At 42.8% G+C, this 56,956-nt stretch carries 61 protein-coding genes (1 of these 61 running past the window's edge); 48 read left to right on the top strand and 13 right to left on the bottom strand.

Annotated elements, in window-relative coordinates:
• Positions 1-298: 298 nt before the first annotated feature.
• The 4 genes from coxB to CTT31_RS16865 are packed head-to-tail and all read left to right on the top strand — an operon-like array spanning position 299 to position 4,458.
• On the top strand, positions 299-1,441 hold the full coding sequence (coxB, locus tag CTT31_RS16880; protein ID WP_130125760.1) for a cytochrome c oxidase subunit II: 1,143 nt from the start codon (positions 299-301) through the stop codon (positions 1,439-1,441).
• Positions 1,441-3,015, top strand: coding sequence for a cytochrome c oxidase subunit I (gene ctaD, locus CTT31_RS16875; protein WP_211858791.1), 1,575 nt, complete (start codon positions 1,441-1,443; stop codon positions 3,013-3,015). Before coxB ends, ctaD begins: the two co-directional genes overlap by 1 nt.
• Entirely contained in the window at positions 3,015-3,593 is a 579-nt protein-coding gene (locus tag CTT31_RS16870) for a cytochrome c oxidase assembly protein (RefSeq protein ID WP_039490841.1), read from the top strand. The genes ctaD and CTT31_RS16870 overlap by 1 nt, the downstream gene beginning before the upstream one ends.
• On the top strand, positions 3,583-4,458 hold the full coding sequence (locus CTT31_RS16865) for a cytochrome c oxidase subunit 3 (RefSeq protein WP_260491615.1): 876 nt from the start codon (positions 3,583-3,585) through the stop codon (positions 4,456-4,458). The genes CTT31_RS16870 and CTT31_RS16865 overlap by 11 nt, the downstream gene beginning before the upstream one ends.
• Here CTT31_RS16865 and CTT31_RS23625 read toward each other — a convergent pair.
• Positions 4,364-4,660 (bottom strand): DUF2909 family protein, encoded by a 297-nt coding sequence (locus tag CTT31_RS23625; RefSeq protein ID WP_081629166.1) that lies wholly within the window; start codon positions 4,658-4,660, stop codon positions 4,364-4,366. The two genes, CTT31_RS16865 and CTT31_RS23625, sit on opposite strands and share 95 nt — an antisense overlap.
• Before the next feature lie 12 nt (positions 4,661-4,672).
• Between CTT31_RS23625 and CTT31_RS16860 the strand changes: the two genes are divergently transcribed.
• The 13 genes from CTT31_RS16860 (at position 4,673) to CTT31_RS16800 (ending at position 17,019) form a co-directional block, all read left to right on the top strand.
• Entirely contained in the window at positions 4,673-5,401 is a 729-nt protein-coding gene (locus CTT31_RS16860; protein ID WP_039490846.1) for an SURF1 family protein, read from the top strand.
• Positions 5,394-5,885 (top strand): hypothetical protein, encoded by a 492-nt coding sequence (locus tag CTT31_RS16855; RefSeq protein WP_039490848.1) that lies wholly within the window; start codon positions 5,394-5,396, stop codon positions 5,883-5,885. The genes CTT31_RS16860 and CTT31_RS16855 overlap by 8 nt, the downstream gene beginning before the upstream one ends.
• A gap of 9 nt (positions 5,886-5,894) precedes the next feature.
• Positions 5,895-6,908 carry a COX15/CtaA family protein gene (locus tag CTT31_RS16850; RefSeq protein ID WP_130125763.1) on the top strand — a complete coding sequence of 338 codons (1,014 nt, stop codon included), beginning with the start codon at positions 5,895-5,897 and terminating at the stop codon, positions 6,906-6,908.
• Positions 6,892-7,791 carry a heme o synthase gene (gene cyoE, locus CTT31_RS16845; protein WP_260491614.1) on the top strand — a complete coding sequence of 300 codons (900 nt, stop codon included), beginning with the start codon at positions 6,892-6,894 and terminating at the stop codon, positions 7,789-7,791. The genes CTT31_RS16850 and cyoE overlap by 17 nt, the downstream gene beginning before the upstream one ends.
• Positions 7,788-8,381 (top strand): SCO family protein, encoded by a 594-nt coding sequence (locus CTT31_RS16840; protein WP_211858788.1) that lies wholly within the window; start codon positions 7,788-7,790, stop codon positions 8,379-8,381. Before cyoE ends, CTT31_RS16840 begins: the two co-directional genes overlap by 4 nt.
• A gap of 155 nt (positions 8,382-8,536) precedes the next feature.
• Positions 8,537-8,809, top strand: a complete 273-nt coding sequence (locus CTT31_RS16835) for an STAS domain-containing protein (protein ID WP_010604348.1) — start codon at positions 8,537-8,539, stop codon at positions 8,807-8,809.
• 9 nt (positions 8,810-8,818) lie between these two features.
• Positions 8,819-9,181, top strand: coding sequence for a response regulator (locus CTT31_RS16830; RefSeq protein ID WP_010378447.1), 363 nt, complete (start codon positions 8,819-8,821; stop codon positions 9,179-9,181).
• 18 nt (positions 9,182-9,199) lie between these two features.
• Positions 9,200-11,290: a chemotaxis protein CheA gene (locus CTT31_RS16825; RefSeq protein WP_039490860.1), complete on the top strand. Its 2,091-nt coding sequence runs from the start codon at positions 9,200-9,202 to the stop codon at positions 11,288-11,290.
• A complete protein-coding gene (locus tag CTT31_RS16820; RefSeq protein ID WP_039490862.1) occupies positions 11,287-11,808 on the top strand; it encodes a chemotaxis protein CheW in 522 nt (173 codons plus the stop codon). The genes CTT31_RS16825 and CTT31_RS16820 overlap by 4 nt, the downstream gene beginning before the upstream one ends.
• Position 11,809: 1 nt before the next feature.
• Entirely contained in the window at positions 11,810-14,497 is a 2,688-nt protein-coding gene (locus CTT31_RS16815) for a methyl-accepting chemotaxis protein (RefSeq protein WP_045988261.1), read from the top strand.
• Positions 14,498-14,549: 52 nt separating this feature from the next.
• A complete protein-coding gene (locus tag CTT31_RS16810) occupies positions 14,550-15,380 on the top strand; it encodes a CheR family methyltransferase (RefSeq protein ID WP_017219455.1) in 831 nt (276 codons plus the stop codon).
• Positions 15,367-15,981: a chemoreceptor glutamine deamidase CheD gene (cheD, locus tag CTT31_RS16805; protein ID WP_039490868.1), complete on the top strand. Its 615-nt coding sequence runs from the start codon at positions 15,367-15,369 to the stop codon at positions 15,979-15,981. Before CTT31_RS16810 ends, cheD begins: the two co-directional genes overlap by 14 nt.
• Before the next feature lie 9 nt (positions 15,982-15,990).
• Complete coding sequence (locus CTT31_RS16800; protein ID WP_039490870.1) at positions 15,991-17,019, top strand: protein-glutamate methylesterase/protein-glutamine glutaminase; 1,029 nt, start codon at positions 15,991-15,993, stop codon at positions 17,017-17,019.
• A gap of 33 nt (positions 17,020-17,052) precedes the next feature.
• Here CTT31_RS16800 and CTT31_RS16795 read toward each other — a convergent pair whose 3' ends face one another.
• Positions 17,053-18,096 carry a polysaccharide deacetylase family protein gene (locus CTT31_RS16795; protein WP_211858787.1) on the bottom strand — a complete coding sequence of 348 codons (1,044 nt, stop codon included), beginning with the start codon at positions 18,094-18,096 and terminating at the stop codon, positions 17,053-17,055.
• Between the two features lie 27 nt (positions 18,097-18,123).
• On the opposite strand from CTT31_RS16795, the gene CTT31_RS16790 reads away from it, so the two are divergent.
• Entirely contained in the window at positions 18,124-19,392 is a 1,269-nt protein-coding gene (locus CTT31_RS16790; protein WP_260491613.1) for an MATE family efflux transporter, read from the top strand.
• A 10-nt stretch (positions 19,393-19,402) separates the two neighbouring features.
• Here CTT31_RS16790 and CTT31_RS16785 read toward each other — a convergent pair whose 3' ends face one another.
• A complete protein-coding gene (locus tag CTT31_RS16785) occupies positions 19,403-19,681 on the bottom strand; it encodes a hypothetical protein (protein WP_211858785.1) in 279 nt (92 codons plus the stop codon).
• The gene (nfuA, locus tag CTT31_RS16780) at positions 19,681-20,256 is read right to left on the bottom strand and encodes a Fe-S biogenesis protein NfuA (protein ID WP_010378467.1); all 576 of its coding nucleotides are present in this window, start codon (positions 20,254-20,256) and stop codon (positions 19,681-19,683) included. Before nfuA ends, CTT31_RS16785 begins: the two co-directional genes overlap by 1 nt.
• A 145-nt stretch (positions 20,257-20,401) precedes the next feature.
• Between nfuA and CTT31_RS16775 the strand changes: the two genes are divergently transcribed.
• Positions 20,402-22,924 carry a M14 metallopeptidase family protein gene (locus CTT31_RS16775; RefSeq protein WP_260491612.1) on the top strand — a complete coding sequence of 841 codons (2,523 nt, stop codon included), beginning with the start codon at positions 20,402-20,404 and terminating at the stop codon, positions 22,922-22,924.
• Between the two features lie 85 nt (positions 22,925-23,009).
• On the opposite strand, the gene CTT31_RS16770 is transcribed toward CTT31_RS16775, so the two are convergent.
• Positions 23,010-23,681 (bottom strand): ComF family protein, encoded by a 672-nt coding sequence (locus CTT31_RS16770; RefSeq protein ID WP_039490882.1) that lies wholly within the window; start codon positions 23,679-23,681, stop codon positions 23,010-23,012.
• A 57-nt stretch (positions 23,682-23,738) separates the two neighbouring features.
• On the opposite strand from CTT31_RS16770, the gene bioH reads away from it, so the two are divergent.
• From bioH to CTT31_RS16755, 3 genes are all read left to right on the top strand, one after another.
• Positions 23,739-24,470 carry a pimeloyl-ACP methyl ester esterase BioH gene (gene bioH / locus CTT31_RS16765; protein ID WP_211858783.1) on the top strand — a complete coding sequence of 244 codons (732 nt, stop codon included), beginning with the start codon at positions 23,739-23,741 and terminating at the stop codon, positions 24,468-24,470.
• Between the two features lie 104 nt (positions 24,471-24,574).
• Positions 24,575-24,883 carry a hypothetical protein gene (locus CTT31_RS16760; RefSeq protein ID WP_010378475.1) on the top strand — a complete coding sequence of 103 codons (309 nt, stop codon included), beginning with the start codon at positions 24,575-24,577 and terminating at the stop codon, positions 24,881-24,883.
• Positions 24,883-25,767 carry a putative metalloprotease CJM1_0395 family protein gene (locus CTT31_RS16755; protein WP_260491611.1) on the top strand — a complete coding sequence of 295 codons (885 nt, stop codon included), beginning with the start codon at positions 24,883-24,885 and terminating at the stop codon, positions 25,765-25,767. The genes CTT31_RS16760 and CTT31_RS16755 overlap by 1 nt, the downstream gene beginning before the upstream one ends.
• 116 nt (positions 25,768-25,883) lie before the next feature.
• Here the strand turns inward: CTT31_RS16755 and CTT31_RS16750 are convergent, their stop codons facing one another.
• Complete coding sequence (locus CTT31_RS16750; protein WP_039490887.1) at positions 25,884-28,196, bottom strand: Tex family protein; 2,313 nt, start codon at positions 28,194-28,196, stop codon at positions 25,884-25,886.
• Between the two features lie 83 nt (positions 28,197-28,279).
• Complete coding sequence (gene greB, locus CTT31_RS16745) at positions 28,280-28,765, bottom strand: transcription elongation factor GreB (protein WP_010378480.1); 486 nt, start codon at positions 28,763-28,765, stop codon at positions 28,280-28,282.
• Positions 28,766-28,979: 214 nt separating this feature from the next.
• Between greB and ompR the strand changes: the two genes are divergently transcribed.
• The 6 genes from ompR to CTT31_RS16715 all read left to right on the top strand — a co-directional run bounded on the left by ompR (position 28,980) and on the right by CTT31_RS16715 (position 33,785).
• Positions 28,980-29,699 carry an osmolarity response regulator transcription factor OmpR gene (gene ompR / locus CTT31_RS16740; RefSeq protein ID WP_010378483.1) on the top strand — a complete coding sequence of 240 codons (720 nt, stop codon included), beginning with the start codon at positions 28,980-28,982 and terminating at the stop codon, positions 29,697-29,699.
• Between the two features lie 5 nt (positions 29,700-29,704).
• Positions 29,705-31,024, top strand: coding sequence for a two-component system sensor histidine kinase EnvZ (gene envZ, locus CTT31_RS16735; protein ID WP_017219444.1), 1,320 nt, complete (start codon positions 29,705-29,707; stop codon positions 31,022-31,024).
• A gap of 69 nt (positions 31,025-31,093) precedes the next feature.
• Entirely contained in the window at positions 31,094-31,750 is a 657-nt protein-coding gene (locus tag CTT31_RS16730; protein ID WP_017219443.1) for a hypothetical protein, read from the top strand.
• Positions 31,747-32,421 carry a hypothetical protein gene (locus CTT31_RS16725; protein ID WP_211858780.1) on the top strand — a complete coding sequence of 225 codons (675 nt, stop codon included), beginning with the start codon at positions 31,747-31,749 and terminating at the stop codon, positions 32,419-32,421. The genes CTT31_RS16730 and CTT31_RS16725 overlap by 4 nt, the downstream gene beginning before the upstream one ends.
• Positions 32,421-33,167 (top strand): hypothetical protein, encoded by a 747-nt coding sequence (locus CTT31_RS16720; RefSeq protein WP_249122425.1) that lies wholly within the window; start codon positions 32,421-32,423, stop codon positions 33,165-33,167. The genes CTT31_RS16725 and CTT31_RS16720 overlap by 1 nt, the downstream gene beginning before the upstream one ends.
• Positions 33,168-33,419: 252 nt before the next feature.
• Complete coding sequence (locus CTT31_RS16715; protein WP_260491610.1) at positions 33,420-33,785, top strand: hypothetical protein; 366 nt, start codon at positions 33,420-33,422, stop codon at positions 33,783-33,785.
• A 104-nt stretch (positions 33,786-33,889) separates the two neighbouring features.
• On the opposite strand, the gene CTT31_RS16710 is transcribed toward CTT31_RS16715, so the two are convergent.
• The 3 genes from CTT31_RS16710 to hslR form a co-directional block, all read right to left on the bottom strand.
• On the bottom strand, positions 33,890-35,428 hold the full coding sequence (locus CTT31_RS16710; RefSeq protein ID WP_010378491.1) for a phosphoenolpyruvate carboxykinase: 1,539 nt from the start codon (positions 35,426-35,428) through the stop codon (positions 33,890-33,892).
• Between the two features lie 263 nt (positions 35,429-35,691).
• Positions 35,692-36,537 (bottom strand): Hsp33 family molecular chaperone HslO, encoded by an 846-nt coding sequence (hslO, locus tag CTT31_RS16705; protein ID WP_039490898.1) that lies wholly within the window; start codon positions 36,535-36,537, stop codon positions 35,692-35,694.
• A gap of 11 nt (positions 36,538-36,548) precedes the next feature.
• Positions 36,549-36,959, bottom strand: coding sequence for a ribosome-associated heat shock protein Hsp15 (hslR, locus tag CTT31_RS16700; protein WP_010378496.1), 411 nt, complete (start codon positions 36,957-36,959; stop codon positions 36,549-36,551).
• Positions 36,960-37,235: 276 nt separating this feature from the next.
• On the opposite strand from hslR, the gene gspC reads away from it, so the two are divergent.
• The 13 genes from gspC (at position 37,236) to CTT31_RS16635 (ending at position 49,225) form a co-directional block, all read left to right on the top strand.
• Complete coding sequence (gspC, locus tag CTT31_RS16695) at positions 37,236-38,120, top strand: type II secretion system protein GspC (protein WP_039490900.1); 885 nt, start codon at positions 37,236-37,238, stop codon at positions 38,118-38,120.
• 27 nt (positions 38,121-38,147) lie between these two features.
• Complete coding sequence (gene gspD, locus CTT31_RS16690; RefSeq protein ID WP_039490902.1) at positions 38,148-40,214, top strand: type II secretion system secretin GspD; 2,067 nt, start codon at positions 38,148-38,150, stop codon at positions 40,212-40,214.
• A gap of 91 nt (positions 40,215-40,305) precedes the next feature.
• Positions 40,306-41,793, top strand: coding sequence for a type II secretion system ATPase GspE (gspE, locus tag CTT31_RS16685; RefSeq protein ID WP_188249529.1), 1,488 nt, complete (start codon positions 40,306-40,308; stop codon positions 41,791-41,793).
• The gene (gspF, locus tag CTT31_RS16680) at positions 41,793-43,019 is read left to right on the top strand and encodes a type II secretion system inner membrane protein GspF (RefSeq protein ID WP_010378505.1); all 1,227 of its coding nucleotides are present in this window, start codon (positions 41,793-41,795) and stop codon (positions 43,017-43,019) included. The genes gspE and gspF overlap by 1 nt, the downstream gene beginning before the upstream one ends.
• Positions 43,020-43,083: 64 nt before the next feature.
• Complete coding sequence (gene gspG, locus CTT31_RS16675; RefSeq protein ID WP_026001105.1) at positions 43,084-43,509, top strand: type II secretion system major pseudopilin GspG; 426 nt, start codon at positions 43,084-43,086, stop codon at positions 43,507-43,509.
• Between the two features lie 3 nt (positions 43,510-43,512).
• Entirely contained in the window at positions 43,513-44,106 is a 594-nt protein-coding gene (locus CTT31_RS16670) for a prepilin-type N-terminal cleavage/methylation domain-containing protein (protein WP_039490907.1), read from the top strand.
• Entirely contained in the window at positions 44,103-44,480 is a 378-nt protein-coding gene (gene gspI / locus CTT31_RS16665; protein ID WP_039490909.1) for a type II secretion system minor pseudopilin GspI, read from the top strand. The genes CTT31_RS16670 and gspI overlap by 4 nt, the downstream gene beginning before the upstream one ends.
• Positions 44,480-45,118, top strand: a complete 639-nt coding sequence (gene gspJ, locus CTT31_RS16660; protein WP_010378515.1) for a type II secretion system minor pseudopilin GspJ — start codon at positions 44,480-44,482, stop codon at positions 45,116-45,118. The genes gspI and gspJ overlap by 1 nt, the downstream gene beginning before the upstream one ends.
• A complete protein-coding gene (gene gspK, locus CTT31_RS16655; RefSeq protein ID WP_260491609.1) occupies positions 45,115-46,116 on the top strand; it encodes a type II secretion system minor pseudopilin GspK in 1,002 nt (333 codons plus the stop codon). Before gspJ ends, gspK begins: the two co-directional genes overlap by 4 nt.
• Positions 46,113-47,318 (top strand): type II secretion system protein GspL, encoded by a 1,206-nt coding sequence (gene gspL / locus CTT31_RS16650; protein ID WP_260491608.1) that lies wholly within the window; start codon positions 46,113-46,115, stop codon positions 47,316-47,318. The genes gspK and gspL overlap by 4 nt, the downstream gene beginning before the upstream one ends.
• The gene (gene gspM, locus CTT31_RS16645; protein WP_260491607.1) at positions 47,315-47,788 is read left to right on the top strand and encodes a type II secretion system protein M; all 474 of its coding nucleotides are present in this window, start codon (positions 47,315-47,317) and stop codon (positions 47,786-47,788) included. Before gspL ends, gspM begins: the two co-directional genes overlap by 4 nt.
• Positions 47,789-47,790: 2 nt before the next feature.
• Complete coding sequence (locus CTT31_RS16640; RefSeq protein WP_260491606.1) at positions 47,791-48,549, top strand: type II secretion system protein N; 759 nt, start codon at positions 47,791-47,793, stop codon at positions 48,547-48,549.
• A 106-nt stretch (positions 48,550-48,655) separates the two neighbouring features.
• The gene (locus CTT31_RS16635) at positions 48,656-49,225 is read left to right on the top strand and encodes a YecA family protein (RefSeq protein WP_260491605.1); all 570 of its coding nucleotides are present in this window, start codon (positions 48,656-48,658) and stop codon (positions 49,223-49,225) included.
• 11 nt (positions 49,226-49,236) lie between these two features.
• Here the strand turns inward: CTT31_RS16635 and CTT31_RS16630 are convergent, their stop codons facing one another.
• Positions 49,237-49,440 (bottom strand): hypothetical protein, encoded by a 204-nt coding sequence (locus CTT31_RS16630; protein ID WP_010604378.1) that lies wholly within the window; start codon positions 49,438-49,440, stop codon positions 49,237-49,239.
• A complete protein-coding gene (locus CTT31_RS16625; protein ID WP_223193819.1) occupies positions 49,440-49,799 on the bottom strand; it encodes a hypothetical protein in 360 nt (119 codons plus the stop codon). Before CTT31_RS16625 ends, CTT31_RS16630 begins: the two co-directional genes overlap by 1 nt.
• Positions 49,800-50,048: 249 nt before the next feature.
• On the opposite strand from CTT31_RS16625, the gene ccoG reads away from it, so the two are divergent.
• Genes ccoG through CTT31_RS16600 form a run of 5 tightly spaced genes read left to right on the top strand, consistent with a single transcriptional unit; the run spans position 50,049 to position 54,320 of the window.
• The gene (gene ccoG, locus CTT31_RS16620; protein ID WP_039490925.1) at positions 50,049-51,506 is read left to right on the top strand and encodes a cytochrome c oxidase accessory protein CcoG; all 1,458 of its coding nucleotides are present in this window, start codon (positions 50,049-50,051) and stop codon (positions 51,504-51,506) included.
• 44 nt (positions 51,507-51,550) lie between these two features.
• Positions 51,551-52,525, top strand: a complete 975-nt coding sequence (locus CTT31_RS16615) for a serine/threonine protein kinase (protein WP_130163413.1) — start codon at positions 51,551-51,553, stop codon at positions 52,523-52,525.
• Between the two features lie 16 nt (positions 52,526-52,541).
• On the top strand, positions 52,542-53,165 hold the full coding sequence (locus CTT31_RS16610; RefSeq protein ID WP_260491604.1) for a thiol:disulfide interchange protein DsbA/DsbL: 624 nt from the start codon (positions 52,542-52,544) through the stop codon (positions 53,163-53,165).
• 18 nt (positions 53,166-53,183) lie between these two features.
• Positions 53,184-53,813 carry a thiol:disulfide interchange protein DsbA/DsbL gene (locus CTT31_RS16605; protein WP_010604382.1) on the top strand — a complete coding sequence of 210 codons (630 nt, stop codon included), beginning with the start codon at positions 53,184-53,186 and terminating at the stop codon, positions 53,811-53,813.
• Between the two features lie 48 nt (positions 53,814-53,861).
• A complete protein-coding gene (locus CTT31_RS16600) occupies positions 53,862-54,320 on the top strand; it encodes a 2-thiouracil desulfurase family protein (RefSeq protein ID WP_069023300.1) in 459 nt (152 codons plus the stop codon).
• A 10-nt stretch (positions 54,321-54,330) separates the two neighbouring features.
• Here CTT31_RS16600 and trmA read toward each other — a convergent pair whose 3' ends face one another.
• Positions 54,331-55,425, bottom strand: coding sequence for a tRNA (uridine(54)-C5)-methyltransferase TrmA (gene trmA, locus CTT31_RS16595; protein ID WP_130125779.1), 1,095 nt, complete (start codon positions 55,423-55,425; stop codon positions 54,331-54,333).
• A gap of 164 nt (positions 55,426-55,589) precedes the next feature.
• Here trmA and CTT31_RS16590 point away from each other — a divergent pair, with 164 nt between their 5' ends.
• Positions 55,590-56,717 (top strand): DUF5610 domain-containing protein, encoded by a 1,128-nt coding sequence (locus CTT31_RS16590; protein WP_069023297.1) that lies wholly within the window; start codon positions 55,590-55,592, stop codon positions 56,715-56,717.
• A gap of 63 nt (positions 56,718-56,780) precedes the next feature.
• Positions 56,781-56,956: the beginning of a glutamate racemase gene (gene murI / locus CTT31_RS16585; protein ID WP_260491603.1), read on the top strand. The gene runs 601 nt beyond the window's last position; 176 of the gene's 777 nt are visible here — the first part of the coding sequence; it begins with the start codon at positions 56,781-56,783; its stop codon lies beyond the right edge, outside the window.

Here is a 56,956-nt window from a genome sequence, read left to right as displayed (position 1 = left end):
AAAAGTGATAATTAACTTTTCTAACTATGTGAAAGTAGGATGATTATAGTGACTTTAATCATTTAGTAATATTTTTAGTTTTCTGATCTTTATACACTATTTTTCATCATTCTTTGTTTTACCCCCTATAGTTCCCAGTTTTGATTCTAAAGTCGGTCTTCTCGAAAATCTTGCAATTTGTTTGTTTTTTGACTAATTGGTTAATAGTCGTGCAGTAAGTCTATGTACAAATAGACAATATGACAGTCATCCAATAATAACAAAAGACAACCACGAGTTGTCTTGAAGGAGACGTCAAATGAAAATTTGTCGATTAGTTGTAGCATTCATCGCAGTGCTAATCGCCATGCCCTCACTTGCTAACAGCGCTTACAATATGAGGCAAGGTGTTACAGACATTAGTCATCAAGTGTATGAGCTTCACATGACCATATTTCTAATATGTTGCGTCATTGGGGTTATTGTATTCGGGATTATGTTTTGGGCGCTTATAAAACACAGAAAGTCAAAAGGCGTTGTTGCAGCGCAATTTCATGAAAGCACCAAAGTGGAAATACTTTGGACAGCAATTCCTTTCCTGATACTCATTGGTATGGCAATACCAGCCACAAAAACGCTTATTGCTATGGAAGACACGAGTAAAGCTGATCTGACCATTAAGGTCACAGGCTCTCAGTGGAAATGGCACTATGAGTATATGGGGCATGATGTTGAATTCTATTCTTTGCTCTCTACTCCGAAAGATGAAATTAGTGATCTCAAAGAAAAAAATGAAAATTACCTGCTTGAAGTTGATAAGCATTTAGTTATTCCCACCGATAGGAAAGTTCGCTTTTTGATGACCTCAGATGATGTCATCCATTCTTGGTGGGTGCCCGATTTTGCGGTGAAGAAGGATGCCAATCCAGGCTTTATAAATGAGGCATGGACAAAGGTAAACGATGAAGGAATTTACAGAGGCCAATGTGCTGAATTATGTGGCAAAGATCATGGCTTTATGCCTGTCGTTGTCGAGGCCGTAAGTCCCGATAAATTTGATAGTTGGCTCAACGATGCTAAAGCTGAAAAAGCAAAAGCAGAGGCTGAGTCACAAGCAGTTGCCCAACAAACCCTTTCGAAAGAAGAGTTAATGGAGGTTGGTGAACAAACTTACATGGCTTATTGCGCAGCTTGCCATCAACCAACCGGGCTTGGGCTACCAGGTGTCTTCCCTGCAATGAAAGGGAGTAAAGTCGTCACGGGAGATATTAAAGCTCATATAGATATTCTACTTTTAGGTCGCCCAGGAACTGCGATGCAATCTTTCGCAAAGCAATTAACAATCAAGCAGATAGCGGGGGTTATCACCTATAAAAGAAATAGTTGGGGTAATGACACCGGCGATGTTATTCAGCCAAGCCAAATACAGCGTGAGATAGATGCATTAGAGGAGGGTAAGTAATGAGTGCCATCGTAGAAGAACATTCACACCATACAGCTCCAAAAGGCTTAAAGCGCTGGCTGTTTACCACTAATCATAAAGACATTGGAACTCTGTATTTATTGTTCTCGCTAACCATGTTTTTAATTGGTGGTGCTATGGCTATGGTGATCCGAGCCGAGCTTTTCCAACCTGGGTTACAGCTTGTAGATCCGCATTTTTTTAATCAAATGACGACAGTACATGGACTAATAATGGTATTTGGCGCAGTAATGCCCGCATTTACTGGTCTTGCCAACTGGATGATCCCAATGATGATTGGTGCTCCTGATATGGCGTTACCGAGAATGAATAACTGGAGTTTTTGGATACTACCCTTTGCATTTGCAATTTTACTGATGTCGTTATTTTTGGAAGGCGGCGGGCCTGCTTTCGGTTGGACTTTTTATGCGCCACTATCTACAACGTACAGCAATGACAATACTGCATTTTTTGTTTTTGCGATCCATATAATGGGCATTAGCTCTATTATGGGTGCTATCAACGTTATCGTGACCATCGTCAATCTTAGAGCTCCAGGTATGACATGGATGAAGTTGCCTTTATTTGTCTGGACTTGGCTGATAACTGCATTTCTTCTGATTGCTGTTATGCCCGTACTCGCTGGCGCTGTGACTATGGTATTGACTGATAAGTTCTTTGGAACGAGCTTTTTTGATGCAGCAGGTGGTGGTGATCCTGTTATGTTCCAGCATATATTCTGGTTCTTTGGTCATCCTGAAGTGTACATCATGATATTACCTGCCTTCGGCATAATCTCTACGATAGTACCGACATTTTCAAGAAAGAAACTGTTTGGCTATGCATCAATGGTTTATGCAACCGCTTCAATTGCTCTGTTGTCGTTCGTCGTTTGGGCTCATCATATGTTTACTACGGGCATGCCTTTAGCTGGTGAGTTGTTTTTTATGTATGCAACTATGCTCATATCAGTGCCTACTGGCGTTAAGGTTTTTAATTGGGTAGCTACAATGTGGCGAGGTGCTATTAGTTTTGAGGTGCCCATGCTTTTTGCCATTGCGTTTATCGTACTTTTCACAATTGGCGGATTTTCCGGTTTGATGTTAGCAATTACGCCTGCAGATTTCCAATATCACGATACCTACTTCGTTGTCGCGCATTTCCATTACGTGTTAGTTACGGGAGCTATATTCTCAATAATGGCCGCCGCATATTATTGGTTACCAAAGTGGACAGGGTACATGTTTGATATCAAATTGGCTAAATTTCACTTTTGGCTCTCCTTGGTTAGTGTGAACGTACTGTTCTTCCCAATGCACTTTGTTGGTCTTGCTGGCATGCCAAGGCGGATCCCTGATTATGCTCTACAGTTCGCTGATTTCAACGCGATCATTAGTATCGGAGGGTTTGCATTCGGTCTTTCTCAACTGTTGTTTGTTGCAGTGGTTTATAAATGTATAAAAGGTGGAGAGCAGGCCTCTGGGAAAGTATGGGATGGGGCAGAGGGATTAGAGTGGCAAGTACCATCTCCGGCTCCTTATCATACCTTTTCAACGCCACCGGAGATTAAGTAATGCAACATGGACGCCTGCTTAAGAAGCTTATTTTGTTGACGCTAGGTATGTTTGCTTTTGCCTTTGCACTGGTTCCTCTATATGACGTTTTTTGTGATGTCACAGGCCTAAATGGTAAGCCATCCATGGAAATCGCAAAGCAGAGCGAGTCAATTGCGCAAAGTCGACAAGTAGATGTGAGCTTCACAACGCACAGTCAAAGCCAGGCGCCATTTAAGGTCGATGCAGTCGAGCACTCGGTTAGAGTTCAACCCGGTAAGCTAACCGATGTCAAATTCATTGCAAAAAACTTGAGTGATAGTGAGCGTGTGTTGCAAGCGATCCCTTCAGTGTCTCCAGGGAAAGCGGCAAAGTATTTACACAAAATGGCCTGCTTTTGTTTTGATCAGCAACCAATGAAAGGCAAAGAAGAAGTTGAGTTTGTCTTGAGGTTCTATGTAGATACGGAGCTCCCAAGTGATGTTGAGGAACTCACGCTTTCATATACGTTGTTTGATATTACAGAGCGAGTTAGCAAACAAAACAGTGATGGACTGAATATGCTAGCCGCTCGAGAGGAGTTCAAATATGAACCATGAACAAGAAAAATATTATGTGCCTGAGCAAAGTCCATGGCCAATCGTCGGGGCTTTTGCACTTTTCTTTATCGCTGTTGGCGCTGGCTTAACGATTATTCAACTTAAATCAACCAGTAATAGTGGAGTAATGCTACTGCTCCTGGGTATTGCTGTGCTGATCTATATGATTTTTGGTTGGTTCAGGAATGTGATCCAAGAATCTCAAACTGGATTATATTCTGCCCAAATGGATCGTTCGTTCAAGCAAGGAATGGGATGGTTTATCTTTTCCGAAGTTATGTTTTTTGCTGCTTTTTTTGGTGCACTTTTTTATGCACGAATGATAGCTGTGCCGTGGTTAGGCGGTGCAAGTAATAACGCCAGCACCAACGAGGTTTTATGGCCTCAATTTGAAGCTGTATGGCCATTGCTCACAACTCCAGATGGAACTGTCACTCAAGCTATGGGTTGGCAGGGACTTCCGCTGATCAATACGATTATTCTATTAGCATCATCAGTAACGCTTAGCTTTGCCCACGTAGCTTTAGAAAAAGAGCAAAGGGCGAAAGTGAAGGCATTCTTAGGATTAACAGTACTACTTGGCGTCGCATTCTTAACCTTGCAAGTGGAAGAGTATATTCACGCTTATCAAGATCTGGGGCTAACTCTCCAGTCGGGGGTTTACGGTAATACATTCTTTTTACTGACAGGATTTCATGGCTTCCATGTCACACTTGGTGCGGTTATTCTTTTCGTTATATGGATCAGGGTGTTGAAGGGTCACTTTACCGCTAAGAATCACTTTGCTTTTCAAGCTGGGGCTTGGTATTGGCATTTTGTTGATGTTGTTTGGTTGTGCCTGTTTGTATTTGTTTATGTGTTGTAACAACGGGTGAAGAGTGTAGTTTTATAAAGCCAAATTGAGCAGCAAGACAGATTAGAAGTACGACAGCTATTGATGCATAAACTCTTTGTTGCAATAGCCTCGCCATCGACTCTTGTTGCTCTGACTTGAGCATGACTAGCATAGCTCTAAATAGATTTAGAAAAACGAGTAGTAGCAGTACAACAATAATAATTTTAATCATAAGGGGTGTCCGATGGATTTAGGTGCACTTTTTAAAGGTAGATCAAAACCCCCCATATTGGCAGCATTAATCGTTGTTCTTTTATGTGGCTCGCTCTCTTATTGGCAGTGGCAAAGAGCGCAGCAAAAACATGTGTTGCAGCATAAAGTTGAGATTGAAAAATCGCTAGGCTTAGCTAATGAGCAGCCAGTAACATCCCAGCCGCTCACGCAATATGTTAATGCTGAAGTGTCGATTACAGGGAATTTTGTAGGCGATGCGGTTTGGTATCTAGATAATCAAGTCGTGAAAGGCCGAGTCGGTTTTGATGTAATTGGTATTATAAAAATTTCCGAAACTGATGAGTATCTAGCTGTTAATTTAGGTTTTGTGCCACAGCAGGCTAGTCGCGTGCCTACCGTTTTTTCTCTTCCAAGTGACACCGTTTCTCTACCTGTCTATATCAAATCTAGTGCTAGTAAGCGGTTCACCTTAGCTAAGTCTGCGGCTGAGGAGGCAACAAAACAATCTGTGATTCAGTATATTGATGTTGATTACTTATCTGCGGAGTCAGGTAAACCTCTTTTACCTCTAATTGCCTACATGACTAAAAACAGATTTGCAGGGACTGAGCCCCATTATCAACCGGTCGTAATGTCACCGCAAAAACATGAAGCTTATGCTTTACAGTGGTTGCTTATTGCCTTGGCCGCGGTAGTGATTGGCTGGAAACTTTCAAAAAAGGAGAATAAAGATGTCTAAAAGCGCGGCATGGTTTATAGGGCTGTTTATATTCCCCTTACTATTGGCATTTGTTGCCTTGAAGGTCGGCTGGATACCACATAGCACGACTAATCACGGTGAATTTTTAAGTCAGGAGGTTCGCCAATCAGAGCTGGTTTTAGATACTGAGTGGAGTATCGTTTATCAGCGACCAAAGCAGTGTAATAAGCAATGTTCTTTACTACTAGATAGCTTACCTAATTTGTATTTAGCGCTGGGGAAAAACCAGCAGAAAGTATCGCTCGTGGTATTACAAGAGCGAAATGAAAAAGGTATTGAGTACGCTACTTCTTTGCCGATATACCTCAACCAGTTAGATGACAACTATCTCTACCTGGTTGATAAAAAGGGGTTATTTGTACTTAAGTATGCACCAGTAGCAAGCTTAGAAGAAATGCGAAATGTACAAAAAGGGCTACTGAGTGATCTGAAGAAATTATTGAACTACTCTCGTTCAAGTTAGGAGGTAAATATGTCCAAGGTAAGAATAAAAATCGCAATATTTGCCTGTTTCGTCGCAATAACGGTAGTGACACTTGGCGCCTTCACACGTTTAAGTGATGCGGGACTTGGATGTCCAGATTGGCCTGGGTGTTACGGCTTTTTAACAGTACCAAATGAGACTCATGAACTATCTGCGGCTAAAGACAGTTTTCCACATTTAGAAATAGAAGCAGAAAAAGCATGGATTGAAATGATCCATCGCTATTTTGCCAGTTTCCTCGGGTTACTTATTTTGGCACTTGCATGCATAAGGCTGTTCAAGAAGCAAAAAACAAAAAGCCCTAATCGTCACTACTACTTACTGCTATTGCTTGTGTTATTTCAAGGGGCACTTGGGATGTGGACCGTGACGATGAATTTACAGCCAGTCATTGTGATGGGTCATTTACTAGGTGGGTTTAGTATTCTTGCATTGCTGGTGTTATTGGTTTTAAGGCTGAAATACACCACTATTACTGCTAGTGTAACTAGCCTTACCTGTCGTTTATGTTATGTGGCTCTTGGTGTGTTGATTATACAAATTGCGCTAGGTGGATGGCTTGCAGCCAATTATGCTGCTCCACATTGTACAGGGTTGCCGCTATGTGACAATCTTCAACTTTTCTCTTGGCAGAGTTTATTCACACTTCCTGAAGCTTCAGCGACTTATGAGTTTGGTGTTTTGCCATTCGAATCTAGAGTATCTATTCACTTTATCCATCGGATATGGGCAGTTATTACCGTTTTAACGCTACTTGCTGCATGTTGGCCACTCCTTAGAGCTGGTCAAAACCGCTTACTCCGACGCTCAGCACTTGTTGTGTTAACTTTGGTTGCGATACAGGTTTTGGTGGGGGGGGCAATCGTACACTTCCAATTTCCTCTGTTGTTAACCTTATTCCATAACTTCATGGCAGCAATGGTGTTATTAGCAATGGTGAAATTGTGTTTCTTTATCAGCCTGACGCAAAAAGTAGGAGTAAAATATGCTTCAATTAACTAGTTTTTCAGAGCTTCAAAAAGCAACTACTTTATTCAAAGCCTACTTTGGCATGTGTAAGTTCAAAGTGGTATGTATGTTGGTTATTACTGCTTGGGTCGGGATGATGTTAGCACCACAAAGTGATAAAACATTATTGGCACAATTAATGAGTTTGTTTGGCATTGGTTTACTTTCAAGTAGTGCAGCAGCTGTAAATCATATCGTGGATAGAGAAATAGATAAAAAGATGGCGCGAACACGAAACCGACCGTTAGCGACAGACTCTGTTTCTGTATCATCAGCGTTAATCTTTGCGACGGGTCTCGCTATTTCTGGGTATGCTCTATTAACTATTTTCGCCAATCAGTTATGTGCGCTACTTACCTTAGCCGCGCTATTCGGTTATGCCGTGGTTTATACGTTATTGTTAAAGCGCGCAACACCTCAAAACATAGTAATTGGGGGGTTAGCAGGAGCGATGCCACCCTTGCTAGGTTGGGTCAGTGAGACTGGTCAGCTTGGTGCAGAACCTTGGTTGTTAGTAATGATCATTTTTGCTTGGACACCTCCCCACTTTTGGGCATTAGCTATTGCTCGTAAACGAGACTACGAAAAAGCCGAAGTCCCCATGTTACCAGTAACGCATGGAAACGAATTTACAAAACTCTGTGTGCTATTTTATACCATCATTTTAACTATAGTCTGTTTGCTACCTTACCTAGTGGGAATGTCTGGTTGGATCTACTTGTTGGTCTCTGGCATGGCAAATGTCGCTTTTATTTACAAAGCCACCAAGCTTATGAGAACAAATAGTTTAGAGTATGCTATGAGGGTATTTTATTTCTCTATCTGGCATCTTTTGATAGTGTTCATTGCACTCTTTGTGGATAAAGCATTTATATGAAAAAATTTATCTTAATTATCTCTATGTTAATTCTGTTTGGTTGTGGGCCTGCACCAGATGTCTCTGAAAAAGTGGTTTGGTATCCAAAGCCTAAGGACGTGAATGCGTTTGAATTAAGGGATCAATACGGTGAGGTTGTCTCAAACCAAGACTTTACCGGTAAATGGAATTTGCTGTTTTTGGGTTACACCAGCTGTCCCGACGTGTGTCCAATGACGTTGTTGAAATTAACTCACGTATATCAATCCGTAAAAAGCAAAGGTGACTTACAAGTATGGTTTGTATCGGTCGATCCTAACCGAGATACTGAAGAGAAGCGTTTGGCCTACATCAAGCACTTTGATCCTGATTTTAAAGCGGTATCTGCCGAGCATTCGGCTTTATTTCCTTTTGTGAGAGATCTAGGTTTAATCTACGCAATAAATCAGGAACAGACAGAAGAGTATTATGTTGATCATAGTGCGTCTGTAGCATTAATTAACCCAAAAGGTCAGCTTGAGGCTATTTTCAAACCTACACATACAGCTGGAGCTGTCCCTACAATCGATGACAAACTACTTCTCGCTGACCTAGAGAAGATCATCAATTAGTCTTATATCGACACTGGTCGACCCCAGTGTCGTTGTACTATCTTACCTCTAACGCTTTAATTATTTGCGGATTTTTAATCAATCTTTGTGGCATTTTTACCATCACGGTCTAAGCTAATTTTATTACTCATTTTTACAAGGATAGTCTTCAGCTCATGTTGAAACTTCCACCTGAAATGGCGATTAACCATGTGGAAAGCCTGTACCATCAGATTTTCCAGGACTCTATGGAAACATCAGACATCACGATTGATATTAGTGAAGTGCAAAGAGCCGACACAGCATCTATACAACTGCTCTGTGCCGTGCAAAAACACTTGCTCTCGTTAGAACATAAAATTGTATGGCATGGTGAAAGTGACGCTTTAGCGCAGGCGGTAAATGAGTTGGGATTAACCCATTATTTATTCCATAGTATTGAAAATTAAGAGGTGAATATGAAAAAGATTTTAGCTGTGGATGATTCGGCGTCAATGCGCCAAATGGTTGGCTTTACTTTGAAAAAAGCAGGTTTTGATGTCACGGAAGCCAAAGATGGCAGTGAAGCACTATCTATTGCCAAGCAACAAGGGTTCGATGCCGTGATCTCTGATGTAAACATGCCTGTAATGGATGGGATCACACTTATTAAGGAGCTGCGTAGCCTACCCAACTATAAGTTCACCCCTTTACTAATGCTGACCACCGAGTCTGGATTGGATAAAAAAACAGAAGGTAAAGCGGCGGGAGCAACTGGTTGGATAGTGAAACCATTCAACCCTGAACAATTGCTAGCGGTATTGAAAAAAGTCATAAGATAGATACAGAGAGGCGTCGATATGAGTATTGATTTAAGCCAATTTTTTGATGTCTTTTTTGAAGAGAGCTTTGAAGGTCTAGACATAATGGAAGCTGAGCTGCTGAATTTACAGCCAGGCCATGAAGACTCAGAAACGATCAATACTATATTTCGCGCAGCACACAGCATCAAAGGTGGCAGTGGAACATTTGGTTTTACTTCTGTCGCTAACTTCACGCATGTGTTGGAAACCTTACTCGATCAGATCAGGGATGGGCGTCGACAGTTGACCGCTGAACATGTCAATTTGCTGCTCCAATCTGTTGATTGTTTAAGGGCGTTACTAACCGCATTACAAGCCGAAGAAGAGCCAGATCTTTCCAATGCGAATGAGTTGAAAGTTAAATTTGAAGAGATTTTAGGTGGTAAAGAGAGTGTTAGCTCAGATACTGCCGATAGCATACCTCAAGGGCAAGAATCTCAAACCTATCAAATAGACTTTAAACCGCTCCCCCACTTGTTTAAAACCGGTAACGAACCGCTCTATATGTTAAGTGAGCTATCGGAATTGGGGGATTTAGAAACTCATGCGTTTTGTGATGCAATACCTGAAATTGATGACTTCAATCCAGAGGATTGCTACCTCAGTTGGCGGTTATACTTAACAACCAGTCATCCAGAGTCGGCGATTAAAGAAGTATTTGAGTGGGTTGAGGATGATGCTGAAATTTCTATTACCTTATGTGGTGGTTTATTTGAAGATGATGTGAGTGTCTCCACAACGCCAGAACCAGAGAGTGAGAAGAAAGAAACGTCGAGCAACGACACTCAAAATATTGATGTACCAAAAACACCCTCAGCGACAGCGACAAAGGCTAAGCCTGAGGCTAGTAAGAAATCAGCAGAGTCGACTTCGATCCGTGTTGGGATTGATAAAGTAGATTCGCTTATCAATATGGTAGGGGAGTTGGTTATTACCCAAGCTATGTTGACTCAATTAGGCGAGCAAGAACCGACCGAAAATACACTTGCTGCGATGCAAGAAGGCCTCGCTCAATTAGCCCATAATACGCGAGATTTGCAAGAAAATGTAATGCGAATCAGGATGTTACCTATTAGTTTTGTCTTCAGCCGATTTCCTCGCTTAGTAAGAGATACGTCACAGAAGTTGAATAAACAGGTTGAACTAAAGCTGCTAGGAGAGCAAACAGAATTAGATAAAACCGTGATGGAAAAGATTTCCGATCCTATGGTTCATTTAGTAAGAAACTCTTTGGATCATGGCTTAGAAACACCGGAAGACAGAATTAAAGCCGGAAAAGATCCCGTGGGTACGGTGACACTGAATGCTTTCCACCAAGGTGGAAATATTGTGATTGAAATCATGGATGATGGCAGAGGCTTGAATACCGAAAAAATAAAAAGTAAAGCGATTGCCAATGGCCTTATTCAAGCAACTGATGAGCTGACTATTGAAGAGGTTAATGAACTTATTTTTAGGCCTGGATTTTCAACAGCCGATGAAGTGAGTGATATCTCTGGTCGCGGCGTGGGTATGGATGTTGTTCGACGAAATATTCAAGCATTAAACGGCAGCGTTGAAGTGACTTCTGCAAAAGGGGTTGGCTCAACGTTTACAATTAGGTTGCCATTAACGCTGGCCATTCTTGATGGTCAACTGGTTAAAGTTGCAAAGCATACCTACATCATTCCACTTATTTCTATTGTTGAGTCTTTACAAATAGATATTAAAAAAGTGAGCAAAGTAGGTAATGGCTTAGAGGTGCTTCGGTTACGAGATGAATACATACCAATACTAAGGCTATATCAACTATTTAACCATGGTGGTGCAATAGAAGAGTTGGATAAAACACTGTTAGTAGTTGTAGAGAGTGATAATCACAAAGTGGGATTGTTGGTGGATGATTTACTGGCGCAACAACAGGTCGTTATTAAAAGTCTCGAAGCGAATTATCAGAAAGTAAATGGGATCTCAGGGGCGACAATTTTAGGTGATGGCAGAGTCTCTTTAATTGTCGATATTAGTGGTCTTATCAAACTGAGTGGCTTAAAGCGTCCAGGAACTCAAGAGTTATTAGTAGAACAAGAGTTAGATGAGGTGGTGTCATGATCACTGAAAAAGCCTCGATTAATGAACAAGTCATGCTTGCAGACAGAGATGACGATACACAATTTCTCACCTTTATGATGGCGGGCGAAGAGTATGGCATGGATATTCTGGCCGTACAGGAAATAAGAGGGTGGGAAGAAGTCACTGCAATTCCAAATGCTCCTATGTATGTAAACGGTGCGATTAATTTACGTGGCACGATAGTGCCAATCATAGATTTAAGGGTTCGATTCGGCTTACCACAAATCGAATATGGAGCGCTAACCGTGGTTATCGTTGTCTCCGTTGTAATAAAAGAGGCAACAAAAATTATGGGGTTAGTTGTTGATGCGGTGTCTGACGTATACAGCATCAACGAAGAAACAGCGAAGGATGTTCCAGATTTTCAAGACTCGGAAAATAGTCAATTTGTACAAGGACTTGTAAATGTTGGTGAAAAAATGGTCGTACTTTTAAATTTGAAGAAGATATTAGATCTTGAAGTAAAGCAGAATGAGCAATTGGTTGTCGGGGGATAACATGAGCGATCAAGCATTAGCAAGTCAACTCAACAATAGAGTTCTGATTGCGGGTGCCATAATATTTGTGGGCTTGGCAATTAGTGTTCAAATGTTGAATATTAATATGTCTACACAAGCCTATGTGGCGATGGTTATAGCAGCTGTCAGTGTGGTGCTGGCAATTTTACTACTTAAGCAAAGCGCAAACATTCTGCTTTCTAAGTTACAGGATGTTGAGGAAATTGTTCCCGCGATAGAGAGTAAAGATGTTAGCTTACTCAATGCAAGTAATGCATCACGCCAATCATCTTTATACAAAGCGGTTGCTAATTTATTAAATGGTGACGCACTAGATGGTCAAGACCATAGCCATAGTTTGTTGCTAGCTTTAAAGGTCTGTCAGGCTAATGTTATGCTTGCAGATGCCTCTCTCAACATTGTGTATTTGAACGATTCAGTAACCAGTATGCTGCGTAAAAATCAGGCTAAGTTACAGCAAGAGTTACCTGGTTTTAATGTTGATAGCTTGATAGGTGCCAACATTGATACGTTCCATAAAAACCCTAGCCATCAGAGAGGCATACTCGCTAATTTGACCCGTCCATATGTCACACAAATCAAAGTGGCAGGTTTGACCTTTGATCTTATTGCCACGCCAGTTTTCGATGATGAAGGGCAAAGGATCGCGACTTTAGTTGAGTGGAAAGACCTTACAAGAGAATTAGCGTTAGAGAAAAAGCAGGCGGATTTGGCGAGCCACAATGCTCGTATATCGAGCGCGCTGGACGTTTGTCAGGCAAACGTAATGCTAGCGGACGAAGGGTTGAATATTATTTATGTTAATGATTCGGTTGTACGAATGCTGAGAGACAATCAAGCACAGCTTAGAAAGTCACTGCCGAATTTTGACGTGGATACGCTTGTTGGGCAATGTATTGATGTATTTCATGCTAACCCGAGTCATCAAAGAGGTTTGCTCGAAAAGCTGAGCGATGTATATCGCACAGATATCAAAGTTGCTGGCTTCACCTTTGGTTTAATTGCGACCCCTGTGTTTGATGATGAGAAAAAGCGGATTGGTACCGTCGTTGAGTGGGACGACAAAACAGAGCGTTTAGTTCGTGAAGAGGAAGAAAAAACTGCCGCAGCTGAAAACTTGCGCGTCCGAAGAGCATTAGACAACGTTTCAACGAATACGATGATAGCAAATGAGCAGTTTGAGATCGTTTATTTGAATCGTGCAGTGAAAGATATGATGAGAAATGCTGAGAGTGATTTAAGGCGTGACCTGCCTAATTTTGATAGTAACCATCTTTTGGGGGCGAATATTGATGTATTCCACCGTAACCCAAGTCACCAACGCAGTATGCTCTCTCGGCTTGAAACTGAGTATAAAACGGAAATTGTTGTCGGCGGAAGAACCTTTGGCCTAGTCGCGAATCCGATATTTGATGGTAATAACGAACGCGTGGGCACCGTTGTCGAATGGGAAGATAGAACCAAAGAAGTCACGATTGAGAAAGAGGTGAATGGCCTAGTTCAGTCGGCTAATGCCGGTAATCTTAGTGTTCGTTTATCAGAAGATGGGAAAGATGGCTTCTACTTACGACTAACCAAAGGGTTAAATAGTTTAGTGTCTACTGTTGATGAAACAGTTACAGATATGGGGGACATGTTAGACGCCTTAGCAACTGGTAATTTAACCAGACGTATTGAAGGCGATTATCGTGGGGCTTATGAAAAGCTGAAAAAAGACGCAAATACTACAGCTGAGAAGCTAACTGAGGTGTTAGGTCGGATCCGTACTTCTGCAAATTTAGTTGCCAGTGGTGCTGATGAAATTTCCCAGGGTAACGCGGATTTGAGTCAGCGAACCGAAGAGCAAGCCTCCTCACTAGAAGAAACTGCTTCTAGCATGGAAGAAATGACCAGCACAGTTAGACAAAATGCAGATAACGCGAAAGTAGCTAATGAGTTGGCCGAAGATACTTGTGACAAGGCGACCAAAGGCGGTGAAGTAGTTACTCGCGCAGTTGAAAGCATGTCTGAAATTAATGATTCAAGTAAGAAAATTGCTGACATTATAGGTGTTATTGATGAAATCGCTTTCCAGACAAACCTTTTGGCGTTAAACGCAGCCGTTGAAGCTGCTCGGGCCGGAGAGCAAGGTCGAGGCTTTGCTGTGGTTGCTGGTGAAGTGCGCAATCTCGCTCAGCGTTCTGCAGCAGCAGCGAAAGAGATTAAAGATCTAATCAGAGATAGTGTAAGTAAAGTCGAAGATGGCACGTTACTGGTTAATGAATCTGGTGAAACACTAAAAGAAATAGTTGAGTCAGTTAAGCGAGTAACGAACATGATTTCCGACATTGCCGAAGCTTCTATTGAGCAGAGTTCAGGTATTGAGCAGGTTAATAAAGCAGTGTCACAAATGGATGAAATGACGCAGCAAAATGCTGCCTTAGTTGAAGAAGCATCTGCCGCTGGGGAGTCGATGGCTGAGCAAGCAAATGATATGAGAAGATTATTAAACTTCTTCACACTTGATGAATCCTCACATCGTAGTTTAGAAATATCTGAGTCACCGAAGAACTATAAGGCGCCAGAAAAGCAATTACCAAAGCGGACAATGAACTCCAATAAGCCTCCCCAGCAAAATACGAGAAGTAATCAGTTTGCAGATGACTCGGAAGAGTGGGAAGAGTTTTAGGGTTAGGTAATAGATCAATTCCTTAGTGGGGGTTGGCTGAAGGAATACGACGATGCGAGAGTTTCTGTTGACCGATAAGGATTTTTCCGAAATTTCGGCTCGGGTCTATGACACATGCGGCATAGTACTCGGGCCGCATAAAAGGGAAATGGTTTACTCAAGGTTGGCAAGACGCATAAGAGCCAACGGGCTAAATTCATTTGAGGCGTATTTATCTTTTTTGGAAGAAAATCAAGATGTTGAGTTTAGCCATTTTATTAATGCAATAACAACTAACTTAACTTCTTTCTTTCGAGAAAATCATCACTTCGAGTTCTTAACGAAAAGAATAGTTCCTGAAATTATTGCCCGACACAAACACGACAGAAGAGTTCGGATCTGGTCTGCTGGATGCTCGACAGGTGAAGAACCTTATAGTATTGCGATGACCATTGCGAATGCTTTCCCAAATGGTTGGGATGTCAAAGTGCTGGCAACAGATTTAGATTCCAACGTTTTGGGCAAAGCGAGTCTCGGAGAATATACGGCAAACAACGTCACGGGTTTAGATGAAGATAAGCTCAAAAAATGGTTTCTTAGAAGTGCTGATGGAGCAATGTATAAAGTGAAGCCTAAATTGCAATCTTTCATCCATTTTAAACGACTTAATCTTCTAGAACCATGGCCAATGAAAGGACCTTTTGATGTTATTTTCTGTCGTAATGTTTTGATTTATTTTGATAAAGAAACCAAAGATAAACTATTTGAGCAATATCATGACATGTTAGTTCCCAATGGTTACTTACTTATCGGACACTCCGAAACGATGGGAAAAGAGCACCTAGAATTTAAAAATCTAGGTAAAACCATTTATCAAAAAGGCCAGTTGAATGAGAGAGTTTAGACCTGTTCTCAGAGGCTTCGAGCATGTAAAACGCTTTTGGGATTCAGGGCGTGCCAAGGTCGTCGCAAAAGTACTTCCGGGGGAATTTTATGTATCCAAGCAGGACGAATTGATTTCGACTGTACTAGGTTCCTGTATTGCCGCCTGTGTATATGACGAGAAGCTGGGGATTGGTGGCATGAATCACTTTATGTTACCCGGAGCGAAGGCACTAAAAGAAGTACATGCGGATGACCTAAATTGTCGTTATGGTAACTGGGCGATGGAGTATCTGATAAATGAAGTACTCAAAAATGGGGCGTCTAGAAGCAATTTAAAAATCAAACTTTTTGGCGGTGGAAAAATTATTAGCGCAATGACTGATATTGGGGAAGGGAACATCAGGTTTGCTCAAGCTTATGTGGAAGAGGAAAGTTTGAATTTAATTTCACAAGATGTAGGCGGCCCCTGGCCAAGAAAAGTTATCTTTCATCCTCAAAGTGGCAAAGCGCAAGTGAAAAAGTTACGAACCATGCACAATAACACAATTGAACAACGTGAAGTGCGTTACTTACATGACATTGAGGCTCAAGACAATAAAACGGATATTGAGCTATTTTAGGTGTGAAATATGATCAAAGTTCTGATTGTTGACGACTCGCCGTTAATTCGTGGGTTGTTAAAAGAAATTTTAGGTCAGGCGGATGGTATTAAAGTCGTTGGCACCGCGGAAGACCCTTATGAAGCTAGAGAGCTCATTAAGTCTACTTCACCTGACGTATTAACTTTGGATATAGAAATGCCAAAAATGAATGGCATTAATTTTCTTAAAAACTTAATGCGTTTAAGGCCTATGCCTGTTGTGATGATCTCTACGTTGACCCAAGAGGGATCACCCGCCACGATAGAAGCACTAGAGTTAGGTGCAGTTGATTTTATTTCTAAGCCCACCAGCAATGTTGCTGATACCTTAATGTCCTATTCTGATTTACTGGTTAAGAAGATTAGAGTAGCGGCAGGTGCACGAGTGAGGGCTTTTAAAGCACCAAAACAGGAAAGCGAATTAGAAATTGGCCGTAATTATACATTTTCGCGTAATACTATTTTAGCCATAGGCGCCTCAACAGGGGGAACTGAAGCTATCAGAGAGGTGCTTATGCGATTACCAACACACGCGCCTCCTGTTGTTATCACGCAACATATCCCACCAGTTTTCAGTACCTCATTCGCACAAAGAATGGATCGCACCTGTGCGGTATCAGTCAAAGAAGCGGAAGAGGGAGATGTTTTATTACCAGGTCATGTATTCATAGCACCGGGAGACAAACATCTTAAGGTGGCACACACAGCAACCGGATATGTCTGCCGATTAGATGATACTGAGCCTGTTAATCGTCATAAACCTTCCGTTGAAGTGTTATTTAACTCCCTTGTGCCAATGGGTAAGCATGTTTGTGCTGCTATGCTCACGGGAATGGGCAGTGATGGAGCAAAAGCAATGCTAGCTTTGAAAGCTGCAGGTGCTAAAACATTTGCACAAGATGAACTTAGCTGTGTGGTATGGGGAATGCCTAGAGCTGCGTACGAGCTTGGTGCAGTGCAAAGCCTAGTACCTTTGAGTAAAGTGACTGAAACCATGCTGAGCGCGGTTAAAAAGTAAGGATAGGAGCTAATTTGCTCCTACCCAAAGCTGTTATTTTTCAATAACCCAAGGTTGTGAAAACCAATAATATCGTCCTGTGTCTTTGATTGAAGGTGCAGTACAGTTATATCGTGACCGTCCTATGGATAGCGCTTTCGGGGTTTGGATACGTACGCTGGTTTCTGATAGCCACGTCAGCTCAGCTTGCCCAACACCTGAAACGTAGCATGCAAATTGACTCTGATGAAAATCCTTATTGTTAAAATGCAACGTGATTGCTGGGGTTTTATTGTTCGTGACGCTATCAAGGTACTCTAATTTTTGTAGAGAGAAGGCTTTGGTCTCGAGCTTAGTTTTTAATGTTTCTAAGTTGCTGTAGTTTCCCGATGCGGGAAAGCGAGCGATACGTGTAAAATCTGAAGAAATACCAACCGCACCAGAGTGTTGCCCAATACCAATAAGTCCAAGCTCTGCTACTAGCTTTTGTAATTCATGATTAAATTCGCCGTACGGGTATGCGAGGTAGGGGTAATCGTGGCCAATCTCTTCTTTAATTCGCTGCTGTGACCATCTGATATCGTGCTCAACACGCGCACGCCACTGCGCCGCTGTTTCATCTTTTAGTTTGAGGTGGAGGTAATCGTGCTTAGCACTATGATTTGCGATAATAGCTCCACGTTTTGCTAATGCTCTCAGTTCATCCCACGTCATGACATAGCTTTTCTTTTCGTCAATAAGTTGAGGGTTGACGAAAATAGTATAGGGAAAGCCAAAAGATTCCAGGATCGGGGCCGCCGCAGTGATATTGTTTTCATAGCCATCATCAAAGGTGATAGCTAACGTTTTTTCTGGTAGAGACTTACCGGACTTCAGGCTATCTAACAACTGTGGTAAAGGTATCACCGAAAAACCATGTTCTTTAATGTGGTTAAGATGAGATTTAAAGGTTTCTTCACTCACGCTGGTGACCGCTGGGAGTTTCTCACTCACGTGATGATACTGTAAGATAACCGCACTCCAACTATTTGCTGAGAATAGGGCCAAACCAAAAATAATATGTTGTATCAATTTCTTAAATGCCATAAAGCGCAACATCTGAGCCTCTTACTACTTGCAGGTCCGATGATACTATCAAATATTACGGTGCCACTGTTAGGATTAGTCGATACGGCAGTAATTGGTCATATGGGGGATGCGCATTTTTTGGCTGGGATTGCGCTTGGCTCTAGCGCTATCTCGGTACTATTTTGGCTTGCAAGTTTTCTGCGAATGAGTACAACAGGAGTGATAGCTCAATCAAGCGGCCAGCAAGACCATGACAAGCTAACACGTTCACTATATACCAGTATGCTCATTGCGCTGCTCTTTGCCGTGAGTTTGATTGTGTTATCTCCTCTGCTGATCCAAGTTATTGCTCAGCTTTCAAATGCTTCTAGTGAAGTATTTGAGCAAGCAAAATTATATTTTCAAATCCGTGTATTTAGTGCGCCTGCAGCAATGTTAAATCTTGTGCTGCTGGGCTTTATGCTTGGGATGCATTACGGGCGAGGGCCATTCTATCTGGTGTTGTTCACAAACATAGTGAATATAGCTTTGGACATTTTATTTGTTGTCGGATTTGAGTGGGGAGTAGCAGGCGCAGCTTGGGCTTCACTGATTGCAGACTATTCGGCATTAGGCTTATCCTTGTTTTTGAGCGTATTGGTCGCAAGGCGTCACGGTATTGCGTTGAAATTCACTCTACCAAAGCGCGCCGAGTGGCTCAGTTTACTCACCTTGAATCGTGATATTTTTATTCGCTCCTTGATCTTACAACTCTGCTTTAGTTTCATGACTTTTTATGGCGCAAGGCTTGGTGAGATCACGCTAGCGGCTAACGCCGTATTACTTAATTTTTTGATGTTAGTTAGTTTTGCGATGGACGGCATCGCTTACGCTGCGGAGGCTAAGGTCGGCAGAGCAAAAGGACAAGGCTCGTTGGGGCAATTGCAATTATGGGTAAAAGTAAGCCTGTTTTGGGGGGCTGCATTTGCGCTTTTATACAGCGCTATTTTTTATCTAGCTGGTGGCTGGATCATCAGCTTATTAACCAATATCCCCGAAGTGATAACATTGGCAGGTACTTACTTACCTTGGTTGGTGCTATTACCTTTGATTGCCATGAGTTGCTTTTTGTTTGACGGCATCTTTGTTGGGCTTACTCGTGCTAAAGAAATGCGAAACAGCATGTTAGTTTCTGCGGTATTCGGTTTCTTCTTGCCGTTTTTGATTGCATTGCCACTCGGTAACCATGCACTCTGGCTTGCGATGAGTTGTTTTATGGGGTTGCGTGGATTAACCTTAGCATATAAATATCACCAGCTCACTCGAGAGGTCGCCTTACTCGAATAATGGGGCTATGTTAAGCAAATGGGTCGTTATCTTTTAGAGTTTGGCGGCGTTTTTCTCTGGCTTCTATCACTTGAGAAAAGCGATTAGCAAAAATACCAATATAACCGTAAAAGGCACAGCACAAACCAGGAAGTAAAAGCACCAAACCTGCGATTTGAAAGCGATGATCTTGATAGTAACCCAGTGCGATAAAAGCACCAGCGAGTAACACAATAACAAGGCCAAAAAGGAAGAACTTGAGGCTTCGCCTAGGGTGAGACCCTAAGCGATAAATGAGGGTTTTGCTCATTAATAGTAAGAGTGTTCGCCGCGAGCGTGCTCCGTGATGTCACGTACGCCGTTGATTTCTTCAAACTTAGCGATCATCTCTTTTTCGATGCCTTCTTTTAATGTGACATCAATCATTGAGCAGCCGTTACAACCACCGCCGAATTGAAGTACAGCAATACCATCTGCGGTAATTTCTACTAGGCTAACTTGACCACCGTGATTGGCCAGTTGTGGATTTACTTCTGTCACAAGCATGTGCTCTACGCGCTCAGCTAGGCTCGCATCGTCACGTAATCGTTTAGCTTTGGCATTTGGTGCCTTAAGCGTCAACTGACTCCCCATTTTATCGGTAACGAAGTCGATATCGGCTTCTTCTAAAAATGGTGCGCTTTCTTCATCAACGATGGCTTCAAAACCATTAAACGGTAAGCGGATATCGCTTTGTTCAACGGCATCTGCTGGGCAATATGACACGCCACACTCAGCTTGAGAGGTGCCTGGATTAACCACGAAAACTCTAATATTAGTGCCTTCAGCCTGATCGGCTAATAGTTTCGCGAAATGGCTTTGGGCAGAATCTGAAATATGGATCATAATTCGCTCTATACTTGACTAAATTACTCGGTTAATACGTATCATACTCTCCTCGTCGTGTTGTCGCTAGTGTTCGGCGTAAAAATTTGGCAATCGGCGGTGCGCTTGTTAGCTTGAAAAGTAATCGGAATTAAAGGACATTATCATGCGGTTAATAAGCTGTATTATCGTGCTGTTGAGCTTTAGCTTGCAGGCCAAGCCCATTGCCTATTATTTTGGCGATGAAGTAAAATTTGATCCCACAATAACTACGCCAAAACAAGCATTTGGATATGAAGTTGGGCAGTGGCATTTGCGCCACGATCAAATCGTTAATTATCTACATACCCTTGCAAGTGAAAGCCCAAGGTTGAGTGTCGAAACAATCGGGTTTAGCCATGAGCGACGTCCTTTGTTACTCCTAAAAGCGAGCTCGCCACAAAACCAACAAAACTTGGCACGTATTCAGCAAGATCATATTGCTTCATTGAGCAGTAGCCAAAACCGTTCAGACCAGCCTGTTGTGATGTGGATGGGCTATAGCGTGCACGGTAATGAGTCTTCAGGAAGCAATGCCGCGGTACTCATGGCATATTATTTAGCTGCGGCGCAGGGCGAGTCAGTTACGCAGCTCCTTGATAATGCGGTGATATTGTTAGATCCAGCTTTGAACCCTGATGGCTTATCACGTTTTGCTACATGGGCAAACGCCAATAAGAGCATGTCTCTATCAACCGACCCTGCACATCGTGAGCATAATGAGTCTTGGCCTTCTAGTCGCACTAACCATTATTGGTTTGACCTCAATCGTGATTGGTTACTACTACAGCATCCTGAGTCAAAAGCACGTATCAAAGCGTTCCATCGTTGGAAACCTAACGTACTGACCGATTTTCATGAAATGGGACCAAATAGTACGTATTTTTTCCAACCAGGGATCCCATCAAGGACTCACCCAATTACCCCATTACAAAACGTAGCGCTAACCAACGAGATTGGTAAGTTTCATGCCAAAGCTCTTGATGCGCAAGGGGAGTTATATTTTACTCAAGAGAGTTTTGATGACTTTTATTATGGCAAAGGTTCTACGTACCCCGACGTAAATGGTGCGGTTGGCATTTTATTCGAACAAGCGAGTAGTAGAGGGCATGCACAAGAAACTCAGTATGGCGTGTTGAGTTTTCCTGAAACGATTAAAAATCAGGTCACGACGAGTCTCTCGACATTTCAAGCCAGCACGACGCATCGACGCGCTTTACTTGATTATCAGCAGCAGTTTTATCAACAAGTGAACGAGCTTGCGAGTAAAGATGAAATCAACGGTTACGTTGTTGCTCGCGGCAAAGATAACTACCGTTTTCAAGCGTTTGTGGATTTATTGAAGCAGCATCAGATAGAGGTGAAATACCTCTCAAAAGCCAAAGAAGTTGATAACACCGAATATCAGCAAGGGGATTTATACATTCCACTGGCCCAGCCGCAATATCGCTTGATAAAAGCACTATTTAGCACACAGACGCATTTTAAGGACAACACGTTCTACGATGTTTCAGGTTGGACGATGCCGTATGCTTATGATTTAGATTTTGCCGCAGTAAAAAGTGGCTGGGGTTTAAAGCTTCAAGGTGAATCGAGCACTGACTCAAATCTATTGGCTCCCGTTGCAGGAAGTTATGCCTACACCATAGAGTGGCATCATTACCTAGCGCCACAATTAGCAAATCGCCTCTTACAGGCTGGAGTGAAAGTAGCAGCTGCAATGTCACCATTTTCAGCATCAACCACCTCAGGCTCTCATGACTTTCAGGCCGGGACACTGGTGATAGCAAGTGGTATTCAGCAGCAAGCGGACTGGTTTACTCAGCTTGAAACAATCGCCAGAGAGCTTTCACTTCCAGTATATAGTGTGACTACAGGCATGACCCAAAGTGGCGTCGATTTTGGGTCAAGACAAATGCTGCAGCTGCAAAAGCCAGAAGTCCTCATCATAGGTGGTGCGGGTGTAAGTCAATATGAAGCGGGTGAGCTTTGGTATCATTTGGATAGGCATTTAAAACTTGCCCCGTCAATTGTGGAAAAGCAGCATATCGAGAAACTCGATCTTACGCGCTATACCCACATTTTATTGGCTGATGGTAAATATGGAGATTTAAGTGACAAGAGCAAAGCCAAGCTCTTGAGTTGGGTTGCTAAAGGCGGTGTGATTTGGGGGCAAAAGCGTGGTGCGCAGTGGCTAATCGAACAGCAGCTACTAGACGCTGAAATGGTTTCAAGCAAAGAAATGCGAGCCCAGTTTGACAGCAAAAATCTCACCTTTGCAGATCAAGATAGCCTTTCGGCAAAACAGCGGATTGCCGGCGCAATTTTTGATGCGCGTTTGGATTTAAGCCATCCTTTATCTTTTGGCTTTGAGAACCGGGAATTACCTGTCTTTAAAAATAGCACTTGGGTGATGCATCGTATTAATAAGCCATTTATCGAGTCGTTGACGTATACTAAAAAGCCTTTATTGGCAGGGTATGCTGATAATATTAACGTTGAACAGATCGCAGGTTCTTCTGTCTTGATTGCGTCAAAGTCTGGACGTGGAGTGGCTGTAGGAATGACTGACAACCCGGTATTTCGTGGCTTTTGGTTCGGTTCTAGCCGACTGCTAAATAACGCGCTGTTCTTTGCACACGGCATATAAGGTCCAGAACAGCTTATCTGTGCAGTGAGACTTTTAGCGATTTGATTGATATCTATTGTCGTGATATCAAGCAAATAATACGCTTTTAAGCGTCGAATGGTGTGAGGCTGATAGCCATCGCCCACACCATTTTCGCCCCGTTTTGTTTACACACTTTTGCCGCTGCATTCATGGTCGCGCCCGTTGTGATCACATCCTCAAGTAATACGATATTTTTCCCCTCAACAGATTGGTTGAGCGCAAAGGCATTGTTTAAGTTACGTTTTCGTTTAGCCTTGGTCAGCTCAGATTGCGGCTTGGTGTGCTTTGTTCTTTTCAGTATTGTCTGGGTGAGTGGTAGCCCTTGCCAAACTTGCTCAACTTGATTGTAACCTCGTCGGATTAACCGTCTTCGGTGTAGTGGCATACAACAAACAAGGTCTACGGGGAAAGCATCCTCTTCACTGAAGCGCTGCCATAGTGTTTGAGCCAGCAGGTTCAAGGCACATTGATACGCTTTGCTATGGTTAAACTTTACTCCTTGCAACCATGTGTTTATAGGCGTACGGTACCAACTCGCCACGGTTAACCCATCGCAGTCTTCAAGGCTAACCATACGTTGGATATTGGGGTAATTAAGTAGATTAATCTCTTGATCCATAAAGTCTAAGCACGCTTGTAAGCAGTGTGGACAAAGCAAGGCTTCTGTTGTGCGTTGTTCACAGCATACACAAGGCTGACACCACTTTTTAGGTAATAACCGATTAAGTTGGATCATTGCTTTCCATCCCGGGTTAGCTATCATGGCGTCAAGTTTGGTATAGAGAACAGATAAATGCAAAATGAAGTTGTGCTGCTCCATGGTTGGGGGATGAACAAAGCGGTGTGGCAGTTATGCGAGGAAGCCTTAGCACCTACAACAGCAATTAAAGCGGTCAATCTTCCTGGATTTGGTGGCACACCAAGCGCCGAGGGTGATTATTCTCTTGAGCGTAATGCTTTACTTATTGCTGAGCAGCTGATGCCACAAAGCGTGTTGATAGGCTGGTCTTTGGGGGGCTTATTTGCATTGTATTTAGCTGCTCATTTTCCAGACAAAGTTAGCAAGGTTATTTTGGTCGCTTCAACGCCATTTTTTTGTGAGCAAGCTGATTGGCCCGGAATAGCCCCTAAGGTGCTAAACAACTTTGAGACTCAACTGCAAACCAATAGCGCAAAGACGATAGAAAGGTTTTTAGCTATTCAAGCGATGGGCAGTGAACACGCCAGAGAAGACATCAAACAACTTAAAGCGCTACTAGGCACACTGCCGGAAGCGGAGGCGAAAGCACTAGCTGGTGGACTGGAGATATTGAAATCGCAGGACTTACGTGATGAATTTTCACGGCTGCAGCTCCCCACAATAGGCATATTCGGCCGTTTAGACTCTCTTGTGCCACAAGTGGCTGTAGAGAAAATGCAGGTACTCAATCCAAATTTTAAGGCTCATACGCTTGCAAAGGCCTCTCATGCGCCTTTTATCTCTCATAAAGAAGCCTTTTTATCACTCCTTAAATCAATTATTTAGATATTTGGAATAATAAAGCGGCAAAAAATTGCCGCTTTTACTTTTCTTTGTTGATATTTTGCGCAATAATTAGTCAGTAAGAAAAGGTTTATCTAGGTGCGAATATGCCAATAGGTGATGTGTTAAATAATGGAATTGACGGTTATAACCGCGCTGCTCAGGGGATTGCCCAAGCAAGTGCTGATATTAACCGCGCTGCCATCGATCAACAAAGTGATTCTGAACGTGCATCTGGGCGGCAGTTGCAAGGTGCTAGTGCCGGTGAAGCTGTGACGGCTCCTGTGAGCGAAACCCCAAGCTTGACCGAATCAGTGGTAGCCTTAAAAGTTGAAGAGTTTAACGCGAAAGCCAATGTGCAAACTATTCGCACTGCAGATGAAGTGCTAGGTACGTTGATTGATATTAAAGTGTAATGAACATAGTAACGCCACCACCGGCGATGAATTTAAACACTGCCAACGTGTACACCGAAACGGTTGTACGCGATAATCAGCTGCGTGAAGCGATCCCAAAACCTGCACCAACTAATCCCTCATTTACCGAAAACCGCAACCTTTCCGATTCTGAAAAAGGCCGCTCTTCTAACGTAGACGATGCAAAAGTTTACGGTTCTGATGGTAAAACAGAGCAAAGCAAAACCATTCAAGGCAAAGAGCAAGGTGAAAAAGGCGAAGGCCAAGAAAAAGAAAAGAATGAACAAGAGCAGCAACAAACAGAGCAAGATGAGCAGGTCGTTCAAGAATTAAAATCTCGAGATAGAGAAGTAAGATTACATGAGCAGGCTCATGCCAGAGTAGGCGGGCAATATGCCGGATCACCGAGTTATGAATATCTGCGCGGTCCTGATGGTAATAACTACGCTATTGGCGGTGAGGTGATGATCGACGTTGCGCCGCTTGAAGGTGATCCGCAGGGCACGATTGAAAAAATGCAAACGGTGAGAGCGGCAGCGTTAGCACCAGCAGAACCATCTGGCGCTGACAGAGCCATCGCAGCAGATGCGACTCAAAAACTCTCGGCGGCGCAGGCTGAGTTGGCAAAAGCTTCTATCAGTGGTGAAGAACAAAGTGATAGCAAGCGGGTGCAAAACATTCAAACTCGCCGCTTGAGTGGTGAGCAGGCAAAAGCAGAGAGTGAAGAAGAGCAAGCCAAGCTTAAGCAGGATGCAGATCCTTATGCTGTTGCGATGCCAATTGAAGCCGACCCTGAAATCCAAGCAAGATCGCTCAGGATCTCAAATTTTTATCAACATGTAGCGATGCCTAATCAACCCGCATCGCTATCAGTGCAAATTTAACCGTAGGTATTGGCCTTCTCCTCCGCGGGTCATTGCAGTGAAAACGAGTTAAAACCCCCGACAAACGAAAAGCGCGACCAAGGCCGCGCTTTTCTTTGTTCGTTGCACTGTTGAAATTACTTCTTCAGCTTTGCGAAGGCTTCAGCAAACGCATTACCCATCGCGGCGTTACCTGCATCTCGTGACTTTGGCTTAGAAGACTTAGGCGCCGCTTTCCCTTTGTGCGGCTTCGCGTTTTGTTTTTGCGCTGGAGCTTGAGATATTTCATCGTTTAGGCGCATGGTAAAGCTAATGCGTTTACGAGGCACATCAACCTCAATCACTTTGACCTTAACGATATCTCCCGCTTTAACGACTTCACGCGGATCGGAAATAAACTTATCCGTGAGTGCTGAAATGTGAACAAGTCCATCTTGATGTACACCTACATCCACAAAAGCCCCAAAATTGGCAACATTAGAGACCACACCTTCTAAAATCATACCGACTTTAAGATCTGTGATTGTCTCAACACCAGCTTTAAACTGCGCTGTTTTAAATTCTGGGCGAGGATCTCGGCCTGGCTTATCTAACTCTTTGATAATATCAGTGACCGTTGGTACCCCAAACTTATCATCTACATAGTCGTTTGCCACAAGGCCATTCAAGACTTCGCGATTACCGATAAGGGTATTCACTTCTAGATTTTGCTTTTTACAAATCGCTTTGACAACAGGGTAAGCTTCAGGGTGCACTGCTGATGCATCCAGTGGATCGTCGCCATTGGCGATACGTAAGAAACCAGCTGCTTGTTCAAATGCTTTAGGTCCTAATCGCTCAACTTTTTTAAGCGCCTTGCGATCCGTAAAAGAGCCATTTTCGTCGCGGTATTTTACGATATTGCTGGCTAATGTTTTATTCAAACCCGAGACGCGCGTTAATAATGGTATCGATGCCGTGTTCACATCGACACCTACTGAGTTTACGCAGTCTTCGACCACAGCCGTTAGTGTTTGTCCTAACTGGCTTTGAGAAACATCATGCTGATATTGGCCAACACCGATTGATTTAGGTTCGATTTTCACAAGTTCTGCTAACGGATCTTGTAATCTTCTTGCGATAGAAACTGCACCACGTAGAGATACATCAAGATCTGGAAATTCGTTTGCGGCAAATTCAGAGGCTGAGTACACCGATGCGCCAGCTTCACTCACCATGATTTTATTGAGCTTTAATTCGGTAGCGCTTTTTAGCAGTTCTGCGGCCAGTTTGTCGGTTTCGCGAGACGCGGTTCCGTTACCGATAGCAATAAGCTCAACTTTGTATTGGCGGCACATTTGCTCTAGTGTCTTCAGCGACTTATCCCACTGGTTTTGAGGGGCATGAGGGTGGATAGTGCTGGTTGCAATCAGTTTGCCTGTGGCATCGACAATGGCGACTTTACACCCGGTACGTAACCCCGGATCGATACCCATTGTCACTTTTGCACCAGCAGGCGCAGCCATCAGCAGATCTTTTAGGTTTTTCGCGAAAACTTCGATAGCGTCTAGCTCTGACTTTTCACGCATTGACCCTAAGAATTCGTTTTCCAAGTGCAGGGCGATTTTAATCTTCCATGCCCACTGGACCACACCCATTAACCAATCACTGGCAGCTTTACCAGAGACGGCTAGGCGGTAATGATCAGCAATGATCTGTGCACAAAATTGAGCAGGGTCCTCTGCGCTTGGTTCTGGGTTGATAGATAACTGCAAAAAGCCTTCGTTACGTGCTCTTAGCATCGCCAGCGCGCGGTGTGATGGAATTTTATTTAGCAGCTCATTATGTTCAAAGTAGTCACGGTATTTGCTTCCTGCTTCTTCTTTACCCGCAATGACTCTTGCTTCGATTTGCGCGTTGTCTTTAAGGTGTGCACGGAGTTTAGCAAGTAGCTTTGCGTCTTCTGCAAAACGCTCCATGAGAATAAATTTAGCGCCATCTAAAGCCGCTTTGCTGTCTGCAACGCCTTTGCTCTCATTAATGAAAGGAGTCGCTTGTTGTTCTGGGTCTAACGTTGGATCTGCAAATAAAGCGTCCGCTAGGGGTTCCAAACCTGCTTCTATCGCGATTTGGCCTTTTGTTCTGCGCTTTGGTTTGTATGGGAGATATAAATCTTCGAGTACGGTTTTGCTGTCAGCGGCTTGTATTTCTGCATTTAACTCGGCAGTGAGTTTACCCTGTTCATCGATGGTTTTTAAAATAAACTCGCGACGTTCATCAAGCTCTCGTAAGTAACCTAACCTTTGCTCAAGCAAACGCAGTTGAGTGTCATCTAAGCCACCCGTTACCTCTTTACGGTAACGTGCAATAAATGGAACGGTTGCCCCTTCGTCTAGCAAACTAATAGCAGCATTAACTTGCTGTTCTCTGGCGTTAAGCTCCGTTGCTAAACGTTGTGTGATATTGCTCATGCAAAATCCTTATACTCTTCTTAATCGGTCTGTGTTGCCTAGACAATACTCATCTTTGGCAAACAAAATTTAGCTCAATGTTATCATTGTTCGGTGTTTCTGCGATATTCGATTTGGTTGATATACCAAAGTCTTCGGCCATGCGGTGTGGTGACTGTAATTTCATCATCGACTTGTTTGCTTAGTAAAGCCCTAGCCATTGGCGCATCGATGGAGATGTAGTCATTGCGTTCGTATATTTCATCAGGTCCAACAATTCGAAATGCACGAACCTCGCCTTCTTCGCTTTCTACTTCTACCCAAGCGCCAAAAAATACTTTACCTTCTTGTTCGGGACTATATTCCACGACTTTCAGTTCGGGCATACGCTTTCGCAAAAAGCGTACCCGTCTATCTATTTGCCTTAATAAACGTTTATTGAAGGTGTAGTCGGCATTTTCGGAGCGATCGCCTAAACTCGCTGCCCAATTCACAATTTTGGTGATCTCTGGGCGCTTTTCAAACCACAGGTGGTCATGTTCTTGCTGCAGTTGGCGGTATCCTTCGGGCGTGATCAAATTCGTTTTCATGTTTCTCAGGTATTTTGGGTTAAACCCTTGTAATGTTCGGTAACAATCTAGTATCAATGTATGGTGTCGAAAAGCACCAAATTCAATTATATTTAAGCATAATAATATCATGGTCCATTATCGCCATGAGCGTTAAATGAACAGGATGATGATTTGTGCACGAAATGTCGCAGATCAGCAAGCTTTAGTAAATTAATAAATAGAAGAAATATAAATGGGAAATGAAACCACCAAAGTGCTCGTAGTTGACGACGATATGCGTTTGCGCAGTCTTTTAGAGCGTTATCTCGTAGAGCAGGGATTTATCGTCCGCAGCGCAGCCAATTCTGAACAAATGGATAGACTACTTGAACGCGAAAACTTTCACTTGATGGTGTTAGACTTGATGCTTCCTGGAGAAGATGGCCTTTCCATCTGTCGTCGTTTAAGACAAAAAGAGAATGAGATCCCAATTGTCATGTTGACGGCGAAAGGTGACGAAGTTGACCGTATTATTGGTCTTGAGCTTGGCGCGGATGATTACATTCCAAAACCCTTCAACCCAAGAGAACTGTTGGCGCGAATAAAAGCCATTCTTCGTCGTCGTGCCAAAGAAGTACCAGGTGCGCCTGCGGCAGAAGAAAATGAAGTGAGCTTTGGTAACTTTACCCTTAATTTAGCGACGCGAGAGATGCAACATGGGGAAGCGACGATTTCACTTACCTCAGGTGAGTTTGCGGTACTTAAAGCACTGGTGAGTCACCCTCGAGAGCCGCTTAGTCGAGATAAGTTAATGAACCTTGCTAGAGGGCGTGATTATAGCGCACTTGAGCGTAGCATTGACGTTCAGGTTTCGCGCTTGCGTCGTATGATTGAAGATGACGCCTCTAATCCTCGCTATATACAAACGGTGTGGGGTCTTGGGTACGTATTTGTGCCTGACGGCGTGAAGTAGCCAGCATGTTACCTCGTAGTGCATTCGGGCAAACCGTCTTCTTTGTCGGCGCGTTACTATTGATAAATCAAGTCGTGTCTTACATTACCGTTACCTTATACGTCTTCAAACCAACTTTTGAACAAGTGAACCTGATGCTTGCTAAGCAGGTTAAAACGGTTTTCATTGATTGGGAGAATGGTGTTGAAGTTGATAACAGTGTATCTCGCAAATTCTTCGAGATAACGGGTATTGAGGTGATGACGCAAAGAGAGGCCTATGTAAATGGGCTGGGGCAGGCCAAAGAATATACATTGCTGTCTCGTAGTATGTCGGATCAGCTTAATGGTTCCGCGCGAGTCAGGATAAGCCAAGGAGATCCGGTTGTTTATTGGGTCGAAGCACCGCAAGCGCCAGGGTATTGGGTAAGAGTACCGCTTAGCGGACTCAGTGAAACAAAAATGGAGTTTTTAGTTTTTTACCTCTCCAGTATTGGTTTTTTAAGTGTGTTAGGGGGGTGGCTTTTTGCTAGGCATCTCAACAAACCGCTAAAATCGCTACAAATTGCAGCTAGTCGAGTAGGCGTCGGGGATTTTTCAACACGTCTTGTCGAAGAAGGTTCTACTGAAGTCATAGAGGTGACTCGGGCATTTAATAAAATGTCTAAGGGGATCGCAGACCTAGAAAGTGATAGGCGACTGTTAATGGCTGGTGTTTCACACGATTTACGTACACCCTTAACCCGAATTCGTCTAGCAACTGAAATGATGTCGGATGAAGAAGACTACCTGCGCGAGGGAATAATCGACGATATTGAAGATATGAATGCGATTATAGACCAATTCATCGAATATCTCCGTCATCACAACGGTGCAGAAATGTCGGCAGATGACGTTAACACGGTTATTGAAGAAGTCGTTCATGCAGAGCAGCAGCATCAGCGACCAATTCACTTGCAAGCAGAGGAATACTTACCTGCGGTGATGATGAATGCTGTTGCGTTAAAGCGGGTGTTCACTAATATGATTGAAAATGCGATCCGTTATTCTGAACAAGATATTGAGGTGACGACAGAGTACAGCCCCAAGCACCGTGCTGTTATCGTAAAAGTAATGGACAGAGGGCCAGGTATTCCTGAGTCAGAGTTGGAGTCTGTATTCGAGCCATTTAAACAGGGAGATCAGGCTAGAGGGAGTGAGGGAAGTGGCTTAGGGCTTGCCATTATCAAACGTATCGTGACCACACACGGCGGTAAAGTAAGACTACGAAATCGAGATGGCGGTGGTCTGATCGCGGAGGTTTCTTTGCCAGCTTACCGTGGTAAACTTGAGGAAAATAACAATTAATAAACTTTAACGGCTTGAGGTATAACACTGGTTTTTCCGGGCCGTTAAGTAATAGTAAGGAATGCTATTGTGGCTATAGAAGTATCCAGCGCACGATTGATCCCTGTTTTGAGGCGTATTGTCGCTGTCAAAAAGTTTGCCAAACTCCACCCAACGCTCATTCCCTTTATGCTCTATCTGGCCGTCAGTGGTATCGCTCTGTTTTATGTTGCTCGTTTGCTTAATTCGTTTGGGTTTTCTGCACTGAAGCACATAGGGATAAGTGACTTTTTAACCGTGATCATGACTAATTTTTTATTTCTACCGGCATTTACTTTCGTTGTCTTCAGCTTACTCACGATAATCAGGCAAGATAAAAAGCTTGTTCAGGTTAAGTTTCTTGGCGTTGATAAGTTGAACTATATAGTTAACCAGCCACTCTATAATTTTCCACTTTCCACAACGATTATTACTACGCTTATTTTGTCTACATATGCGGCTGATTTCGCAGCAAAAAGTGCTGTAAGAGACGTAAAGGCTTTACAGCGTGGAAACACTGATATTTATTTAAGTTATCCGATAGATTGGTTTGGCGAACAAGTAATGACAATTCCTTCAGTTGTAATTGTGTTGTCGACTTCACGATATACTTTTATATATCACCCTGAAACAAAAAAGGCGGTGGCCATTCCCGATGCGAATTTAGGTAGCATTACTACACTCTCGGCTTCAGGGGGAGGGAAATGAAAAAAATTACCAATGACGCTGAATATTACGCTTGGTTCGATGAAGTAAGTAAAAAGACCGCAAAATTTATTTATGAACAACCTGGTGTTCTTATTACTTTGGGATATCTGACACTAAATTTGGCAGGCTTCGTGTATCTTACTTCTTTATTCAATGCTTTTTCTATCGAGATCATCAAATATATGGAACTTAGCGACTTATTGATGTCATTCTTGGCAGAGCCAGATATTCTTTTTGCAACATCTTGCGCAATTGCAGTGGGAGGAGGAGTGGCTTATGTAGTGAGTAAATTCGATAGAAAGCGTGCTCAGATTAAAGAGCTTAAGGGGTGGAAAAGTTGGCTCTTGAGCCACCGTATTTTATATCGACTCAATCCTTTCTATAGTTTAGTTGTTGTAGCTATGCTTATTTATCCAAATGCATACGCTGGACTACTGGGCTCTTGGAACGCTGAGAGCATAAAAGAAGGTAATGGTAAGCTTTACAATTTTGATTTAATTAACTCGATTAGTCTTGATCAACAAAAAAGGCGTCACTTTCAAGATATGCAAATCATACTGGAGTCTGAACGCTATGTTTTTCTCTATGAAAAATCTAAAAATCGTTCAGTGATCCTATCGAGAGATAACATCGCGAGTATTCAGATAGTTGCGCAGGGTGTGGATAATTGATGCGAAGCATATCGAAGAAGGTGTCATATCGTGATTTGACCTATACCCAAAATGTTTTAACAAATGCTCAGTTGGCTCAATTAAAGTGCATCATTGCAACGAGCTTTTCCAATGTAGAGGTTGAGCATTACTTTGCTCTGTACTTTGAAAGAGGTGAAAGCACAAAGCGTAGACTCCGTTTGTTTTTATCAGGTGGTGACATTGTCGGCTATTGCTTATTGACCTTTGATGATAGCAACAAGGATGTATGTATTGTTGGCGCTTCAGCTGCTTTTTTACCTGACTTTAGAGGGAAAAACAGCACCTTTAGGTTTTCTCTTATAGAAGTATTAAAACGTTATATACGTAACCCTCGTAGAAAACTTTTATATGCAGATACTATGCTCAGCCCTGCTATGTTCAGGGCCATGGCAAAAAATATCGCCGAAGTTTATCCAAATAACTTACCTCAAAATAGTGCGATAGCAACGCTCTATGACACCATTAACCCGAGTGGCTTGGTAAGCCCTCATAATGGCCTAAGGTGTTTGAAGGCTGTTGGACGCAAAACCAATTACAGCGAGGCTGAAATCGCACGCTTTAGAGAAAGCAGCAAAACTGAGATTGCACTTTACTGCAGTGTTAATCCTGACTTTGATAAGGGAATTGCGCTTGTTGTTATCATTCCTATTTCGCTTACACAATTTATCTTAACACTAAAGAAAATATTATCGAGTAGAGTATCTGGTGTGTTAGGGCGAGGATAAGTACCGTCGCTAGATATGTGTTATTGCTTCTAAGTCTGTCAAAAGGTCTTAGCCGATTAAGCTGGTTTAACTTTATGATATATCTCCTTTTTCCTTAATATTTACTAAGCTGAATTCAGTTCCTATTGTGAACTAGTGAAGAGTAAGTTCGAATTCCCAAGCAACGTTTTATTGTTTTCAATGTGCTGATTTAATGTTTTATTTATGTAAGTCTTTTGGGTGATAGTTAACTTAATATAAAAGGAAAATTGTATGAATAAGCTATTACCCGCAGTTGCTTTACTTGTGGCAACTTTAACTATGAGCAATCAAGCACATGCCAATGAAAAAAATGTGACAGTTGGTGAGTTTGGCGAAATTAGTGCTAATGGAGATATTGGCACTGCATCTATGTCTATTCCAGAGTTTAAGCAGTACTTTCGGTATATTATAGATACGGACGAAGTCGCTAATATCACTTCACAATGTCGTATCTTGACTTACATATACCATGATATTGATTTTAATTATATATACCCTGTTGAGTATCGAATTGAGGCATACTCAAAGACTAAGCTTTATAAAACCTATAAAGGCCAAAGAGGACGCTTTGCTTCTGAGCAACGGCTATGTAATTGATTAAAAAGCCTTAGCGTAATACAATAAACCCACTTGAAGTGGGTTTTTAGATCAAAAAAACGCCCAAACAAGGGGCGCTTTTGATAAAGGAATCTTTCTTAGGTTTAGCCGCGAGGACCTGCTGCTTTGATTGCTTCAGAAACATCGTATTTAGCGAAGTTTTCTTTGAAGTCAGCCGCAAGTTTAGCTGCATATTCCGCATACTTAGCCTGATCTTGCCATGTATTTACCGGATTAAGTAGCTTGCTATCAACACCTTCCACTGCCACTGGTACATCTAAATTTAGTGCCTCAATGTGCTGTGTCTCAACGCCCTCTAATGTATCGTTTACGATTGCATCAATCACGGCGCGAGTTGTTGGAATGTCAAAACGCTTACCAATACCATAAGGACCACCAGTCCAACCTGTGTTTACTAGGTAAACTTTAGCGCCAAACTCACGCACGCGTTTCATTAGTAGCTCAGCGTACACGCCTGCTGGACGCGGGAAGAAAGGAGCACCAAAACAAGTTGAGAAAGTTGATTCGATATCAGAGGTTGAACCAATCTCTGTTGAGCCTACTTTCGCCGTGTAACCACTAAGGAAGTGATAAGCCGCAGCTTCTTCGCTTAGGATTGAAACTGGAGGTAATACGCCGCTCACGTCACAAGTTAAGAATACAACTGCACGAGGCTCGCCCGCGCGGTTTTCAACTTTACGCTTTTCAACATGCTCAAGAGGGTAAGCTGCACGCGTATTTTGCGTTAAGCTTGAATCGGTATAGTCAGGAGTACGCGTTTCATCTAGCACGACGTTTTCTAAAATAGTACCAAAACGGATTGCATCCCAAATAACTGGCTCGTTCTTTTGTGACAGGTCGATACATTTCGCATAACAACCGCCTTCAATGTTGAATACGCTACCTGGCGCCCAACCGTGCTCATCATCACCGATAAGAAAACGCTTAGGATCCGCAGAAAGCGTAGTTTTACCTGTTCCTGATAGACCAAAGAATAACGTTGTGTCGCCAGCTTCACCTACGTTTGCACTACAGTGCATAGGTAGCACGCCTTTTGCTGGTAGTAAGAAGTTTTGTACAGAGAACATCGACTTCTTCATTTCACCGGCGTAATGCATACCTGCGATTAGCACTTTGCGCTGTGCAAAGTTGATGATAACGGTACCATCGCTGTTTGTGCCATCACGCTCAGGATCACAAACAAAAGAAGGTACGTTCATCACCTGCCATTCAGGTAAATCAGTTTTGTTATAAGAGTTAGGTTCGATAAACATGTTTTTAGCGAAAATGTGGTGCCAAGCAGTTTCAGTCGTTACAACGACTGGTAAATAGTGCTCTGGATCCGCACCGACTTCTAAGTGAGAGACGAAGTGGTCATTTTCAAGAACGTGCGCTTCTACGCGAGCCCATAAAGCATCAAACTTAGCACCTTCGAATGGGCGGTTTACGTTACCCCATTGGATGTCATTTTCTGTGCTTGATTCTTTTACGATGAAACGGTCGTTTGGTGAACGTCCAGTACGACGACCAGTTTTTGCAACAAAAGCTCCATTTGCGGCTAAAGTGCCCTCGCCACGACGGATAGCGTGTTCGACAAGTTCAGCTGCGGTTAAATCGACAAAACGAGTAGCGCTTGAAGTCATGTTTATACCTAAAAAGTGAGAGTTGAACGGGATAGCTCTGGGGTACTCTTGCCCTTAGCTAAATTTATAGTAACAGATGAAATTGAGATATTCGAGCCTTTAGAGTGCTTAAAATTACATAAAAACGTCAAAAAACTTGAATAATTTCAATGATACCGGTGTCATAACTTTTGTATGTTTTATGACACCGGTATCACCCAATAGACATTAAAAAACCGCCAAAAATGGCGGTTTCATTTTGCAATTAAGGGCTAAAGCGCAACTTAATTAAATAACGATTTAATATCTTGCTCGTTAAAAACGTAGTTTTTCAAGCAGTAATGACAGCTAATATTGACTTCGCCGTGTTTTTGCAAGTCTTCCATTAAGGCTTCTAGTCCGACATTGGCCAGCGCATTCTCGGTTTTTTCACGGCTACATCCACATACAAACGAGATAGCTTGTGGTTCAAAAAGTTGAGGATTGTCTTCGTGATACAGTCTTGTTAGTACGGTATTGGCGTCTAAATCTAGTAGCTCTCTATCTTTAATCGTGTCGCTTAGTGCTTCAAGATGTTGGAAATCGGCAACAGACTTTTCTTTATTGACAGGCAGTACTTGTAAAAACAGACCTGCCGCTTTCACTTTATCGCCAACTAGGCTTGTTGCGAACCATAAACGGGTTTTCAATTGCTCTGATTGCTCGAAGTACTCTTCTAAACATTCGGCAAGTGATGCTTTAGAAAGAGGAACTATGCCTTGATAGCGTTCGCCTTTTGTCGGCGTAATGGTGATAACCATATACCCTTTGCCCATGAGCTCAGGTACAGATGATCCTGAAACCTCAGATTGCAGCCTTGCCACGCCGCGCATCTGTTGTTTGTGATTACCATTGATCACCGCATATTTTACTGGACCATCACCTTGAAGCTGAACCGCAATGTCACCTTCAAATTTTAACGTAGCGGTAAGCAAACTCGTCGCAACCAATAACTCGCCTAATAGCTGTTGCACAGGCTCTGGGTAGTTGTGACCGCTAATGATGTCAGTAAAAGTTTGTTCTATTTGTACAAGCTCACCACGTACATCTAACTTGTCGAAAATATAACGATGAAGTAAATCAGTCTGCATCAATGAAAATCCTAGTTTGATTTCAATTTAAGTAATTCACGGCGTTGTTTCTTGTCCGGCTTAGTGGCAGGACGAGGCGCAAACAAACTATTGTTTTGGCGCGCCAACGCGTTTTGCGTTCGTTTTTCAATACTTGCTTCAGACTCTTCATAAAGAGTTTGAGCAATTGGAGCCGCTTGTCGCTTTTCCATGATTTTGAGTATGGTTACTTCTTTCTCTTCATATCCTTGGGCTAATTTCACTACCGCGCCGACTTCAACCGTTTTACTTGGTTTACAGCGTTGACCGTTGTAATGTACTTTGCCACCTTGGACCATATCGCGAGCAAGCGCTCGTGTTTTGTAAAAGCGAGCTGCCCATAACCACTTATCAATACGAACTTTCTGTTCAGATTGGTTGTTTTCCTGTTGGAGTTTTGTCACAATTCGTTAACTATTTGCTAGTGTGAAATTTAACCTAACAAATTTAGCATATTTCGTTATGCAAACAAAGTAGATGACAGGCACTAAACTTGTGAGTTAATCGCACTTTACCTAAAAAATGAACTAATATGTGTGTCTATGTTCCAAGGTTAAGTTTAGATTCAGTTAATTGGCCTACGGTGTACCTATTTAATTAAAAGTTTAACAAATGCACGCTTGTTGAAAAAATTTCGAGGCGGTACACTGGGGCGTTCAAGAGAATAAGAAAAGTATTATATGGAATTACAGTTACAACAGCTTCAGAAGTTTTGGCTTGGTTTGCCTCATGCAAAATTGAGTCGTATCATTGTTGTCCTGTCGGTTGTTTACGTTGCGTTTCTATTTTCGCAATTATTTTGGTTGTTATGGCCTGTGCCACAAACTCAACCCTTGCTCCCTGCATCACAACTGTATAGTCAATCAAGTAGCGGTATCACAAGCCAAGGAATTGTCGCTCAAAATTTGTTTGGTGAAGCAAATGCTAAGCCTGATACCAAACCACAGCCCGTGGTTTCTGATGCACCGGAAACAACGCTTAACGTTAGGCTAACTGGCATCGTGGCTGTTAGCCAAGATGATGGTGCAGGCCTTGCTATTATTGAATCTCAGGGGCGGCAAGAGACCTATTCTGTTGACGCGCCAATCACAGGCACTCGCGCAAAGCTTGCTCGGGTATTACCTGATCGTGTGATTTTAGATGTTAGTGGGCGTTTTGAAACGCTGATGTTAGATGGCATAGAGTTTAGTCGCACTGTGGCGATGCCAACTAAGCCAAAGAAAATCGTCAACAGCACAACTTCACCTACCCCACCTCGAAATGAATTAGCTAATCGTCGCCAGGAATTGCTCAGCGATCCAGGTAAATTATTTGATTATATTAAGATTGCTCCGGAACAGCGTAACGGCGAAGTTATTGGCTATCGCCTCTCACCTGGAAAGGATCCTGAATTGTTCGAACAGGTGGGGCTTAAAGCGAATGATTTAGCGATCGCAATTAATGGGTTTCAGCTCACGGATATGAAACAGGCTATGTCAGCTATAAATGAACTTAGAACGAGCACAGATGCAAACATCACGATCGAGCGAGATGGTCAGGTGATGGATGTGCAGTTTAGCCTGTAAAGTTACTAATTTTGGAGTTTTAGAATAATGGGTAAAAAGCTACACCTCACAAAAACCAAAAAAGGGTTAGCTAAGTATGCAACGCTCTTGATTGCTGCTGGTATTTCACTTTCTGTTTCTGCGGTTGAATATGCCGCGAACTTCAAAGGTACCGATATTAATGAATTCATTAACATCGTTAGTGATAAGCTGAATAAAACTATCATCATAGACCCTAACGTGCGCGGAAATATCAATGTTCGCAGTTATGAGCTGATGGATGAAAAACTTTATTATCAGTTCTTTTTAAACGTGCTTGAAGTATATGGTTATTCAGTTATTGAAATGGATAGCGGTGTGCTTAAGGTAGTTCGTAGTTCTGATGGTAAAAAGTCGAACGTGCCTTTGGTATCTGGTGAAGAGCTAGGGAATGGTGACGTAATGGTAACACGCGTTGTTCGCGTGAAGAACGTTAGTGTGCAAGAGCTTGGTCCACTTATTCGTCAATTCAGTGACCAAAAAGATGGTGGTCACGTAACCAATCTAAATTCAGCAAACGTGATGATGCTAACCGGACATGCGTCCTCGGTTAATCGCCTTGTTGATATTATCAAAACGGTTGACCAAGCGGGCGATAAGCGTGTTGATATCGTTAAGCTGAAGCATGCCACTGCTGAAGATGTTGTTAAAGTCGTTGAAAAGATTTTCCAAGACTCAGGGAAAGGCGGTGTACCAGACTTCCTTATCCCGAAAATTGTGTCAGATACCCGTACCAACAGCGTCATTGTTAGTGGCGAATCACAGGCCCGTAGCCGCGCGGCTGAACTCATCAAGCGTTTAGATGATGAACTACAATCTCAAGGCAATACTCAGGTTTTCTATCTGAATTACGCAAAAGCGGAAGATTTGGTTAAGGTTCTTCAAGGCGTGAGTAAATCAATTGAAGAAGAGCAAGCCGCAGGTCAGCAAGCAAGAACTCGCAGTAGTAGCAAAAATGAAACCAGTATTGAGGCGCATGAAGACTCAAACTCGCTGGTGATTACCGCACAGCCAGATACAATGCGCTCATTAACTCAGGTGATTAAAAAGTTAGATATTCGTCGAGCTCAAGTACTGGTTGAAGCGATCGTTGTTGAGGTTTCTGAAGCTGATGGTATTAACCTTGGCTTACAATGGATCTCTGAAAAAGGCGGTATGCTGCAGTTTAATGATGGCAACACTGTTCCGATCGGTTCACTAGCTGTTGCTGCTGAACAAGCACGTGATAGAGAGATTAAAGGAACTATCGTTGGAACAGACGATAATGATGTATCTAATACCACCACTACCGAGCGCGGAGATTATAGCGGTTTGGCAGGCCTACTGAAAAATATAAATGGTCTGGCGGCTGGTATTGTGAAGAATGATTGGGGGGCAATCATTCAAGCGGTAACTACGGATACCAACTCAAATATTCTAGCTACACCGTCTGTTACTACTATGGATAACGAAGAAGCCTCCATGATCGTCGGTGAAGAAGTACCGATCGTGACTGGTTCTACTGCAAACGACAATAACTCAAACCCATTCCAAACGGTGGACCGCCAAGAAGTGGGTATTAAATTAAAAGTAACCCCTCAGATTAACGATGGCACAGCGGTTCAACTGACGATAGAACAAGAAGTATCAAGCGTGAAAGGTGCGACGTCGGTGGATATTCGAGTGGCTAAACGTGCTATCAATACCACGGTTATCGCTGATGATGGCGGCATGGTTATCTTAGGTGGTCTGATTGACGAAACCGTTCAAGAAAGTGTTTCTAAAGTACCACTATTAGGTGATATTCCAGTGTTAGGTCACCTATTTAGATCAACAGGGACTAAGAAGGAAAAGCGTAACTTACTCGTCTTTATCCGTCCGACTATTGTACGTGATAGCCGCAGTATGAACGAGATTAGCCATTCAAAATATAACTTTATCCGTGGTGAGCAGCATAAACAAAGAGAAGATGGTATCGAGTTAATGCCATTTGAAGATACGCCAATCCTTCCTAAGTGGGACGACAAGCTTACTTTGCCACCGACGTATGAAGAGTTCTTGAAAGAACAAAACAGAAAAGAGCGTGAAAATGATTGATGAAAAAGTCACGCCAGATTTAGGAGCTGAAGCTGAAGAGATGGCAGCGCAGCTACAAAGCGCTGAGCCAATACTAGGCGAAGTGGCTGACATGCCTGTCGTACCAACGATTTCATTGCGTTTACCATTTTCGTTTGCACGTCGAAAAGGGGTGTTACTCAGCCCAGATGGCGATCAGGCTAAGCTCTTTCACAAAGGCACACTTGACCTTGAAACGCTGATGGAAGTACGCCGCGTTGCAGGCAAAACATTACATCTTGAAGCGCTAGATGAAGACCGCTTTGAACATATGCTTGAAGCGTCTTATCAAAGAGACAGCTCTGAAACACAACAGATGATGGAAGACATCGGCAACGAGATGGACTTGTTCTCGCTTGCTGAAGAATTGCCACAAACAGAAGATCTGCTTGCTGCGGATGATGATGCGCCTATTATCAAGCTCATTAACGCCATGTTGAGTGAAGCGATAAAAGAAGGTGCGTCGGATATTCATATCGAAACCTTTGAGCAAGAACTGGTTATTCGCTTTAGGGTTGATGGCGTACTGAAAGAAGTATTGAAGCCAAATCGTAAGTTGTCTTCATTATTAGTGTCTCGTATCAAAGTAATGGCTAAGCTCGACATCGCAGAAAAACGAGTGCCGCAAGATGGCCGTATTAGTCTGCGGATTGCAGGGCGAGCCGTGGATGTGCGTGTATCAACGATGCCATCAAGCTTTGGTGAGCGCGTGGTGCTGCGTCTACTAGACAAAAATAATGCGCGATTAGATCTTGAAGATTTGGGCATGACCCAAGCAAACCGCGACGCGTTTGCAGAGATAATTGCTAAACCGCACGGTATTATACTGGTTACCGGTCCAACGGGTTCAGGTAAGAGTACGACCTTGTACGCCGGCATGACACAAATCAATTCTAGGGATCGTAATATTTTAACGGTTGAAGATCCGATTGAATATGAGATCCCAGGCATTGGCCAAACACAAGTAAATCCAAAAGTGGATATGACATTCGCTCGAGGTTTACGTGCGATCCTACGTCAAGATCCCGATGTAGTGATGGTCGGTGAGATCCGAGATTTAGAAACCGCGCAAATTGGTGTTCAAGCATCTTTGACCGGCCACTTGGTATTATCCACACTACACACGAATACGGCCGCCGGTGCTATCACGCGTATGGAAGATATGGGGGTTGAGCCGTTTCTTTTGAGTTCATCACTGCTAGGCGTGTTGTCACAGCGACTGGTAAGAACGCTTTGCCCTAACTGTAAAGAAGCGCATTTGGCGGATGAACGAGAATGTGAACTACTGGGTGTGGCTAAAGACAGTGGCACGCAAATCTTCCGTGCTGTCGGCTGTGAAGAGTGTAATTTCAATGGTTACAAAGGCCGTACAGGTATTCATGAGCTTCTCATCGTTGATGAGCCTATCCGTGAACTTATTCATAACGGTAAAGGTGAGCAAGCGGTAGAGAAGTATATTCGTAAGCGTACGCCAAGCATCCGACAAGATGGCTGTTCGCGAGTACTTGCTGGTCAAACAACCTTAGAAGAAGTAATGCGTGTAACGCGTGAGGAAGGCTAATGGCTGCGTTTGAATACCGCGCCTTAGATGGTAAAGGCAAAGAGAAGAAAGGAATTTTAGAAGCAGACACGGCAAAGCAAGTTAGGCAGATGCTGAGAGAAAAAGCCATGATGCCACTTGAAGTTTTGCCTGCTGCTGAGAAAGATAAAAACCAAAGTAGTGGTGGTTTTACGCTTTTTAAAGGCTACCGTCCCTCGGTATCAGACCTTGCCTTGATCACGCGCCAGTTGGCGACCTTGATCCAATCTTCTTTACCTGTTGAAGCTGCGGTGATGGCTGTGGCTGAGCAATGTGAAAAGCCAAGATTAAAGCGTATGCTGATGGCGGTAAGATCAAAAGTCGTTGAAGGTTATACGCTTGCAGATGGTATGTCGGAGTTTCCTCACGTATTTGATCACTTGTACCGTTCAATGGTTGCCGCTGGAGAAAAGTCAGGGCACTTAGATGAAGTACTAAATCGCTTGGCCGATTACACTGAACAGCGCCAACATATGCGTAGTCAAATTACACAAGCGATGGTGTATCCCATTATTTTGGTTATCTTTGCTATCGCGATTGTTTCCATTCTATTGGGAACGGTAGTACCAAAGATCTTGAAGACCTTTGAGAAGTCTAAGCAAGCACTGCCTTGGACAACCGAGTGGGTTATGGCTGCCAGTAATTTTGTACAAAACTACTGGATGATCACGTTGGCAGTGGTTGTCATTGGCACCTACGCGATTAAAAAAGCATTACAAAAACCTAAGATCCGTTTTTGGTATGATAGCAAGCTGCTGAGTTTACCGGGTCTTGGAAAGGTAACTCGTAGCGTGAATACTGCACGATTTGCGCGTACCTTAAGTATTCTCTCATCGAGTTCTGTTCCGCTACTTGAGGGCATGAAAATCTCAGGTCAAGTACTTGAGAACGAAAAAATCAAAGCCTCTGTTGCAGAAGCCGCGACTCGGGTGAGTGAAGGTGCAAGCCTTAGAGCGTCGTTGCAACAGACTAAAATGTTCCCACCTATGATGCTGCACATGATTGCCAGCGGTGAAAAGTCGGGTGAATTAGAACAGATGCTTGAACGTGCAGCGAATAACCAAGAAAGAGAATTTGAAAGTATGGTAAATGTCTCGCTGAAGTTGCTAGAACCTGCGATGATAGCGACGATGGCAATTATTGTACTGTTTATAGTTATGGCGATTCTTCAGCCAATTATGGCGATGAACAAAGCCGTAGGATTGTAGTCAAAAAGGAAAGGCCATCGCATGTTTTTGCATGGTCATCAATAACAGCATTGAGGTAAACATTGTGAAAAAACAATCAGGTTTCTCACTACTAGAAGTGATGGTGGTACTTGTTATCATCGGTATGATCTTATCTATCGTTGCGCCTAACGTGATGGGTCAACAAGAAGAAGCAGCAAAAGAAAAGGCACGTCTAGATATTCGTCAGATTGAAGACGCAATGAAGATGTACAAGCTAAAAAACAAACGCTATCCAACCACAGAGCAAGGCTTGGAAGCTTTGGTAACGCAAACCAATATTGACCCGGTACCAAAACGTTTCCCTGAAGGTGGCTTTATTTCTAAGCTTCCAGAAGATCCATGGGGTAATCCTTACCAATTAGTAAGCCCTGGCGAAATGAGCCAAATCGATATCTTTTCAATGGGTCCGGATGGCGAAGTTGGCACTGATGATGATATCGGTAACTGGGATACGGAAGACGAACGTTAATCTATGTTAGCACCTCTGCATAAACCGGCATTAGCTAAGGTAAAGGGCTTCAGTTTACTTGAAGTCCTTATTGTCTTGGTGATCATTGCTTTTTCAGTAAACCTCATTACTTATACCGTCAGTGATAGTGATGAAGAAGAGCTCGAAACCATGGCTATGCGTGTGCAGGGGACGATTAATCTTGCGTCAGAATTTGCAGTACTAAATCAAGTTGAACTTGGTTTTCACTTAGATAAAGGTGTGATTGAGTTTTTGGTTTTTGACGGTGAGAAGTGGCGAACTTTCGAAGCCGACGATATCTACAAACCTATTGAGCTGCCTGAGCAGTACAAAGTGGAATTGATCTTAGAAGATCTGCCGTGGTCTCAAGATAACTTACTTGAGCAAGCAAATTGGCGAGAGTTGATGAGTGGCGGCGACGACGACAATTTACTTGAACTTAAAAAGCTCAAGATCCCGCAAGTACTTATTTTATCTTCCGGTGAAGTCAGCGCATTTAGATTAAGTGTGGAAAATAAAGAACTGCAAGAGCCAATATATTTTGTCGAAGGCGAATTTATGGCGCCGGTAGGGCTGAAGCGGGAACCTGAAGAATGAACGCTAGAAAAAGCGTAGGCTTTACCTTACTTGAAGTCATGGTTGCGCTAAGTATTTGTGCTGTCGCTGGTATTGCTGCAATGCAAGCAACAAGCGAACATATAAATCATATCAGCTCGCTTGAAGAGCAGACCTATGCGTCGTGGGTGGCAGAAAATCGTTTGGTATTTTTGCGCGCGCAAGGCGATGACTGGCATGGGAAGAATGGTAACAAAGGCGAAGAGGAAATGGCCGGGGTCACTTGGTATTGGCAACAGCATATCCAACAAACCGCAGATCCTAGCTTTGTAAAGCTCACCGTACACGTTTTCCGCGAACCTGAACTCAAAAACTCAGTGTATGACATCACCACTTTTATGTACCGGAGTAAGTAGTGACAGTGCATACACCTCAGCGTGGTTTCACGCTAATAGAAGTATTGTTGGCACTGGCTATTTTAGCGGTGGTGGTGACGGCGACTCATCAAATTTTAGATTCAACGTTGAAGGCCCAAGCGGCTTCAGCGGAAAAAATTGCCGAAATTGAAGGTCTACAAACGACTTTCCGCTTGATGGATCAGGATTTTAATCAGATCACTAAGCGAGAAGTCAGAAATGAAGCAGGGGATTTTAGCCCAACTTATATTATCCATGGCCGTTATGAGCTTGAAAGCCAATATGATGGTATCGCTTTTGTTCGTGATGGTTGGACTAACCCTATTAGTTTATTGCCACGTTCTGAACTACAGGCTGTGGGCTATCGAGTTATCGATGACAAGCTGGAGCGTATTTATCGAGTATATGTTGACCAGCTTGATGGAACAGAGCCCCGAGCGCAGGTCATCTTGGAAGATGTAGAAGAGTTAAAGTTTGAATTTTTGGACGACAAACTAAAATGGCAAGCTGATTGGAAATCGAAATCGTTACCTAAAGCGGTCAAAGTGACGTTGCAAAGAAAAGACTCGGATCCAATAAGCCGTTTATTTTTGACGCCAGGCAGTGGTGTCGCTGATGATAAGGGGCAACAGCCATGAAGCAGCAAGGTGCGGCGCTTGTTATCGTACTTTTCATCGTTGCGTTGGCAGCGACAATTGCCGCTGAAATGGCGAGTAGTTTAATGGTGCAGGTACAAAAGGCCTCGAATATTCAAACTCAGCAACAAGCCAAGTGGTATAGCTATGGCGCTGAGGAATTAGTCAAAAGAGCGTTGATACAAGCGAAAAAAGATGATCCTGATAGCGTTAATCTAGACCAGCCTTGGGCTCGTGAAGAAGTGCCTTACCCTGTCGATCATGGTACGTTGAGCGGTAAAGTGACAGACTTACAGGCATGCCTAAACCTGAATGCCTTGAGAGCAAAGTCACAAACAAATGGAAATGACCAAGGTGGTCGGCAGATTGGTGGAAAGAATACAAACCCAGCCCATGCTGCGCTATTGGAACTTTTGAAGAATATCGAGGATTTGCCGAGTAACGAAAGCGAGGAAGCTCTTGCTGATAGTGTCTACGATTGGCTTGATGAAGATAGCATTACTTACCGCTCAGGGGCAGAAGAAGACGAGTATATGTCTAATCAGATGTCTTATTTAACGGCTAATAATTTGATGGCGTCTGTCAGTGAGCTACGCGTGATTAAGGGCTTTAACCCGCTGGTGATGGAAAAGATTAAGCCTTATGTTTGCGTGATCCCCGGAAGTGAGGAACTCGCGGTAAACGTCAATACGATATTGCCAGAACAAGCGCTTCTACTCAGTGCGCTTATACCTGGTTTATCGAAGTCAGGTGCTGAAGCTATTATTTCAGCAAGACCAAAAAAAGGTTTTACCGATATTAATGAATTTTACACGGAAGTCGCGAATCAAGGGGTCAAAGACCCTAACAAGACTTCCAAAACTTTTACGATTAACAGCAATTATTTTCAGTTGCGAGCAACAGCTGTGTTTGATGAGCGACGCTTTTCTCTCACATCAATTATAGAAACAAAAGATGGTAAAGCGTACGTGCTTGCTCGTAAATTTGGAGGCGTAGAGTGACAGAACAATTATTGGTCCGTGTGGATCAGTCACACCAGGCGACAATACACTGGTTAGTGTGGTCAACAGAACAACAACAAATTATTGCCAGTGGTGAACTAGAAGGGAGTGAACAGCTTAGTAGCCTTGCCGAAAAAGCGCAAACGAGACCGGTTGTTTTGTTACTACCAGCGACTGCGGTGCAATTACGCACGCTAGAATTACCAGCAAAATGGAATCGGAAACTAGAGCAAGCCTTACCGTTTATGCTTGAGGAACATGTCGCGACCGACATCGATGCGCTATTTATCGCAATTGGTAAGCCGGGCATGAAAGCCGACACACATACTATCGATGTTGCGATTTGTGATAGCAGTTGGCTACAAAGCTGGTTTAGTGCCTTCGATGATGCAGGGATCAGTGTAAATAAAGCGCTACCGGATGCTTTATGTTTGCCGCTTCATGAAGAGATGACTAGTGCCGTGCAGTTAGGCCAGCAATGGCTATTCAAACACAATGCTTGGCAAGTTGGCACTGCTGAGCTTAGCTGGGTTAACGAGTATCTCGCCATTGCGGGTGTTAAGCAGCTGGCGCATTTTAGCCCGGCAAGCGATTTCTCGGAAACGATAACGCTTACTGCGCAACAACAAGATTACGATTTACCTTTAGCCATCTTCGCGAAATCGTTATCAAATATTGATTTTAATTTGCGTCAAGGTCGATTCGCTGCGAAGAAAAAGCAGCCGCAATGGTGGCGTGACTGGCGCAGTGGCCTAATAGCGGCGAGCGTGGCAGTAGTGAGCTTTATCGCAATTAAAGGCACTCAGCTGTATGTGATAAGTCATCAAGCTAATCAGCTAGAAACCCAAGCAGTCGCTATGTATCAACAGGCATTTCCAAATAAAGTAGTGCGTCCGCACTTATTGAAAAAACAGATCCAAAATGAGCTTGATGCGTTATCTGGTACGGAACAAGGTGGTTTGCTCGAATTAACTAATCACTTTGTGGCCATTTATGAAGAGGTTGATGCTTTCGCTCCTGAGACGCTGCGTTACGACAAACGTAGGAATGAGCTTAGAATTCGAGCACGCGCAAAAGAGTTTCAGGTATTTGGTCAGGTCAAAGCAATTTTAGAGCAACGCGGTGTAAGTGTTGAACAGGGCGCCCTGAACAATGATGGTGACTTTGTGGTGGGTGAAATTCGCATTCGAGGTGCAGCATGAAGCAGCAAGTAGTGAACTATTGGCGTGGTTTAAAAGAGCAAGAACAAAAACTGTTGATTGTTGCTGGCGTTATTTTTGTCGTTTTTGTTCTAGTAATGGGTATATTCAAACCTTTGAATCAGGCTGTCAGCGATGCCGAAGCTAAGCTAAAACGTAACCACGAACTCGTAAATTGGGTTGGTCAAAGCGTGAGTAAGCTGAAATCTAGCAGTCCCGCACAGGTGATCAGCGGCGGTAATATCAGCCAGATAGTCAATAATACCCGTGGCCGTTTTCAAATTGATATCAGCAAAATGCAACCTAGTGGCGAAAGCTTGCGTTTAACCATCGATAATGTGGAATTTAATAAACTTGTTGCTTGGATAGATGAACTGACAAATAAGCATGGAGTAAAAGTAGAAAACCTAGACCTTACACAAGGGAATTTACCTGGCTTTGTGCGTGTTAGTCGCTTGGTTTTAGAGAAATAATTATGAAAAAAACACTATCTCTACTCATTATATTTTTACTCGCATTTATTATTTTTAGTGCTTTTACTATGCCAGCAGCGGTGTTGCTGCAAGTTTTTAAAGGCCAATTGCCAGCTAATTTGCAGCTAGGCGCAGTAAACGGTTCTGTTTGGCATGGTCAAGTGAGCGGTGTGAGATTCAATAACATTCAATTGAATCAGGTTAAGTGGGAGCTTGAACCGTCGTCATTACTACTCGGTGAGTTGGCAGGCAATGTACAGTTTGGTAATGCGAGAGATAAAAATGAGATCTCAGGAAAAGCTAATTTCTCATCGAATTTAGTAAGTAAATCCATGACGGTAAATAATGCCTCACTTCGTTTCAGTGTTGAACAGGCTATGGACCAAGTAACTCTGCCATTGCCGGTTGATGCCAAAGGGCGCGTTATTGTTAATGTGAAGGAGTACCAAAGTGGTGCACCGTACTGCGAAGGACTAAATGGTGAGATAAGTAGTCCAAATATTGATGTTAAAGGCATGAATGGTTGGTTTAGTATCGGTGATCTTAGTGGCCTGCTCGATTGTAAATCAGGAGATATTGCCGTGGTTGTTGACCCTGAAAACCGCTTGGGCTTACAGGCTGATGCGACACTTGCTGCCAACTTCCAGTTTCGCGTATCTGGTAATATCAAGCCGGATGCGAGTCTACCAAAAGAAGTACACGATGCGGTTAAGTTTTTGGGTAGACCGGATGGCGAAGGTCGCTACCCAGTAAATTTATAATATACTTCTGTCATATCAGACTTTAGTTAATCTAATCTCAGGTTAGTTATTAATATAAAAGCATTTTTGTAGGCGCTGATACGGCGCCTAAGTTCAAGGCAACACTATGCACGACTTCTCTTTTACTGCAGCTGATCAGCTGAATTTAGAAAACTACTTTTCTGCGCGCAAACTTTCTATTGATATTGCTTTTTTACAAGGATATTTATTTGCTACCTGTATAGACCCAAACGGTATCGAGGTAGATAAGTGGCTTAAGACTTTAACCAACGCAGATCCCGAACTAGATGAGAGTATTGCATTTGCATTGATGGCTTTACATCATGAAATTTCTGAGCAGGTATACGAAACTGAATTTCAATTGCCTTGGAATGGTGAAACACCACTTGAGCAAAAAATTAATTGGGCCGAAGGGTTTTTAATGGCGGCGACGCCCTTTTATGAGCAATTGATGTCCAGTCCGCTCGCCGAGGATATTAAACAAGCTTTGCAAGTGAGCACAGAACAACTGGGGCTTTTTGCACTTGGTGAGCAACAGTTAACGATTTACTGTGACAAAGTAGGACAGTCACTGACCGAGTTTCAACTAACTCAAGCGCAATTGGCTGACGAGTTTGCTGCTTCTTATGCTGAGTTAGTCGAAGTTGCCGCAGTGAATAGCGGACTATTTGATTAATCAAAAATGCTTTACGCGAGATCTAACTCGATAAATGTGCAACCCTGTTGGCATTGTGCCACAGCTCTATTTGATGTCGATTGGCTTAAACTGAGCGCAATGGGTTGCTGACAGCTGGGGCAATTGACAACACGTCCCTGACTAAGCTTTTTGATGAGTGCTTTTTGATCATTAAAGGATTTTGCCGACTTTTTATTTAATTGACTAAAGTCCATTATAATCCCTTCGCTTCATGAATGGCTTGCTCTGCAATTTCACAGATTTTGACGAGATCGGGGCCGTAAAAATACAAGTTATAGTCGTTTTCTTTACAATACTTGAGGTGGAAAAGCCTTACTTTTTCATCTGTTGCAAGGGCTTCGTCAATATAGCGCTTTTCGTCATCTGTCATGGTAATTGTTTTTACGACATTGGCTCTGGCGATCCTTGCGGCCGTACTGCGTTGTACTTTGCTGGACTCGCTTAGCACTTCAACGCCTTGACCGAGTAATCTATCTCTTGGCTCTTTAATCAATGGATGATCCACAGTAAACAGAGCAACGACTATAATGGCTAATACTAAGAATTTTTTCATAATCTGACGCTGATTTGATCTAGCTAACAAAAATCTTGTTCCTAGTGTAATAAACTTGTCTGTCAGGTCGCAACAAGTCTCTCATCATTTATGGTGGGTTTTAGCTCAACTTACTATTAATCATAGAGTTTCAAAGCGTATAATAGTAAGCGCTAAACTATGTCATGGGGCACATTGCAATAGTTTAGCCTGTATTTTTTAAGGTCACTGTAGCAAGTGCATCTCGTTCCAAAGCACTAAGGAGCTTCCATGGAGAACGAAAGAATCAAGGTTAAAAACATACCGTCTGAAGTAAAAATTCAAAAGCCAATAGGTGGCACTGAAGGGAAATCGCTCAATAGCTCTACGCCCGATCGTTTTAATCCTCGTAATCGCATATATGTCCGGGCGGTGTCTGGCCTACATCAACTGCTAAGAAGGCGTATCGGCTTTATTGGTATGTTGGCATTTATGGCTTTACCTTGGTTAAATTTTCACGGCCATCAAGCGGTGTTGTTCGATATTTTTGAGCAGAAGTTTAATATTTTTGGTATGACACTATGGCCACAAGATCTGACTATCTTTGCTTTTATTCTGATGATAGCGGCATTTGCTCTGTTCTTGGTGACCACCTTCTATGGCCGGGTATGGTGCGGCTACACCTGCCCGCAAACCGTTTGGACGTTTATCTTTATTTGGTTTGAAGAAAAGTTTGAAGGAACGGCAAACCAACGGAAAAAGCTAGATCAGAGGGCGATGGATTTTGACAAGTTTTGGCGAAAAACGGCAAAACACGGTAGCTGGATACTCTTTTCACTGTATACCGCAATCACTTTTGTTGGTTACTTTACCCCAATCCGCTCGTTGATCCCTGATTTACTTACTTTCTCTGCAGGCTTTTATTCCGTCATTAGCATTATCGTGTTTACCATTTGTACTTATGGTAATGCCGGTTGGATGAGGGAAATCATGTGTTTACACATCTGTCCTTACTCTCGTTTCCAATCAGCCATGTTTGATAAGGACACATTTACCGTCGCCTATGATAGCGAACGAGGTGAAAGTCGAGGTCCTCGAGGACGCAAACAAGATCCAAAAGCGCTAGGGCTAGGAGATTGTATTGATTGCAACCTGTGCGTTCAGGTTTGTCCTACCGGTATCGACATTCGTAATGGCTTGCAATATGAATGCATCAACTGTGGTGCGTGTATTGATGCCTGCGATGGTGTTATGGATAAGATGAACTACCCGCGTGGATTGATTGCTTACACTACAGAGCGCAATTTAGAATCATCCAGCGAAAAGACCAAACCAGTACGTGGTAAATTAATCGGTTATTTAATGATTCTGGTCGTTATCACTGGTGCATTAGTTGCGAACATTGCGATGCGTAAGCCGATGGATCTTGATATTATTCGGGATAGAAATCAGCTTTATCGTGTCAATATTGAGGGATTGGTAGAAAATACCTATACCTTGAAGGTGATAAACAAAGCGCAAGTTGAGCAGAAATTTTCTATTGCAATAACAGGTCTAAGTAATTATCAGGTGATCGGTAAGCAAGAGGTGCACTTAGCAGCAGGCACGACATTAGATGTGCCACTCTCTGTTGTGATTGATCCATATGATTTGAAAAAGCCAGTCACTGAATTTGAGTTTGTGCTTATTAACCAAGACGATCCTGAAGAACGGCTGGCGCAGCCGACCAATTTCTTCAAAGGAAGATAACAAGGTAAAAGCGAGGTATAAAACCTCGCTTTTTTATAAACATTATGAACGATTTTAGTTTTAACGCGTTGACACCGGATCTTATTTTAGATGCGATTGAGGCACTTGAGATATATCCGACAACGGGATTATTGGCCTTAAACAGCTATGAAAACCGTGTTTATCAATTTGGTGCTGAGGACGGCAAACGTTATGTGGTGAAGTTTTACCGCCCAGCGCGTTGGACGGATGAACAAATTCTTGAAGAGCATGAATTCGCACTGGCAGCGAAAGAAGCTGAAGTGCCTGTTGTCGCGCCTTTACTTATTACTGGGCGTAGTCTGCATTTTTATGAAGGTTATCGCTATACGTTGTTTCCAAGCGTTGGTGGACGCCAGTTCGAGCTCGATAATCTAGACCACTTAGAAATTTTAGGTCGCTACCTAGGTCGCTTGCATTGTCTGTCGGCTGAGCGAGCATTCGAGCATAGACCACAGCTCAATACCCAGCGTTTTTTAATTGATGCGCAACAAACACTGCTAAAAAGCCAGTTAGTGCCTAGTCATCTACATACTCCATTTGTTACTATTCTTGAGCAAGTTATTAACAAAGCAACCTCAAAGTATCAAGTTGCCAAAACACTTCGGCTTCATGGGGATTGCCATGCTGGAAATTTATTGTGGTCTAGAGATCAATTGATGTTGGTGGATCTTGACGATTGTCAGCAAGGCCCTGCAATACAAGACTTGTGGATGATGTTAAATGGCGACCGCAACGAGCAATTGGTACAGTTAGACACCCTGCTTATGGGTTACGAAGAATTTATGCCGTTTGATTCAAAAGAGCTTGCGTTAATTGAGCCGCTACGTGCCATGAGAATGGTGAATTATATGGCTTGGTTGGCACAGCGTTGGCAGGATCCTGCATTCGAACGGAACTTTTCTTGGTTTGCGACAGACAAATACTGGGAACAACAGATCCTAGCGTTAAAAGAGCAATTTGCTGCATTAGATGAACCAAGTTTGAGCCTATTTCCTTAAAATTAGAGAGAGTAACATGCTAAAAAAATTAAAAATCGCACTTATTGCATTACTTTTGCCCATTGCTGCGATGGCTTCAGACTTTACCGAAGGTGAACACTACACAACCTTAACAACCGAACAGAGTAACTCAGAGAAAGTTACTGAGTTTTTCTCTTTTTACTGTCCTCACTGTTTCCGCTTTGAGCCAATTGCAAAAGCGATTGAAAAGAACTTACCTGAGGGGGCGTACTTTGAAAAAAGCCATGTGAACTTCCTGCGAGGCGTTCCTACAGAAACGCAGAGCAACCTAAGCTATGCCTATATTATTGCGGATCAAGCAGGCAAAGCGGATGTGATTGCCGAGAAGATTTTTAATACTATTCATGTTGAAAGAAACAAACTGTTAGACATTAAAGATTTGAAAACGCTAATGGAGTTAAATGGGATTTCTGCTGAAAAGTTTGATCAGGCTGTAACGAGCATGCCAGTAGTGAGTGCGGAAAATAACATGCTCAAAGCACAAGAAAAGTTTTCTGAAGCGGGTGCGCTTACAGGCGTTCCAACTTTTATCGTAAACGACAAATACAGAATCGAAATGAAAGGTATCAAGAGTCAAGAGCAGCTTGATGAATTGATCGCATATCTATTAAAAAAATAAGGACTGGAGAAAGTTAGTATGTTGAAAGTATTAAAAGGCTTAGCGGTTGCACTAATGCTTCCTCTTCTTGCTCAGGCTGCGCCATTTGAAGAAGGTGTACATTATGAAGTTATTGCTGAGCGTGGCACGAAAAAGCCTGAGGTAATGGAGTATTTTTCTTTTTATTGTCCAGCCTGTAACGCAATGGAAAATTTAATCGTTGACGTTAAACCAAAGTTGGACGAGGGCGTTAAGTTTAAAAAAAGCCATATAGATTTTGTCGGTCCAAGAGAGCCTGAGATCCAACAGGTGTTAGCACAAGCACTTGCAACTGCTGAAGTGCTGCCACAAAAAGATAAGATAGTTGCAGCCATGTTTAATCATATCCATGGCAAGCGTGCAAAAATCAATGAACTTGCTGATGTAAAAGATATCTTTATTGCGCAAGGTGTTGAAGAAGAGAAGTTTGATAAACTTTATGCCAGTTTCTCTGTTCGTACTAAAGCTTCAAAAATGCAACGTATGCAGAAGACTCTTTCTGATAAAGGCGCGCTAACAGGGGTACCAATGTTCGTGGTGAACGGTAAATACAAGCTATTACTTCGTGAATCTGGTACGACTAAGCCTGAGCAAATTGCTGCTTTGGTGAATTATTTAGCAAAGAAATAAAATCTAATTTGTATTAGACTAGCCCTGCAATTATTGCGGGGCTTTTTTATGTTTAAAATTTTAGTTTCTAGCTGTTTATTAGGTTATCCGGTGAGGTATGACGCCTCTTCACAAAGCCTTCAAGACAATACATTACAGTATTGGCGGCAAAAAAATTGGGTCTTACCGCTATGCCCCGAAGTATCTGGTGGTTTACCAACACCTCGCCCATCGGCTGAAATAGCAGATGGTAAAGTTTTGAGTAAACAAGGGGATGATTTTACCACCGCGTTTGAACTCGGTGCTAAAAAAGCGCTAGCGGCTTGCCTTCAGCACGATATAAAGTTTGCGTTGTTAAAAGAGTCCAGTCCGTCTTGCGGCAGCAATCTGATTTACGATGGTAGTCATACCGGTAAAAAAATAGTAGGGCAGGGGCTGACGGCGTCTTTATTACAGCAATCCGGTATTCAGGTTTTTAGCGAAACTCAGCTGCCAGCACTTATCACAGCGATGGCAGCCAGTCGTTAATCGTTAGAGATCACTTTCTCACTAAGTAAACGCCAGATTCAATATGATGGGTATAAGGGAACTGATCGAAAATCGCCATACGTGCGATTTTATGTGTTTCACATAACAAGGCTAAGTCACGCTCTAACGTGTCTGGATTACATGAGATATAAATAATGTTGTCGTAGTTGCTGACTAAGCGACAGGTTAATTCATCCATGCCAGCACGAGGCGGGTCGACAAGGATCGTTTGGCAATCATAGGACTGTAAATCAATACCATCTAATCGAGAAAACTTCTGCCCTTTCATGGCTTGTGTAAACTCTTCACTCGACATGCGAATAATATCTAAGTTATCGACTTTATTTGCTGCAATATTAAATTGTGCAGACTTTACTGATGATTTAGAGATCTCAGTAGCCAGCACTTTATTGAATGAGCCTGCCAATGCGATTGAAAAGTTACCGTTACCACAATAAAGCTCTAATAGGTCGTTGCTTAGCGGTTCACTAATGGACTGCGCCCAAGCTAGCATTTTCTGATTCACTTCCGCATTCGGTTGCGTAAAGCTGTTCTCAACCTGCTGATAAATATATTCTTTACCGTTAACGCTTAGTTTTTCAGTTACATAGTCGTTGCCAAACACAACCTTTTGTTTTCTAGCACGACCGATAAAATCAACTTTATAGGTTTGTTGCAATTCGGCTCTTAATGTCTGCATGGCAGTTTGCCACGCTTCATCTAACTGCTTGTGATAAAGTAAGCTGATCAGTATTTCACCGCTCAGCGTCGTGAGATAGTCGATCTGAAACAGTTTACGACGCAATATCTCGTTGCCTTTCAGCTGATGTATCATCACCTGCATCATTTCATTGACAAGCGGCGCACCAGGATCAAAGCTATCAACACGGATCTTTTCTTTTGTTTGCTGGTCAAACATGATGTGAAACAGATCTTCACCCTCATGCCATACTCTAAATTCACAGCGCTGGCGGTAATGGCGAGTTGCAGATTCATACACTTCAAGTGCAGGTGCATCAAACTGTGCAAATTGTGTTGTGATACGCTCAGCTTTATCTGCTAACTGTTGCTCGTATGCTGAATCATCAATTTTTATTACTGCCATGCTAAAACCATCTATGTTGAATTAAGAGGCGCTATTTTAGGGAGCGTTGCTAATTTGTCCAGTCTAGCATCACTGATGCGTCTGGTTTGCTGTTTTTTTAATCATTATACTTTAGCTTTGCGCAAATATGCCGATAATCTAACTAATATATCGGAGGGCATACCATGAAAATCGGGCAATTAAATCAGTTGCTCAATCCAGCGATGCAGCATAAGCCTGGAAAGAGCAAAGGGATAGGACCAAATATCCAAATTAATTCAGACAGCTATGCGGGGAATAAATCTAAGCTAGCAGCTAAAATTCTTGATGATAAGCTTGCAGAAGCGTTGGGGATTGAGAAGCCGACACAAGATAAAAAAGACAAGCCACTATTTGATTTTGAATCTATTGTCAAAAATGTACTCGATTTTGTTCAGGGTGCAGTGAAGAAAGCCAAAGTCGACGGCAAAAATGATGACGAATTGAAATCTATGCTAGATGGGGCACGTAAGGGCGTGCTACAGGGTATTGATGAAGCCAGCGAAGAGTTAAAAGGCATGGGCGCTTTCAATTCCGACATCGAAGATGGTATTGAAAAATCACGAGAAGGGATTTTTAAAGGTTTAGATGATTTTGAAAAAGAATTGTTTGAAGAAAAGTCGCCAAAGGCATTAGCGATCAGTGCCGCACAGTTTGCAAGCCTCTCTAATCAGGCTGAATATGCATTTACTACAGCTGAAGGGGATGAAGTCGTTATTTCATTCTCCGATGCGTATGCTCAGGGGGCCGCTGCGAGTGTCGCGCAAAAAGGTAATGATTATGGCATGGCATATGGCACTAAGTCCTCTCACGAAGTCAGTTTCTCAATTAAGGTTAATGGTGAGTTGAACGAAGAGGAGCAGCAAGCAATTAACGATATGATGGAAGATATCCGTAATGTCAGTGACTCGTTTTTCGGTGGTGAATACGATGAAGCTTTCGATTTGGCAAAGTCGCTTAGTTTAAATTCCGATCAGATCACTAATTTCACGATGGATCTAAGACAAAGTAAAACGTCAGCTGCGATTGCTCAATATCAGCAAGGCAATCCAATGAAAGAGTTAGAGAAGGCATTTATGCCACTCAATAAGCAGTTAGCAGATGTGCAAGAGCAAGCTAAGGGACTCAATGCCGATAATGAGTTGCCAAACCTGCTTGCTTGGATGAATGAAGGTCAGTCGAGACTAAATGAGTTTTTGGATTATGCTAGTAGCTTTTTTAGTAAACTGAATGAACTAAATAAAGAGCAAGTAGAGCAAAAACAAACAAGCTAAGCCAGTTTCTTTTCGCGAGGACTCATGGCAAACTTCATACTTCATTGATTTGAGGTATGAAGTTTGTCGCATATTTTGGTTTTCGATTCGGGGATCGGTGGCACCAGTGTGCTGTCGCACTTAAAGGCATGTTTGCAGGGGGTTTCATTTAGTTATGTTATGGACAATGCTTTTCTCCCATATGGCCTTCAGCCTCAAGAGCTAATCAAATCACGTATCAAGGGGCTGATTTGTTGGCA

It is taken from the genome of Pseudoalteromonas maricaloris (assembly GCF_024746855.1).
Taxonomy (GTDB): Bacteria; Pseudomonadota; Gammaproteobacteria; order Enterobacterales; family Alteromonadaceae; genus Pseudoalteromonas; species Pseudoalteromonas maricaloris.
The sequence above is the reverse complement of the archived record's forward strand: the minus strand, read 5'-3'. Positions and strand labels throughout refer to the sequence as shown.

Coding starts and splice junctions, on each gene's coding strand:
- coxB (WP_130125760.1), top strand. CDS start 299: ATGAAAATTTGTCGATTAGTTGTAGCATTCATCGCAGTGCTAATCGCC.
- ctaD (WP_211858791.1), top strand. CDS start 1,441: ATGAGTGCCATCGTAGAAGAACATTCACACCATACAGCTCCAAAAGGC.
- CTT31_RS16870 (WP_039490841.1), top strand. CDS start 3,015: ATGCAACATGGACGCCTGCTTAAGAAGCTTATTTTGTTGACGCTAGGT.
- CTT31_RS16865 (WP_260491615.1), top strand. CDS start 3,583: ATGAACCATGAACAAGAAAAATATTATGTGCCTGAGCAAAGTCCATGG.
- CTT31_RS23625 (WP_081629166.1), bottom strand. CDS start 4,660: ATGATTAAAATTATTATTGTTGTACTGCTACTACTCGTTTTTCTAAAT.
- CTT31_RS16860 (WP_039490846.1), top strand. CDS start 4,673: ATGGATTTAGGTGCACTTTTTAAAGGTAGATCAAAACCCCCCATATTG.
- CTT31_RS16855 (WP_039490848.1), top strand. CDS start 5,394: ATGTCTAAAAGCGCGGCATGGTTTATAGGGCTGTTTATATTCCCCTTA.
- CTT31_RS16850 (WP_130125763.1), top strand. CDS start 5,895: ATGTCCAAGGTAAGAATAAAAATCGCAATATTTGCCTGTTTCGTCGCA.
- cyoE (WP_260491614.1), top strand. CDS start 6,892: ATGCTTCAATTAACTAGTTTTTCAGAGCTTCAAAAAGCAACTACTTTA.
- CTT31_RS16840 (WP_211858788.1), top strand. CDS start 7,788: ATGAAAAAATTTATCTTAATTATCTCTATGTTAATTCTGTTTGGTTGT.
- CTT31_RS16835 (WP_010604348.1), top strand. CDS start 8,537: ATGTTGAAACTTCCACCTGAAATGGCGATTAACCATGTGGAAAGCCTG.
- CTT31_RS16830 (WP_010378447.1), top strand. CDS start 8,819: ATGAAAAAGATTTTAGCTGTGGATGATTCGGCGTCAATGCGCCAAATG.
- CTT31_RS16825 (WP_039490860.1), top strand. CDS start 9,200: ATGAGTATTGATTTAAGCCAATTTTTTGATGTCTTTTTTGAAGAGAGC.
- CTT31_RS16820 (WP_039490862.1), top strand. CDS start 11,287: ATGATCACTGAAAAAGCCTCGATTAATGAACAAGTCATGCTTGCAGAC.
- CTT31_RS16815 (WP_045988261.1), top strand. CDS start 11,810: ATGAGCGATCAAGCATTAGCAAGTCAACTCAACAATAGAGTTCTGATT.
- CTT31_RS16810 (WP_017219455.1), top strand. CDS start 14,550: ATGCGAGAGTTTCTGTTGACCGATAAGGATTTTTCCGAAATTTCGGCT.
- cheD (WP_039490868.1), top strand. CDS start 15,367: ATGAGAGAGTTTAGACCTGTTCTCAGAGGCTTCGAGCATGTAAAACGC.
- CTT31_RS16800 (WP_039490870.1), top strand. CDS start 15,991: ATGATCAAAGTTCTGATTGTTGACGACTCGCCGTTAATTCGTGGGTTG.
- CTT31_RS16795 (WP_211858787.1), bottom strand. CDS start 18,096: ATGTTGCGCTTTATGGCATTTAAGAAATTGATACAACATATTATTTTT.
- CTT31_RS16790 (WP_260491613.1), top strand. CDS start 18,124: ATGATACTATCAAATATTACGGTGCCACTGTTAGGATTAGTCGATACG.
- CTT31_RS16785 (WP_211858785.1), bottom strand. CDS start 19,681: ATGAGCAAAACCCTCATTTATCGCTTAGGGTCTCACCCTAGGCGAAGC.
- nfuA (WP_010378467.1), bottom strand. CDS start 20,256: ATGATCCATATTTCAGATTCTGCCCAAAGCCATTTCGCGAAACTATTA.
- CTT31_RS16775 (WP_260491612.1), top strand. CDS start 20,402: ATGCGGTTAATAAGCTGTATTATCGTGCTGTTGAGCTTTAGCTTGCAG.
- CTT31_RS16770 (WP_039490882.1), bottom strand. CDS start 23,681: ATGATCCAACTTAATCGGTTATTACCTAAAAAGTGGTGTCAGCCTTGT.
- bioH (WP_211858783.1), top strand. CDS start 23,739: ATGCAAAATGAAGTTGTGCTGCTCCATGGTTGGGGGATGAACAAAGCG.
- CTT31_RS16760 (WP_010378475.1), top strand. CDS start 24,575: ATGCCAATAGGTGATGTGTTAAATAATGGAATTGACGGTTATAACCGC.
- CTT31_RS16755 (WP_260491611.1), top strand. CDS start 24,883: ATGAACATAGTAACGCCACCACCGGCGATGAATTTAAACACTGCCAAC.
- CTT31_RS16750 (WP_039490887.1), bottom strand. CDS start 28,196: ATGAGCAATATCACACAACGTTTAGCAACGGAGCTTAACGCCAGAGAA.
- greB (WP_010378480.1), bottom strand. CDS start 28,765: ATGAAAACGAATTTGATCACGCCCGAAGGATACCGCCAACTGCAGCAA.
- ompR (WP_010378483.1), top strand. CDS start 28,980: ATGGGAAATGAAACCACCAAAGTGCTCGTAGTTGACGACGATATGCGT.
- envZ (WP_017219444.1), top strand. CDS start 29,705: ATGTTACCTCGTAGTGCATTCGGGCAAACCGTCTTCTTTGTCGGCGCG.
- CTT31_RS16725 (WP_211858780.1), top strand. CDS start 31,747: ATGAAAAAAATTACCAATGACGCTGAATATTACGCTTGGTTCGATGAA.
- CTT31_RS16720 (WP_249122425.1), top strand. CDS start 32,421: ATGCGAAGCATATCGAAGAAGGTGTCATATCGTGATTTGACCTATACC.
- CTT31_RS16715 (WP_260491610.1), top strand. CDS start 33,420: ATGAATAAGCTATTACCCGCAGTTGCTTTACTTGTGGCAACTTTAACT.
- CTT31_RS16710 (WP_010378491.1), bottom strand. CDS start 35,428: ATGACTTCAAGCGCTACTCGTTTTGTCGATTTAACCGCAGCTGAACTT.
- hslO (WP_039490898.1), bottom strand. CDS start 36,537: ATGCAGACTGATTTACTTCATCGTTATATTTTCGACAAGTTAGATGTA.
- gspC (WP_039490900.1), top strand. CDS start 37,236: ATGGAATTACAGTTACAACAGCTTCAGAAGTTTTGGCTTGGTTTGCCT.
- gspD (WP_039490902.1), top strand. CDS start 38,148: ATGGGTAAAAAGCTACACCTCACAAAAACCAAAAAAGGGTTAGCTAAG.
- gspE (WP_188249529.1), top strand. CDS start 40,306: ATGCCTGTCGTACCAACGATTTCATTGCGTTTACCATTTTCGTTTGCA.
- gspF (WP_010378505.1), top strand. CDS start 41,793: ATGGCTGCGTTTGAATACCGCGCCTTAGATGGTAAAGGCAAAGAGAAG.
- CTT31_RS16670 (WP_039490907.1), top strand. CDS start 43,513: ATGTTAGCACCTCTGCATAAACCGGCATTAGCTAAGGTAAAGGGCTTC.
- gspI (WP_039490909.1), top strand. CDS start 44,103: ATGAACGCTAGAAAAAGCGTAGGCTTTACCTTACTTGAAGTCATGGTT.
- gspK (WP_260491609.1), top strand. CDS start 45,115: ATGAAGCAGCAAGGTGCGGCGCTTGTTATCGTACTTTTCATCGTTGCG.
- gspM (WP_260491607.1), top strand. CDS start 47,315: ATGAAGCAGCAAGTAGTGAACTATTGGCGTGGTTTAAAAGAGCAAGAA.
- CTT31_RS16640 (WP_260491606.1), top strand. CDS start 47,791: ATGAAAAAAACACTATCTCTACTCATTATATTTTTACTCGCATTTATT.
- CTT31_RS16635 (WP_260491605.1), top strand. CDS start 48,656: ATGCACGACTTCTCTTTTACTGCAGCTGATCAGCTGAATTTAGAAAAC.
- CTT31_RS16630 (WP_010604378.1), bottom strand. CDS start 49,440: ATGGACTTTAGTCAATTAAATAAAAAGTCGGCAAAATCCTTTAATGAT.
- CTT31_RS16625 (WP_223193819.1), bottom strand. CDS start 49,799: ATGAAAAAATTCTTAGTATTAGCCATTATAGTCGTTGCTCTGTTTACT.
- ccoG (WP_039490925.1), top strand. CDS start 50,049: ATGGAGAACGAAAGAATCAAGGTTAAAAACATACCGTCTGAAGTAAAA.
- CTT31_RS16615 (WP_130163413.1), top strand. CDS start 51,551: ATGAACGATTTTAGTTTTAACGCGTTGACACCGGATCTTATTTTAGAT.
- CTT31_RS16610 (WP_260491604.1), top strand. CDS start 52,542: ATGCTAAAAAAATTAAAAATCGCACTTATTGCATTACTTTTGCCCATT.
- CTT31_RS16605 (WP_010604382.1), top strand. CDS start 53,184: ATGTTGAAAGTATTAAAAGGCTTAGCGGTTGCACTAATGCTTCCTCTT.
- CTT31_RS16600 (WP_069023300.1), top strand. CDS start 53,862: ATGTTTAAAATTTTAGTTTCTAGCTGTTTATTAGGTTATCCGGTGAGG.
- trmA (WP_130125779.1), bottom strand. CDS start 55,425: ATGGCAGTAATAAAAATTGATGATTCAGCATACGAGCAACAGTTAGCA.
- CTT31_RS16590 (WP_069023297.1), top strand. CDS start 55,590: ATGAAAATCGGGCAATTAAATCAGTTGCTCAATCCAGCGATGCAGCAT.